The organism is Brumicola blandensis, assembly GCF_031846165.1.
Lineage (GTDB): Bacteria > Pseudomonadota > Gammaproteobacteria > Enterobacterales > Alteromonadaceae > Glaciecola > Glaciecola blandensis.
Map to the genome: position 1 here is coordinate 57,672 of NZ_JAVRIE010000003.1, position 57,671 is coordinate 115,342.

At 41.8% G+C, this 57,671-nt stretch carries 48 protein-coding genes (2 of these 48 cut by a window edge); 21 read left to right on the forward strand and 27 right to left on the reverse strand.

The annotated features are described in order from the left end of the window. A protein-coding gene (locus RM544_RS08770; protein WP_311361414.1) for a sulfatase-like hydrolase/transferase crosses the window boundary here: on the reverse strand, positions 1–1,552 show its 5' portion. It extends 119 nt beyond the left edge of the window; only the first 1,552 of its 1,671 coding nucleotides appear in the window; it begins with the start codon at positions 1,550–1,552; its stop codon lies off the left edge, out of view. A gap of 186 nt (positions 1,553–1,738) precedes the next feature. Here RM544_RS08770 and RM544_RS08775 point away from each other — a divergent pair, with 186 nt between their 5' ends. Together RM544_RS08775 and RM544_RS08780 are read left to right on the forward strand one after the other, a co-directional pair. Further along, positions 1,739–3,136: an O-antigen ligase family protein gene (locus tag RM544_RS08775; protein ID WP_311361415.1), complete on the forward strand. Its 1,398-nt coding sequence runs from the start codon at positions 1,739–1,741 to the stop codon at positions 3,134–3,136. A gap of 2 nt (positions 3,137–3,138) precedes the next feature. Further along, on the forward strand, positions 3,139–4,620 hold the full coding sequence (locus RM544_RS08780; protein WP_311361416.1) for an oligosaccharide flippase family protein: 1,482 nt from the start codon (positions 3,139–3,141) through the stop codon (positions 4,618–4,620). Here the strand turns inward: RM544_RS08780 and RM544_RS08785 are convergent. Continuing rightward, positions 4,607–5,716 carry an acyltransferase family protein gene (locus RM544_RS08785; RefSeq protein WP_311361417.1) on the reverse strand — a complete coding sequence of 370 codons (1,110 nt, stop codon included), beginning with the start codon at positions 5,714–5,716 and terminating at the stop codon, positions 4,607–4,609. The genes RM544_RS08780 and RM544_RS08785 overlap by 14 nt on opposite strands. A gap of 203 nt (positions 5,717–5,919) precedes the next feature. Next, entirely contained in the window at positions 5,920–6,687 is a 768-nt protein-coding gene (locus RM544_RS08790) for a sulfotransferase (protein WP_311361418.1), read from the reverse strand. Between the two features lie 147 nt (positions 6,688–6,834). On the opposite strand from RM544_RS08790, the gene RM544_RS08795 reads away from it, so the two are divergent. Next, the gene (locus tag RM544_RS08795) at positions 6,835–7,926 is read left to right on the forward strand and encodes a glycosyltransferase (RefSeq protein ID WP_311361419.1); all 1,092 of its coding nucleotides are present in this window, start codon (positions 6,835–6,837) and stop codon (positions 7,924–7,926) included. Between the two features lie 28 nt (positions 7,927–7,954). On the opposite strand, the gene RM544_RS08800 is transcribed toward RM544_RS08795, so the two are convergent. The 12 genes from RM544_RS08800 to RM544_RS08855 form a co-directional block, all read right to left on the reverse strand. Then, positions 7,955–9,865: an acyltransferase family protein gene (locus RM544_RS08800; RefSeq protein WP_311361420.1), complete on the reverse strand. Its 1,911-nt coding sequence runs from the start codon at positions 9,863–9,865 to the stop codon at positions 7,955–7,957. 79 nt (positions 9,866–9,944) lie between these two features. Beyond that, positions 9,945–10,832, reverse strand: coding sequence for a sulfotransferase family protein (locus RM544_RS08805; protein WP_311361421.1), 888 nt, complete (start codon positions 10,830–10,832; stop codon positions 9,945–9,947). Between the two features lie 9 nt (positions 10,833–10,841). Then, complete coding sequence (locus RM544_RS08810) at positions 10,842–11,696, reverse strand: glycosyltransferase family A protein (protein ID WP_311361422.1); 855 nt, start codon at positions 11,694–11,696, stop codon at positions 10,842–10,844. 5 nt (positions 11,697–11,701) lie between these two features. After that, on the reverse strand, positions 11,702–12,523 hold the full coding sequence (locus RM544_RS08815) for a transglutaminase-like domain-containing protein (protein WP_311361423.1): 822 nt from the start codon (positions 12,521–12,523) through the stop codon (positions 11,702–11,704). Between the two features lie 31 nt (positions 12,524–12,554). Then, on the reverse strand, positions 12,555–13,697 hold the full coding sequence (locus tag RM544_RS08820) for a glycosyltransferase family 4 protein (RefSeq protein WP_311361424.1): 1,143 nt from the start codon (positions 13,695–13,697) through the stop codon (positions 12,555–12,557). Next, positions 13,698–14,759: a FemAB family XrtA/PEP-CTERM system-associated protein gene (locus tag RM544_RS08825; RefSeq protein WP_311361425.1), complete on the reverse strand. Its 1,062-nt coding sequence runs from the start codon at positions 14,757–14,759 to the stop codon at positions 13,698–13,700. Then, positions 14,756–15,760 carry a polysaccharide deacetylase family protein gene (locus RM544_RS08830; protein ID WP_311361426.1) on the reverse strand — a complete coding sequence of 335 codons (1,005 nt, stop codon included), beginning with the start codon at positions 15,758–15,760 and terminating at the stop codon, positions 14,756–14,758. Before RM544_RS08830 ends, RM544_RS08825 begins: the two co-directional genes overlap by 4 nt. Next, positions 15,760–16,875 (reverse strand): glycosyltransferase, encoded by a 1,116-nt coding sequence (locus tag RM544_RS08835; RefSeq protein WP_311361427.1) that lies wholly within the window; start codon positions 16,873–16,875, stop codon positions 15,760–15,762. Before RM544_RS08835 ends, RM544_RS08830 begins: the two co-directional genes overlap by 1 nt. Positions 16,876–16,892: 17 nt before the next feature. Further along, positions 16,893–17,975, reverse strand: a complete 1,083-nt coding sequence (locus RM544_RS08840) for a glycosyltransferase family 2 protein (RefSeq protein WP_311361428.1) — start codon at positions 17,973–17,975, stop codon at positions 16,893–16,895. Beyond that, the gene (locus tag RM544_RS08845; RefSeq protein WP_311361429.1) at positions 17,873–20,527 is read right to left on the reverse strand and encodes an RIFT barrel domain-containing protein; all 2,655 of its coding nucleotides are present in this window, start codon (positions 20,525–20,527) and stop codon (positions 17,873–17,875) included. Before RM544_RS08845 ends, RM544_RS08840 begins: the two co-directional genes overlap by 103 nt. Positions 20,528–20,649: 122 nt before the next feature. Beyond that, on the reverse strand, positions 20,650–21,705 hold the full coding sequence (locus RM544_RS08850; protein ID WP_311361430.1) for a GNAT family N-acetyltransferase: 1,056 nt from the start codon (positions 21,703–21,705) through the stop codon (positions 20,650–20,652). A gap of 27 nt (positions 21,706–21,732) precedes the next feature. Continuing rightward, positions 21,733–22,581 carry a PEP-CTERM/exosortase system-associated acyltransferase gene (locus RM544_RS08855; RefSeq protein WP_311361431.1) on the reverse strand — a complete coding sequence of 283 codons (849 nt, stop codon included), beginning with the start codon at positions 22,579–22,581 and terminating at the stop codon, positions 21,733–21,735. A 182-nt stretch (positions 22,582–22,763) separates the two neighbouring features. On the opposite strand from RM544_RS08855, the gene RM544_RS08860 reads away from it, so the two are divergent. The 6 genes from RM544_RS08860 (at position 22,764) to RM544_RS08885 (ending at position 27,846) form a co-directional block, all read left to right on the forward strand. Next, complete coding sequence (locus tag RM544_RS08860; RefSeq protein WP_311361432.1) at positions 22,764–23,609, forward strand: S1 family peptidase; 846 nt, start codon at positions 22,764–22,766, stop codon at positions 23,607–23,609. Positions 23,610–23,769: 160 nt separating this feature from the next. Further along, a complete protein-coding gene (locus RM544_RS08865) occupies positions 23,770–24,510 on the forward strand; it encodes a hypothetical protein (protein WP_311361433.1) in 741 nt (246 codons plus the stop codon). A 49-nt stretch (positions 24,511–24,559) separates the two neighbouring features. Further along, positions 24,560–24,817, forward strand: coding sequence for a hypothetical protein (locus RM544_RS08870; RefSeq protein WP_311361434.1), 258 nt, complete (start codon positions 24,560–24,562; stop codon positions 24,815–24,817). Further along, on the forward strand, positions 24,818–25,690 hold the full coding sequence (locus tag RM544_RS08875; protein ID WP_311361435.1) for an HprK-related kinase A: 873 nt from the start codon (positions 24,818–24,820) through the stop codon (positions 25,688–25,690). Next, entirely contained in the window at positions 25,680–26,828 is a 1,149-nt protein-coding gene (locus tag RM544_RS08880) for a nucleotidyltransferase family protein (protein WP_311361436.1), read from the forward strand. Before RM544_RS08875 ends, RM544_RS08880 begins: the two co-directional genes overlap by 11 nt. Before the next feature lie 4 nt (positions 26,829–26,832). Further along, positions 26,833–27,846, forward strand: a complete 1,014-nt coding sequence (locus RM544_RS08885) for an NAD-dependent epimerase (RefSeq protein ID WP_311361437.1) — start codon at positions 26,833–26,835, stop codon at positions 27,844–27,846. Positions 27,847–28,005: 159 nt separating this feature from the next. On the opposite strand, the gene RM544_RS08890 is transcribed toward RM544_RS08885, so the two are convergent. The 3 genes from RM544_RS08890 to RM544_RS08900 form a co-directional block, all read right to left on the reverse strand. Further along, positions 28,006–30,561, reverse strand: a complete 2,556-nt coding sequence (locus tag RM544_RS08890) for a zinc-dependent metalloprotease (RefSeq protein WP_311361438.1) — start codon at positions 30,559–30,561, stop codon at positions 28,006–28,008. 190 nt (positions 30,562–30,751) lie between these two features. Next, on the reverse strand, positions 30,752–32,428 hold the full coding sequence (locus RM544_RS08895; RefSeq protein WP_432264480.1) for an ABC transporter transmembrane domain-containing protein: 1,677 nt from the start codon (positions 32,426–32,428) through the stop codon (positions 30,752–30,754). Between the two features lie 120 nt (positions 32,429–32,548). After that, complete coding sequence (locus RM544_RS08900; RefSeq protein ID WP_311361440.1) at positions 32,549–35,305, reverse strand: choice-of-anchor B family protein; 2,757 nt, start codon at positions 35,303–35,305, stop codon at positions 32,549–32,551. Here RM544_RS08900 and RM544_RS08905 point away from each other — a divergent pair. Further along, positions 35,304–36,230 (forward strand): MbnP family copper-binding protein, encoded by a 927-nt coding sequence (locus RM544_RS08905; protein ID WP_311361441.1) that lies wholly within the window; start codon positions 35,304–35,306, stop codon positions 36,228–36,230. The genes RM544_RS08900 and RM544_RS08905 overlap by 2 nt on opposite strands. A gap of 60 nt (positions 36,231–36,290) precedes the next feature. Beyond that, positions 36,291–37,313, forward strand: coding sequence for an MbnH family di-heme enzyme (locus RM544_RS08910; protein ID WP_311361738.1), 1,023 nt, complete (start codon positions 36,291–36,293; stop codon positions 37,311–37,313). A gap of 46 nt (positions 37,314–37,359) precedes the next feature. Here the strand turns inward: RM544_RS08910 and RM544_RS08915 are convergent, their stop codons facing one another. The 5 genes from RM544_RS08915 to mutS all read right to left on the reverse strand — a co-directional run bounded on the left by RM544_RS08915 (position 37,360) and on the right by mutS (position 44,967). Continuing rightward, positions 37,360–38,049 (reverse strand): transposase, encoded by a 690-nt coding sequence (locus tag RM544_RS08915; RefSeq protein WP_311361442.1) that lies wholly within the window; start codon positions 38,047–38,049, stop codon positions 37,360–37,362. A gap of 152 nt (positions 38,050–38,201) precedes the next feature. Further along, entirely contained in the window at positions 38,202–38,852 is a 651-nt protein-coding gene (locus tag RM544_RS08920; RefSeq protein ID WP_311361443.1) for a hypothetical protein, read from the reverse strand. Between the two features lie 191 nt (positions 38,853–39,043). Then, a complete protein-coding gene (gene eno / locus RM544_RS08925) occupies positions 39,044–40,345 on the reverse strand; it encodes a phosphopyruvate hydratase (protein WP_311361444.1) in 1,302 nt (433 codons plus the stop codon). A 65-nt stretch (positions 40,346–40,410) separates the two neighbouring features. After that, positions 40,411–42,039, reverse strand: coding sequence for a CTP synthase (gene pyrG / locus RM544_RS08930; protein ID WP_311361445.1), 1,629 nt, complete (start codon positions 42,037–42,039; stop codon positions 40,411–40,413). A 216-nt stretch (positions 42,040–42,255) separates the two neighbouring features. After that, positions 42,256–44,967: a DNA mismatch repair protein MutS gene (mutS, locus tag RM544_RS08935; RefSeq protein WP_311361446.1), complete on the reverse strand. Its 2,712-nt coding sequence runs from the start codon at positions 44,965–44,967 to the stop codon at positions 42,256–42,258. Positions 44,968–45,104: 137 nt separating this feature from the next. On the opposite strand from mutS, the gene RM544_RS08940 reads away from it, so the two are divergent. Both RM544_RS08940 and recA read left to right on the forward strand, forming a co-directional pair. Then, positions 45,105–45,572 carry a CinA family protein gene (locus RM544_RS08940; protein WP_349254656.1) on the forward strand — a complete coding sequence of 156 codons (468 nt, stop codon included), beginning with the start codon at positions 45,105–45,107 and terminating at the stop codon, positions 45,570–45,572. A 489-nt stretch (positions 45,573–46,061) separates the two neighbouring features. Further along, positions 46,062–47,102 (forward strand): recombinase RecA, encoded by a 1,041-nt coding sequence (recA, locus tag RM544_RS08945; protein ID WP_311361740.1) that lies wholly within the window; start codon positions 46,062–46,064, stop codon positions 47,100–47,102. 135 nt (positions 47,103–47,237) lie between these two features. On the opposite strand, the gene RM544_RS08950 is transcribed toward recA, so the two are convergent. From RM544_RS08950 to RM544_RS08965, 4 genes are all read right to left on the reverse strand, one after another. After that, complete coding sequence (locus tag RM544_RS08950) at positions 47,238–47,597, reverse strand: tyrosine/phenylalanine carboxypeptidase domain-containing protein (protein WP_311361741.1); 360 nt, start codon at positions 47,595–47,597, stop codon at positions 47,238–47,240. A 227-nt stretch (positions 47,598–47,824) separates the two neighbouring features. Beyond that, a complete protein-coding gene (locus RM544_RS08955) occupies positions 47,825–48,589 on the reverse strand; it encodes a PEP-CTERM sorting domain-containing protein (protein WP_311361447.1) in 765 nt (254 codons plus the stop codon). Positions 48,590–48,889: 300 nt separating this feature from the next. Next, complete coding sequence (locus tag RM544_RS08960) at positions 48,890–49,174, reverse strand: EscU/YscU/HrcU family type III secretion system export apparatus switch protein (protein WP_311361448.1); 285 nt, start codon at positions 49,172–49,174, stop codon at positions 48,890–48,892. Further along, a complete protein-coding gene (locus tag RM544_RS08965) occupies positions 49,171–51,744 on the reverse strand; it encodes a flagellar hook-length control protein FliK (protein ID WP_311361449.1) in 2,574 nt (857 codons plus the stop codon). Before RM544_RS08965 ends, RM544_RS08960 begins: the two co-directional genes overlap by 4 nt. A 168-nt stretch (positions 51,745–51,912) precedes the next feature. Here RM544_RS08965 and RM544_RS08970 point away from each other — a divergent pair, with 168 nt between their 5' ends. The 8 genes in view from RM544_RS08970 to RM544_RS09005 are tightly spaced (each overlapping or abutting the next) and all read left to right on the forward strand, a layout consistent with a single transcriptional unit that may run on beyond the window. Next, positions 51,913–52,626 carry an ABC transporter ATP-binding protein gene (locus RM544_RS08970; protein ID WP_311361450.1) on the forward strand — a complete coding sequence of 238 codons (714 nt, stop codon included), beginning with the start codon at positions 51,913–51,915 and terminating at the stop codon, positions 52,624–52,626. Continuing rightward, entirely contained in the window at positions 52,620–53,291 is a 672-nt protein-coding gene (ccmB, locus tag RM544_RS08975) for a heme exporter protein CcmB (protein WP_311361451.1), read from the forward strand. Before RM544_RS08970 ends, ccmB begins: the two co-directional genes overlap by 7 nt. Next, positions 53,291–54,094, forward strand: a complete 804-nt coding sequence (locus RM544_RS08980; RefSeq protein ID WP_311361452.1) for a heme ABC transporter permease — start codon at positions 53,291–53,293, stop codon at positions 54,092–54,094. Before ccmB ends, RM544_RS08980 begins: the two co-directional genes overlap by 1 nt. Then, on the forward strand, positions 54,094–54,351 hold the full coding sequence (ccmD, locus tag RM544_RS08985) for a heme exporter protein CcmD (protein WP_311361453.1): 258 nt from the start codon (positions 54,094–54,096) through the stop codon (positions 54,349–54,351). Before RM544_RS08980 ends, ccmD begins: the two co-directional genes overlap by 1 nt. Further along, positions 54,351–54,821 (forward strand): cytochrome c maturation protein CcmE, encoded by a 471-nt coding sequence (gene ccmE, locus RM544_RS08990; protein WP_311361454.1) that lies wholly within the window; start codon positions 54,351–54,353, stop codon positions 54,819–54,821. The genes ccmD and ccmE overlap by 1 nt, the downstream gene beginning before the upstream one ends. Further along, the gene (locus RM544_RS08995; protein WP_311361455.1) at positions 54,821–56,863 is read left to right on the forward strand and encodes a heme lyase CcmF/NrfE family subunit; all 2,043 of its coding nucleotides are present in this window, start codon (positions 54,821–54,823) and stop codon (positions 56,861–56,863) included. The genes ccmE and RM544_RS08995 overlap by 1 nt, the downstream gene beginning before the upstream one ends. Further along, entirely contained in the window at positions 56,863–57,465 is a 603-nt protein-coding gene (locus tag RM544_RS09000) for a redoxin family protein (RefSeq protein ID WP_311361456.1), read from the forward strand. Before RM544_RS08995 ends, RM544_RS09000 begins: the two co-directional genes overlap by 1 nt. Next, positions 57,466–57,671, forward strand: the 5' end (the start) of a protein-coding gene (locus RM544_RS09005; protein WP_311361457.1) for a cytochrome c-type biogenesis protein. It continues 319 nt past the right edge of the window; 206 of the gene's 525 nt are visible here — the first part of the coding sequence; it begins with the start codon at positions 57,466–57,468; its stop codon lies off the right edge, out of view. It abuts the gene before it with no gap.

Genomic DNA, 57,671 nt, shown 5'->3' on the forward strand with positions numbered 1-57,671 from the left:
TTGGTAGTTCGTAATGTGAAATCTTACCAACATTGGTGGGCTTGCCATTCTTAAATATAAACAAACTGGTTAAAAAATGAGAGTTCACTTCATTTTCCAAGTAGCCGTTAGTTTTAAACCATTCTTTTCCATCAAAGTTTGGTAAATGATCAGAGCTAAGAATAATCATACTTTCCGGATCAAGTATCAACAGTTGGTTAACATAATCAGCTACTGCCTTTGTTCTGTAGTAAATTTGATTAACGGCTCTCTCATAATCAGCACTAACCTCACTCTCCCCATCCAAAACTTTGATGAATAAAGGATGTCGCTCTATGTCTATATGGAAATCCCGATGGCCATAGACACCTAATACATAATTAAATATTGGTTTCTCTGCATTTTTAGATATTAGTGTTTTTATTTGTTCCAAGTTTTGTGAAAATAAATCGCCATCAAACATATACTCTTGTTCATCAGGTATTCTTAAATATGTTTTGCTTCCAGGAGCAAATTGTATTGGGAAAAAACTTCTTTCAAAGCCTATTCCTTTATATGCTTTTATTGCATTAAAAAAATCTGGTCGATAGGCATTGCTTGCTATTGAGCTGTACCCTAATTTGCCTAGAACCTTAGGTAAGCAAAACGCGTTAGATCCTGTAAAAGCATTAAACTCAACGCTTCCATACTTCTCTAAACTGGGTACACCACATAATGCTTCGAACTCTGCTTGAGAAGTTTTACCGCCAAAAACTGGAGACTGTATTAAACTTTCATTTCCTGAAAGTAACTCAATAAAGTCGGAATGATAAACTTGTTTAGAATATTTAAACCTTGCGAGTAGCGTTGGATTAAAAAAGGACTCCAGCATAATTAGGTGTACATTTTTAGAGTTTAATTTTGAACTGAGTTGCTTCACTAAATGATTTTTTTCTTTGTTATATTCCGGCCTATTATAATTTTCCTTAATGCTGTTGATGGAAACCAAACGTTTTGATTCGAAATACAAGGTAGTAGCAAGAAAGCCATTTCTGCTCACGAAAGCTTCTGACCATGGAGGAATAATATAATATGCAGCATCTTCGAAAAATTGCTGATAGGTTTTTGGAAAAAAATGTATAAACAAGCCTATTATAAAAAATGAAGCTACGGGTATTGTTCCAGAGGGCTTGAAGCGTTTACCTCTGAATGCATATAAAGAGATGAATAAAGTGAGAGGAAAGGCTAAAAATAGTAAAAGTTCAGCATCAGACAAAACGACGATTAATTCAGGCAGTTCGGTTATATCGATAAATTTGAATATAGTTCCAAAAGAATAGAAATGAAAATAGTAGAAGCTATAGAATAATATAATTGGCAGGAGTGAAATAATGTATCGTGCTCTACCTGCCCTCAATAAAAAAAATGTTGAATAGTAAGCCACTAAGATAAATACAAGTTCGATCTTTTTCGAGGAAAGCGAGTTATCAAAACCAAAAATAGCTCTACTGACGTGCTGGTCTACAACTAGAAAAAGACCAACTAAAAATACAGGGGTTAGGAGACTTATTATCTTTTTAATATGATGCTTCAAAGCAACTTCCTTGTAAAATACATTAAATTTTGTATATAGTTAAAAGCTAAATGTAAAATTCGATTTTTTTATTAGCGTCTTTCAGTAATTTTAAAACCTACCCAATCGTAATTAGCATAGTTCCTGTGTATAATACAAGTTTTATTAAGACTCGGCTACAAAGTGGTCGATAAACGAGTTCAACAATTGCTGAAAATTTTAGTTTATCTTCTTCTCGCATATGGAGTTGTCGGCGTTTTTGTAAATCCGTGGGTTCCAATAGTTTTCTACTATTTGAATGGGATTATGCAACCTCAATTTATATGGCCTTGGACCTTTCCTGAGTTTCCAATTTCACTCTCGAAAATTCTTGCAATCATGTCTATTTTAGCTCTTTTTAAATCTATATTTTTTAGGCAAGTTAGTTTTGGCGTTTTTAAGGCTAAACAGAATTTGGCATTGCTCGCTATTTGGATTCTTTTCCATTTATCCGATTCGTTGAGTCCATTCCCAATCTACTTCGCCGGTGTAACTTCTGATATTGTTCTGAGCGCTTTGGACACCATCGTCATATTGTATTTTGTTGGGCTTGGTTTGTTGAGTAACGTTCAAAACTACGAGAAGAGCTTCAAATACATGTGTGTAATGTTTGCCTTTATTACCGTTTACTACGTGTATTGGGCAAATGATATGTACTTTAGCCAAAGATGGGATATGTTTACCAATGGCCGATTAAATAGCCCGAGGGGTACTAGTATAGGGGACCAGAATGCTCTTTCTGTTTTAGTTGTAATGGGGATGCCATTTTTCTTAATTGGCTATTTTTACTTAAACTCAAAAATTCAGAAGCTTTTTTGTTTAGGAGTTATACCGGTGCTCTGGCATTCACTTTTTTTATTTGGTTCTAGGGGGGCGCTAATAGCTCTAACAGTGACTACATTAATAACAATGAGAATGCTTACAAAACATCAGAAAGCATCGATTAATCTGGAAAAACTGAAGCAGGTTGGACTTTTTAAAAAGTTTATCGTTGTTGGTTTGGTTGTTGGCGTTTTGACTCAAGGTGGTATTCTACTCAGCAGAACTTCAGAAACAGCTGAAAGAGCTCAAAGCCAAGGAGAAGAGCCGATAAACCCTAGGTTGGTATCGTGGATGGTGGGCAAGAAGTTGATCTTGAACTATCCATTATTAGGCGCCGGCCCTCAACGTTTTCAAATGGCGTCTCAAGCACAGTATCCCGGCGAGTCTGTTCATGTCGCCCACAATACCTTTATTAATTTTTCAGCGAATACTGGTTTACCAGTAGGTTTTTTATTTTTGGCTATGTTTTGGTTCAACTATAAAAACTTCAAGTTTTGTAAGCAAAACCAGATTGAACGATACCCTATTTTAGATTTTGTTGATAAATCTTGTGCTGCCGCATTAGTTGCGTATTTTGTTGGTGCATTATTTTTGGACTTAATTATTTTTGAAGCCTTCTATTTTATTTTGATGCTGAACCTTGCAAAGCTACATGTTTTTAGCAAATTGATTGAACAGCCGACTAAGCAAGTAGAATCTATAGAGCCAGTGAGAGCAAATAAAATGCAGAATAGGGTTTACTAACTTTGTCTGAAGCAAAAAAAGCCCTAACGGGTTCGATTATCCTCGTTTTCACCAAAATATCTCAAAAGCTTTTGGGTTTGGTTAGTACCTTGGTTCTGGCTAGAATATTGTTGCCGGAAGACTTTGGTATTATAGCAATCTCACTGCTAGTTATAACTTTCATGACGACTATTGCTGAAAGTGGTGGAAGAGAGTACATCATCAGAAAGGATGCTGTAGATGATGATGATATCAATACATTTTGGACATTAAACCTATGTTTGAAAACAGGTATAGTCGTATTAGTCCTATTGTTAACCCCCTTAATTGCTCAGTTTTATGAAGATCAGCGTTTAATTCCTATTATACCTATGCTTGCGCTAATGCTACCTCTGGGCGCGCTGGTAAATCCCGAGCTTGTAATTTGCCAAAGAAATCAAAATTATGCGCCACTATTAAAAATAGACCTCATAAAAAAAATATTTGCAATTACCTTATCTATTAGCGCAGCACTTTATTTTAAAAACTACTGGGCACTGATAGTTGGGCATTTGTCCTCAAATCTTGTCGGCCTCATTTGCTCATACGTAATATTTAACTACAGACCCAAATTGACTCTCATAAACATCAAGCAGCAATGGGTTTTTAGCCAATGGATGTTAGCAAGGAGTATTTTGGGCTACACACGTTCTCAACTTGATAACTTTTTTGTTAGCAAGTTTTTTTCAGCTTCCGAACTTGGTGGTTATTATATAAGTAAGTATATCTCTAATATGCCAGCTACTGACCTTATTGCTCCAGCCTTAGACCCCCTATTAGCGTCTTATTCAAGGACTAAGCATTCAATTGAAGAGTTGAAACATCAAATTACTTTGACGTTGATGATAGTAGCGTCAACGGCTATACCATTTGCTGCGTTTGTATACTTTAACAGTTTTGAAATTGTTAAGTTGATATTGGGGGATAGCTGGCTAGAGTATTCGTCATTATTTGCAGCACTCTCGTTGCTGGTTATCCCTCATACGATAGGTATTATTGCGGGAAAAATTATTACATCTTCAGGAAAAGTCAGAATTTTGTTTTTTTACGACTTTATTTCATTGTTAACAATGTTTTTCGTGCTGTATCTGTTAAGAGACTTTTCTCTCGAGTCCTTTACATTGGGTAAATTATTCGTTGAATTAATAATGGTGTCACTATTGTTAATTGTAGCCACACTTCATATGTATAAAAGAAAGTTATTCTTTATATTGTTACTGTTTTTAACTTCTAGCCTAGGCGCGTTTTCTGTAGGTAAAGTATTAACTCTTTTTACCTTTCATGCGCCTGTATTCTTTGAGCTTTCTTTTAAATTTGCTATTTTTGCAGCGATTTGGTGCGTGTTTGTGTTTGTGATATTCAAAGTTTTTCTGAAAAATAACCATGCAGCCTTACATATCAAGTTTTTGATTGGGAAAGCAATGACACTTTTATTCAGCAAGCTGGCGAGATTTAGGAAGAGTTAGTTCTAGCTAGGGTACTCTGTTTCCTTAAAGCTAGTTTGCGCATAGCAAATAGTGCAATAGTATTCGAAATCCGTGAAAATAAAGGTGATACAGCGCAAGTTAAAGCCAATACGACAATCGATTTTAAGATTCCATAGGCGATAGTTTTTTCCGGGAGGAAGTTTATAACTTCACTAACTTCCACCAAGTAAATACTGAGCGTATGTAGGATAAAAATAGAAAATGTATGCTTATCACAAAACTTCAAAAATGCATCAATTAGTGGAAGTTTTTTAACTAGATTAATAATGTATGGAATTAAAAGGTAACATAGACAAACAGCCATTAAGCTTATCATCACATAATAGAAAGTTGGTGGGAAGTTATGGTCAGTCAAATCTATACTCACGCCAGCCCATACGTTCAGTAGCGACAAGCTAACACAGACCAAAACTGTTAACGCCATGATACGATTTCTTGTGTTACCTGGTAAAGCAAAGCAATATGCACCAAAAATATAAAAGATGCTTTGTATCATTGGTTTGTATAGATCATTCCCAAACAATCTTATTTGTAATGAATCTGGATATATTTGTTGATACAAACTAAACCCGATAAAAATAACAACGAGTACTAAAACGATTATCGGTTTTCTTGTCAATAGAACGAAATACAATGGAGAGATTATTGATATCAAAAGCAAGGCGTTCAAAAACCAAACTTGACCGACTGGGAAAGGCCGGATGTCCATAATCGGTCTGATTTGAAGCCAATAGTTCAGCTTTGTTAAATTAAAGTCTGGGAATGTACCATTTTGGCTTAAGTAAACTATTAGACAAATAAAACACAATAGATAGTATGGAATCAGAAGATTGACTACACGCTTACCATAGTATTCTTTTAAAGAAAACGTTCGGTTAAAGCTGATACGAGAAACAGCCCCTGATAGGAAAAAAAACAAAGGAACAACGATATACAGATAAGAGGAGAATGGAACATAGAACCAGAAGCCACCTATATGACCAAAGACTATAGCAATGATTGCAAAAGCCCTTAAGTATGAAATTTTTTGGCTATCTTCGGCGCTAATAATACTCGATACTGCTGAGCTTTTCATGACTTCACCCTCTCCTTAGGTATCCATCTATTCAATTTGTATAATACATATGAAAGCAAAAACAACGCTTTACTCTATCCAATTAAAAGACATTATTCCTTAATGGCTAAAAATTAATAGAAACTAGCTAGTTACATTTTTTTAACAATCTAACATTGTTAACTTTTATGAGTCAATAGCTTTAAAATAAAAATCAATTATGGTCAGCTCTCGCTTATTGCCTTAAGCTCCTTATCAATATCAATGAGCTTGTTTCTGTAAAACCAACAAACTAGGCGGGTTTTCCAGTTAAACTTACCATCCCGCTTGGTTAAACTAGGTTTATATATAGAATTGATTGGTTCGGGAGTTAGTTTCGTTCTAAATTTAGCATTGATTGCCTGAACACAATGACCGGAATTTTTAATAAAGAATGAATCATTAAATAGCAAACTATGCTCTTGATTGCGCTTATAAAACTTAATAATGCATTCGTTGTATTTTATCCATGCTTTAGCCGCGAGCCAGGGTTGTCTTCTTATTTCCTTATCTGTTGCTCTTCTTATCAGTGAGTCGATTACCTCTCTATAATCTCTGTACAGCAAGAGATGCTTTGCGTCGGGAAATAACCCAGACAAGGGTTGAATGAAAAGGCAGTTTCTGGGGTCTTTAAAGCCATATACAGAACCAAAACTTTCCAACGATTTAGCTTCTTCTAGTAGAACTTTTTTTGCGCTCTCTGCATATGATGCTTGCTCAGGACAATTAAATAGATTCCGATTTTGTTCAACTATGATCGATTGATGGAGTTGAACAATAGACTTATTTTCGAAATAACCATCTTGATTGTCCTTATGTGCTCCTAAAAGATTGTCTCCTAGAGCTATTCCGCACAGCTGGAGATATTGAGTGACTAGGGAAGTAGCTGACCGGTGCATACCGCTTATAATAACGAACTGACTTTGTGTCTCAATTCCTTTTGCCTGATTCACTTTGAAATATAACCTTTGTTTCTATTTAACGAGACTCGCACTAATACATAGAAGTTATCATCAAAGCTATTTCATGTATACTTAAACGCACACAGGGATCGCAGTTATCCGTTGAAATGAGCTGTAAAAGTTAGGATGGAATGGAATATGGTCAATATAGCTATCGTTCATAGTGTTGCAAAAATCGGTGGAGCCGAGAGAGTATCGCAGATGTTGCTAGGGAATATTGATACTAAACGGTTTAATTGTGTTCTGATTACGCCTGAGCAAGGACCTTTAACAGATTGGGCTAAGGAAATGGGTATTTCCCATACGCAAATAGACTTGAATCAACCTGGTATCTCTAATTTTTTTGAAAGCATTAAGCAAGCTTTTAGTCTCAGTCGTTATTTACTAAAAAACAAAATTGATATTGTTCATACTGCGGACCCATACTGTACCCGAGCTTGTGTTGTCGGAGCTTTACTAGCAGGAGCAAAGGTGGTATCACACTTTCACTTCCCTTTCGAAAAATCTCATTTAGCTTGGTTACTGCGACGTCTTCCAAAACCATCAGCAAGCGTATTCTGTAGCCAAGACCTAAACGATGAGGTTGGTACACATTTAAAAGAACTAGTTCCCGAAATGACTCTCCATACTATACATAATGGAGTTGATGTTGAACGGTTTTGTCCAACAAACCGTGTAGGTAGTGAAACACTTAGTATTGGTATCGTTGCAAATTTGCAGAAACGTAAAGGTCATGATGAGTTCTTAGAGATGGCCTCGTTGCTTAGCAAGAAATATGCATCATTGGAGTTTCATATTATTGGTGGAGATATTCTTGAAGAACCGCGAGAACATTATTTGAAAAGCAAGGCGAAAGACCTTGAAGTCGATGATATTGTGACGTTTCACGGTCAAGTTTCTGATGTGTTGGCATTGTTGGACAGCTTGGATATAGTTGTTTGTGCTTCTCACAAAGAAGCATTTCCTATTGCGATACTAGAGGCAATGGCGATGCAGAAAGCGATTGTGAGTACTGATGTAAATGGCATTCCAGAAGCAATTGAAGACAATGTTTCTGGGCTATTAACATCACCTTTTATTCCTGATGAACTTGCACAAAAGGTGAGCTTATTGATAGACGATCCAGCGTTTAGATATCAGTTGGCAAAGAATGCTCGTAACAGAGTAGTTGAGCAGTTCAATAAAGAGACTTTTGTTAGGAAATTTGAAAACTTTTACCTCAATGTTTAAGATTAATTTAGTTTTCGACTACAGGTTTTCATTTATCTAAAAGCTCTAACAGTACTGGGCCAATAATGTTCGTACTCACGAATATAGATCCTTTGGCCGTCAAATGACCATAGTCATATATTATTGGCGTATTTTGGTTATCTATTTTGACTAGACAGCCTTGTTGGTTGCAAAGGTAATCAGTTAACGAAACAAAAATAATGTTCTTGTCACGATATTTTGCGTGTAAGTTTGCACCATTGATTAACGTGCTTTCATCAAAAGTAGGATCATCTATTCTTTTAATTGAGGGCGAGAAATACTTTTTCGCTATAAGCTTGGTTAATGAGACATTCCATTGAGGCGTAGGTCCAACTAATAGGACTTTTGTTGATAGATCATGCTTATCTAAGAAGGCTAATATTTCTGTATACTCATTTAATGTATGCTTATTTCTTTGAGCAAGGACGATGACACTTGGCTTAATTTCGAGTATCTTTTTTCGTGCAAACTCATTTGATAAATTACAAGCTATTTTAAATTCACCTTTTAAGTCATGGTCACCGTTGACCATTGGTGGACAGCTGGAGCTAGTAACTTGGTTAAATACTGTATCTTTTGGTAGCACCTGTCTGATACCAAAAGATAAAGCTTGAGCATGCGAATCACCCCAGAGAAAAACTCCACCAAAACCACCGAGTGCACAATCGGCGATCCCACTTTCGACTCTTGCTGTGTCGTTACTAGTGTCTAAGAAATTACATTCGTCTCGAATTTTCGACTTGTGCTCAGCTGAAACATAGTTAAACGTTAAATATTTCTCTTGGTAGGATGCACTTTCTCCCAGCAAGTTCTGCCTCACTCCAACGTCCCCGCCAGAAGTAAACAAAGTGAAGCTTATTAAACATATAACGCCAGCATATAAAAATACAATCGATCTAAATTTTGTACGCCATACTCGACGGTTTTCTACTATTGAGTAGGAAGCATACCCTAAGGTAATCGACAACATTGCAACTACGATAGCCTTTACGCTTGTGTAGCCAGTCTCATACATATAAACGACTAGAGGCCAATGCCAAAGGTAAATTGAATATGACCATAAGCCTAGCTTTTGTAATATCACATTTTGAGAAAAACGACTTTTTTGGTAGTTTGAAATTAGTACTAGTGCGCATCCAATAGTTGGAAAAAGGGCCCAAAAACCTGGCCACATAGTGCTTTCAGAGAACAAGAAGAAACTAGTAACTATGAGGGCTACACCTAAGTATTGAGTAATAATTGGAAATCTCAGCAAAAGTGCATTTGAACTATTTTGATGTTGAAGATAAAAGTAGCAGATCCCGCCTAGCATCATTTCGTACGCTCTCGCAGGGAGTAAGAAATATGCAGCATCTGGCGAATGTATAGTAAGGTAAATAGATATGCTTAAGGCGATACATGTGCAAACTACGAAAGTAAGAAAAACTTTGATTGCTGAGAATAGTTGATTTAGAGCCAACAGTAAAAATGGAAAAAGCATATAAAATTGCCATTCCACTGATAGTGACCAAGTATGAAGTAACCAGTTATCATAGGCTCCAGAAGTGAAGTAACCCACCTCCATCCAATAAAAAACATTTGAATAAAACAATGCAGAAGAAAGCGCATTCTCTGCTAATTTAAAATATTCGGTTGTAGGCAAGTAAAACCAACCTGCTATCATCAAAGACCCTGACAATACGAGTAACGCAGGAACTATTCTCGCAAAGCGAGAGTGCATGAAGTCTATGTAAGAAAATGAACCCTTATTTAATCTGCTTGAAATTATAGCTGTCATCAAATAACCAGAAATGACAAAGAAAACATCAACTCCAGCAAAGCCAGAGGGAAGGTAATCCCGATTTATATGAAATATCAACACGCCTATTACCGAAAGAGCGCGGAGTGCGTTGATGTCATATCTAAAGTTTGAATTCAATGTAAGGACCGAATATTAATTGGTTTAAGATCGCAATTTATGAATGGTGAATTCCTAAACTACCCTGTAATACATATTGTCAGCTTTGATTAGCTTTAAAAAATTTTTTAATTGCATCTTTGGTCCTAAATCTACGCCACTTATACTGCAACTGTATTTCACCGATAATAGCTTGGTGAACTTTGTAATACGCTTTTTGCAGAGATGAAAGGCTTATAGGTTCACCAACTCTTTCATAACCAAATTCATCTAGTAGGTCGCCAGCTACGTGCTCTATTACACTAATCTCATGTCGACTAAGCTTTTGTTGCCACTTTTTGGTAAGAACAACGTCAGGCTTTTTAAACGTGTGACGGTTTTCCTTCTTGATTTCGTAGTAGCTTTCCTGCTTGTTGTAATTCAACATTTCGGGATCAAATTCTATATCTAAGAAAGTGCATGCCTCTCTCATTGATGACTCAAGGTCTTTAACCATGTCTTCAAACTTTATAAAAAAGAAGTTCTCGGGCATTGTCGCCATAAATTCCAGTTGCTGCTTCACTTCTTTTCGCCATCGCTGAGCGCCAGTGTAAGCGTTGGTGCCAAGTCCCCATTTGTTTTCAATATAGGAGTTAGCCACACCTCTACCATCTCGCAGAATGATAATGAACTTTGAATGAGGTAGGAATTTTCGGAGGACGTCAATGTGTTCGGTAAGTTGTGGATCTTTCAGTCCCCATATTTTGCAACCTTCACTCAACAAGTTATCCACATTGATGTTGTCATGCCTAATAAGCTCAGCTTTTATTTTGTCAATGATTTTTTGCGGTTCTTGTTCACCATCGAAAATAAGCGGTAGTTCAGCTTCATTCTGTACAAAAATATCCTTGTGAGCCGAAAGTATTCGAGTCAATAGGGTTGTTCCAGAACGCTGTGTTCCCATTACGAATAGGGGCCACGTAGCATGTGCAGAGTTTTCATTTGTCATGAGGGGACCTTATTTTACGACAATTTTCTTGTTTAGGCGTTTTACTATCCTACTTTTTAGAAAGGGATTAAGCTTTACTACACCATTTTCGATATCTGTCAGTATCTTGTTATTTATTTCGCTTAATTCACGTGGCCATTCTAAAAAGCTCATTTTTTCTAGATGGCTTTGTTGAAGTTGGCCTGTTTTATACCTTGCAATTCGACTTATATATAACTTTATATCGTCCAGCTTAAAATAGCTTAATTTGGAAAATAAGTATCCACAGTTAGTATCGAAAGTAACTCTTTCATTTATTGGCGCATCGATATCTTTTATATCACGTTTAACAGCTTTGGTGATTGCTGAATCTATCCAACCCAAGCCAATAGGAAGGTAAAACTCTTTTTCTCGAACGATCTCCAAAAAGGAGCGCTTTAGACCATAGCAATTGCCAAAGAGCAAATGGTATTCAGTTACCATCTTTCTGTATTGTTCTATATTTCTGCCTGAGAAAGGGAGTCCTGCAATTGCAGATGCATTTGGACTAGAAGTTAATTTTTGGGCCATTTGACTGAACGCATTCTTTGTAAACTGAACATCTGCATCTGTAAAAAAATGCACTTCTTCATCACCAGAGATTGAATGAATATATTCATTCCAAGCATTACACTTATCACCAATCGAAAGCTCTACTATTTTCAATTTTGGGAACTTACCACTAACAACAAAACTTTGAAGTATAGGGACAGTGTTATCGGTACAGCCGTTTGCAATGACAATAAGGTTTACTAAGTCTTGGTCTACGTTTTCATATATGCTTGATACCGAGCGTTCGATGTTTTTCTCTTCGTTATATGCAAACATTACAATTGAGTATTGCACAGTTATTATTCCTTTTTGCTCTTGTTAGTACTCAAAAACACAACCAAAACAAACAGTACCCCAATTACAGGAAAAAACCATTTGCCGAAATAGGCGAACTTTTCAAAGTAAAACTTATTCGTTATTAGATGCTTTGGGCCGTCCCAAATACTGTATGATTTAGTATATTCATTAACTAAAAAACGCTCTTCGTTGTTTGAGTAGCCTTGTTGAGAATAGAGGCCTTTTGTAGCTGCTCTTTGTGTATTAATTTTTTCCAGCGAATGCGGAATGACTACCCCGAAATCAGGATCAAAAACCAACTGTGTTTTGTCAAACTCAGCGGCCACTACGACATGACCGGGAAAAGTGACAATTTTATTGTCTATACCGTGTTTGCTTAATAGTTGACTCATTAAAATAGAGGCGTCACCACAAATACCAATACCACGTTCCATGCTTTTTTGGGGGTTTGAAAAATGATAACGCTCGTATTCAGGTATTCCAGAGTACCTTCCCATAAAATGCAAAATCCAGTTTTCCCACAATGGTACAAGTTGATGAAATGCTGAAGGATTATAAACTTCCCAATCAACATGGGCCGTGCCTTCAGAAATCACTGTTGTTAGCCTTTTTGCGTATTCTAGGTCAGATTCATTTTCTACTTTCTTAACAGCCTTAAAATACTCTTTTTTGCTGAGTAATAAGTCCCGCTCCCCAAAACGAAGAAACTCGGGAGACAAATTGTCAGGTCGCAACTCTTTAGTTAGACCATAAAAATTTATCGCTAGTAGCGCAGCACTGGCAAACAAAACTAAAGTAAGAACTAATTTAATTGTAAATTTCATTTATCTGTCATCATTTCAATGTCACGGCCTATCACCTTGAGTCACCGCTATATATGGCATTATATTGTTTTGACATATGTTCCACATCAAATTTATCAGTAAACACTGTTTTTGCATTGCTACCATAGTCTGCAAGTAAGTCTCTATTGGATACTAAACGCAGCATAGCGTTTTGAAACTCACTACTGTTATCGTTCTCAGTGACTAAGCCCGTTTGTTCGTGAAGTACTATTTCTTTATTGCCGCCAGCGTCAGTAACTACACATGGTTTTCCTAGCGACATTGCTTCTAGTATCGTCATTGAGGTACCTTCACTTAAACTTGAAAGTAAAAATACGTCAAACATTGCCAAGTACGCTTTAGGGTAGGGAATATAACCAGGTAAAACAACAGAATCCGCAATACCAAGTATTTGTATTTGCTTTTTGAGTTCCTCCATTAATTCGCCATCGCCCACGATGAATAATTTAGCGTTTTTATGCTGTGCCAAGAGTCCTGCAAATGCATTCAGCATCATTTTGTGATTTTTAATTGGATCAAGCCTTGCCACTGTGCCAAATACGACATCATCATCTGTGATATTGTATTGTTTTCGTAAACTTTCTATTTCAGCTAAATCAAGCTCGAGCGCACGAATGCCGTTGTACACCACGTCGATGTTGCTGCGCTTTAAGAATTCATATTCCACTAATGCTTCTTTCGTCGCCTCAGAAATAGCCGTAATACGGTCTGTCATCATTGAGAGAATAGGATTAACGAAGCGTCGTTTCCAACTACTCACATCAGGGTAAAAACGGCCATGTTCAGTGAAAATTACTTTCGTCGATAGGCCCAATACTGCCAATGTGCCGTAAACCCAGGGTGTATATTGGTGACAATGAATGATATCAATTTTATGGGCTCTGACATGCTTTCTAATTGCAGTTATCAACGAACGGTCGAACCCGTCCACTCTTGCTTTGGAGTGAATACTATAACCTTCGCCCTGTAAGTCTTTACCCCAAGGACCAATAGGTTCTTCAATGCAGAAAATTGACATTTCAACACAACCATCATTATTACCTTCAATGATATTTTTTATCACCATTTCTGTACCGCCTATGCGCATGTCATAAGTAATATGCAGTACTTTTTTCTTGGTTGCCTGAGTGTTAGTAAGTTTGGTCTGTTCCAATTATAAGCTCACATATTTACGAATTTTAGGCCCAAGTGCGTTTACCAAGCCCAAAGGGAGCTTTTTCCATATAGCTTCGACTAGCTGGCGCAACTTTCCATTTTTGCTTTCAGCAGATTCAGGCTGTTCAGTACCATCCTTATAACTTTGCCAATCTAGCGGGCTTGGACTTGCTCCCCATTGCTTTTTAAAATTGTAAGTCCCTTCAAAAGCAGTTGAACGCCCAAAATCAAATGTGCTAGCACCACTTTTTATTGCTTCACTAATTACTGTCCAGTAAAGCAACATATTCGGAGCTAATCGATTGTAGTCTGATTTTGTAGAAGCCCAAGGAATAGAAGCTGCGTTGCCATTAAGCAGCACGATACCGCCTCCAACCGTAACATCATCGCTATATACCAAAGCTAAATAAGCCTTGTCTTGATAGTTTTTAAGTACTTGCTTGAACCACTCTTTTGAGTGCACTGGGGAGCCGAGAGAGCGCATGTTTAATGAAATCACTTCATAAAACTGCGCTAACTTTTCTTCAAACTTTGCGGAGGATTCAAAGCGAAACACTCCAGCATTCAAGCCGTTTTTCTCGGCCTTTCTGATTTGGCTTCTCAGTTTCGATTTAAAGGCCGCCATTTGCTGTTCTGCATCAGCTTCTAGATTAAGTAGCATTCTTACTTTTTCGCTACCTATTAGCTTTTCAGGGGCAATTACGACGTTGCTAGCATTACGTATTTCAAGAGGCGAGTTAGTGTCAGTTGAAACGTTTACAGCCGCGGTTCTTAAAGCGTCTACAACACTCTGATTTTCTGCTAAAGGCCCAGCAGCATCACAATAGGGTGCTGCAACATAAGAACTTCCTTTTAATGGAGTTTTCATTTCAATCAGAGGCAAAACCCCAACTAACTTATCACCCTCAAACGCCCCTAAATAATGAGTATCAAACCCATAGCTGGCTTTGACTGCTTGGCCCCAAGCAAAGCGATGGTATGGCGTTGCCGCATCACATTGGTCAACATAGTTGTCCCATATGGCTTGATGTGTGTCGTTTAGTCGTTTTATTTCAATCATGAGCGCTGTAACATTTTTGGGTTTTGAGCGAAGTAGACCTGCGCTTCTTTTAGAGTCATAAAGTTCAATTGATAGTCTTCAGATAATGCGTCAATTACCGCACTTACGCGGCTGCATATTTCGTTGAATGGGTCTTCCACGTTGAAGAACCCAGTCCCATTTTTGATAAGGTTCGAGCTGTGAAAGAACATATTGATATAGCTTGCACCATTCTTGTATGTTTTATGGGCGAGCGAAACCATATCTTTTGCTTCCATCACTTCTGGGCTCATGTATATCTTGCGCAGCAAATGGGTGTGCCATAAAAGGCTAACGCTTCTTAAATATTTTAAGGGTGCCGACGCGGCAAGCTCGTGAATTTTGTCACATAGCGAAAATGCACTACGGTTAAAGCCAACCGATGCCTGAATTTCCATTATATTACGCTGCTCACCGGCGCTCAGGACATTTTGTGCGTCTGGCCAGTAGGCACCAATTGGGGAACCTTGGCAGGTGAAAAATTCGTTTGAGTAATAAGGGTACACGCTTGAATCAACCGTGAAGCCTCTGCTCCAAAGTAGCTGCATAATGTCGGCAGATATTCCCCAGCGGCCTGTGCGGAATGAAGTGGGTTGATAGTCGAATTCATTCACAAAAACCGACACGAGCTCGTCTAGTTTAGCTTCGACATGTTCAATAGGTAAGTTAACCACATGAGAGTTTGCTTCGTTGGGCTTTTCGAAAAAAGGAGGGTTTGCCCAAGGGTGAAGGTGAGCGCCGAGTTCACATGTATTATCCTTTATTGCCTGAGCAAAAACCTTGTTCTCTGCAGCGCCTTTTGCAGCTGCATAATCGACGAAATAACAAGGGCGAATGCCTTTATCGTTACAAAAATCTTGAAAAGCAGGGATCTTGACTAAATTTTTGACCGAAAAGTCTTTTTCGGGGAAGGGACCATCCCAGTCCCATTCCTCTTCGGTATCTATCGTCAAGATAAAGACGAGTTCGGGTTTTGTTTTCACTATGTCACTTCCTTGTTGTCCAATACGTCGTTAAACAGAGTAACGTATTCATCCGCCATTCGTTTGGCAGAGTAATGCTCGTTTACGTAATCACACGCGTTCTTACCTAATTGTTTTGCATAGTCTTGGTCGTTGAGTATTTTTTCCCAAGCCGCTAGTAAATGCTCTTTGTCGCCCAAAGGCGACAGTAAGCCAGTCTGTTCGTTGGTAATCAGTTGATCAATACCTGCAATATCATAGGCTGCAACAGGGGTTTCCATTGCGCAGGCTTCCATCAAACATCTTGGGATCCCCTCAAGGGTAGAGGTCATAGCGAAAAGATCAAAGCTTTTTAAATAGTCTAAGCGGTCATCCCTATAACCTAAATAGTGGATGTCTGCTTTTGACGACAAGGTCTGTGTGTAGGTTTCTAACTCTTCTCTTGACTCACCATCACCCAGCAAGATGAGTTCAAGATCGTCCATTTTTTGGTGCAGAGCATCAAATACATCAAGTAGGTCTTTGATATTTTTGCGGCTGATCATTTGCCCAATAAAGCCCACGCGCTTTTTAGTTTTCTCAAGGGCCATGGGTTTTTGTTTGAATTTCTCTACTTCAGACAAATCAACACCATTTTGGATGTACACCAGTTGTGGCTTTTCGATATTGTATGCTTCGACGTCTTTCACCAATTGTGGTGACAGTGGCACAACATGATCTGCGTACTTCATGGCTTGGCAACCTAGCCAAATGAATAAACGCAATTTGAAGTCTTTCGCATTTTCAAAGCCATGCGGGGTAACGATAACGGGTACTTTGGCTTTACGGGCCGCTAGTACGCCAAGTATGTCTGATTTGTAGCCATGAGTGTGCACTGCATCAATGTTGTTGGCTTTGATGTATTCGGCAAGTCTACTCACTGCCTTAAAGTCAAATTTGTGCGCCATTGGCAATTCGTAAACGTCACCGCAGTCTCGCTTGAAGTGTCTGGCTATTTCTAAGTTCTGAGAGGCCGCTTCATCAGTCACCGCTAAACTGTATTTTACGTTCTTATCGACCGTATTATTGCAAAGAGCCAAAATCCAACGCTCTGCACCGTAGAAACCAGTAGAACAAATAAATTGAAGTATATGCATATTTCTCGACGGTGTTTTCAAGTGTGACTACTCGTTGCAATAGGTTTAAGAAGGCCCAGAATTGTACCCCAAGTTCTGGCTGGAAAATACAGAGCATAAAATTTAATCACTGTGAATAAGCTGATTTTTGGTCGCGCTAAGCGATAAAGTCTTAAGGTATACAAGCTCAACACACCTAGGCTAGCGAGCAAACTGAATAGTGCTAAGCTTGGCAATGATAAAAGGCTAAACATAAGCGCAAATACCAAGCCAAAAGTAAACATCGGCGGGGCAATAAAACTAGGGTATTCAGAAAGACCTATCTTCCTGCCATTCAATGACGCTAAGTTTGACTGGCCACGCCAAATTTCCTTTTTGGCCATTTCTGAAAATACCTTATCCTCTCCTAAGTGCACATAAGTACTTGCTGTGGTGTAGTACAAGTCACCTTGTTCACCTACTTTTTGGGTAAATACGTAGTCTTCACAAGTGACTAGGTGTTCGGGAAAACCTCCTGATTCTATAAATGTTTCGCGCTTCATCAGTAAGTTTCTACCCGGTAAAAATTCGACTGTGCAATCTACATGGGCGTTACTCAATTCGGTCCGCAGAATTTCCAGCGGACTGGCACCATCAGAAGCAACTTGTACCGCACTGACCAGTTTCGTATTGTCATTCAGCATTGGATACAACTGGCTTAACCAATTGGGCGCTAGTTCAATATCCGCATCCAGAAAACCGACTACTGCACCACTTGCACTCTGAAAGCCAATGTTGCGTTGCGCCGATATCGTAATGTCCATTGGTGCATGAATTACTTTAATCGTCAGCTTGTCTTGTAAAGGGGTAAAATCAAAATCAAGCGTGTCATTTTTGGTGACGATAATCGCTTCAAGGCCAAGCTCATCTCCAGCTACCTGAGTTTTCAAGCGATGCAAAGACTCAATTGTCTCTATTAACATCTTTTCCCGTCCATAATGGGGAATGATAAAGCTACAGCACTTTGGATTGACTTCTATCATGCTTGGGCCGCCTCTGTTTTTTTGCCTTTGAGCTGCGGGAAACGAATGAATAAATGCTTTATTTCGCGCTTGATTGAATATTGTTTTAGAAAGCGCCATGCAAAACCCAACAAGCTGTAGGGCTCACTTTGGTAGTCTACTGTGACCTTGGGTGTGTCGGTTCGCGGCTCAATCTTATCCGACATATTATTTTGCATAATTAAGGCAAGTATCCGAGTGTAGTCTTTTTCTTCACTCTCAATCAGTTTCGCTTCAACATACTCGGTAAGGGTTCTTATCTTATCAGCAACTTTCTCGAGAAGTTCTTTGTTACTTACAAGGTAAGGCTCAGCTACTTTCAGAACCATAATTTTTCGGAGATCTTGCGCAGTCCAGGTATCATTTGGATATTCTAGGCGCTCACTATTTTGCAAGTAGGGCACTTCTGATGTCGCGATATATTCAACATAATGCAGAAAGGCTTTTTTAATCGGGGCATAGTCATGACTGATGCCATACACGGTCTCGCAGATCCATAAATACTTGGCAACTGACTGCATAAACACAATGTAGTACCAAGTGTTTTCTATATCCTCGAAATTTCGTTCAGCAATATCATCCTCATGGCTAAATGTATGCAAGATAATATTTGATGCCTTTTCAATATACTGTGCGTCTGAGCTTAGTTCATAGCTGTCTATTAGCGCATTGATATAGTTCGCTACACCACGATCTAAAGGATATTGGCCAGTGAGTGGATTTCTCACAATGGCTTTATTGCGGTACTGAAGTAGGGTGCCGAGTAATGTGCCATCCCCCTCGAAGAAGTAAGAGATCCAAGTGCTTAGTTTCAACACGGCTTCTTTTGCTTTCATATTTCCGCTGAGTTGATGATAAAGCGCTAGACCACTTGTGTAGCAATGATGACTGCCGGGGCCACCGCCGCCAGCATGATCCTCATACACGCCTTGTTGTTGGCGCTTTGAGTATGTTCGATGGGTTGCTGTTTCAGCTTCAACGTAGTGATCAGTGTGCCAAAACAAACCGCCATTGTATTCGAGCTTATCTAATGTTGTATGGTAAATATCAATGTTAACTATATGCTCAAACAAATCGTCAGCAAGTTGCTTCCATTGGGTATCACCGGTAAGTAACCATTGTTTTAAGAAGCCAAATAGCGGGTCATATTGATTATTATAGTGTGATACGAATATATCATCGCCTTTATGACCAACGGCTTCGTGGTCGGCATATATATCCCCAAAATTTCGCCAACCAAACTCATCCAAGGCTTCACGCTTGTTGAAGAAATTACGTTCACCACTCAAGCCCATTTCGACGATGTGTGCTAGGGGGCTTTTTAAAACGCTTTTTCGAAGCCACGGTATGGTATTCGAGTCGCAAAAAAGGTCGCTGCTTGGCACGGGCATTAGTGGAAGAGCAATAGCTGAAGGCTCATTAACCGAGCCTGAAAGCTGAATATTGATCGTATGCGTTTTTATTTCGCCAGCCTGCAATTCGACAAAGCTAGCTATGTCACTGGGGGCGAAATCTACCGTTATTTTGCCAGACTCCCCTAAGACTTTAAGCGGGAAAGCTTCCCAAGTTTGCGCAAGAGACAAGGCATAGGAAGTGTCTTGATTTTTTAATGCGCAAGTAAATTTAGGGCGCATAATACGTGTTTGCTCGGCATCGCCGTTAGTACTTTGGGTCAGTAGTGCACCGCGTTCACCTAGCTTGATTTGGCCGTGTTTATTGACATGGTTTTTTGATTGCCAATTGTCGCCACCACTGTTTTCTATTAGTACAGACCAGCTTTCGTAGGGTTCAAACTCGGTGTCATTATTAGTTGCTGTGCCACTATTTGCTTCATCGATGCAAGATACGCTTAACTCTGCCCCCGGACACTCCAACACAAGCCCAAATTGTGACAACTCTACACTATTCTGATTGCCTAAATCCCACTGACCGCCTTCTTGTACTATTGGCATAGGATTATGCAGTGACAAACGCAGTGTGAGTGCATTGCTTATGTAATCAAGTTGATATTGAAGATAAAGCTGCAGATGTTTAGGCGAATTGGCAAGTTGAATTCGAAACGCTTGCTCAAGTTGCGCATAGATAGGCTCACCAGTATTGGCACTGCGAGTAAAGGAACTTGAATCTAAGGCTTCTATGTTGTGCCTATAGCCGACGGTTTGAAGCAAAAGGTGTGACCTTAGACTGTTTGCACCGGCCTGCTCACTGCTGTCTCGATAATTGCACTCTTGAAAGTGCAGCGCGCTGTGTTTGTCGACACGCAGTTTCTTTTCTTTCGAACTTAACTCAAAGTACTTATCGTGCTTTGTCGCACAATCCACTTTGCGAAACATCTTGGCATTCGTGCTGGTAATAAAACAGCGTATGCTTGGTTGTGCTTTGTCTTTACCTGGCGCCTGCGGACTATCTATCATCGATACGCTATCTGGCGCTTGGCTTTCAATCAAGCACCAGCGTATTGATTTGTCATGCCACAAGGCGGTAGGGTGAATGCTAGCGACTAAGGCTTGTCCACTTTCATCTACTAACTGTAAGTTTTGTTCCGGCCAAAAAGTACCTTGCGGTAGCGGTACGCCGAATGAAAAGGACGATTGACTCGCATGAGTATTATCTAAGTTAAATACATGGATCATTAAGCTACGTGCCTTGCCATTGTTTGCTGAGTCATTACTTACCTTGTTATTGAACTGAGTCCTTGTTGCGCGTCATAGTATAAATTTTAATAGCTCAAACTATAAGCTTTTTTTACTGACGATTATATTCCTGACTTAAACCCTTTTAACCAACGAAATAAGCGGTTTCTGATTGAAGGCGTAGAAATTTCAATATGGTAGACCGGATAATGTGCATTCGACATTTGTTCTTTATAGCGCGCAGGTCCAGCTAAAAAATCATACCGTTCAAAATCCTTCATTTTATAATACTCAATCGCGGCTAAGTGCATACTCATGCCAGGCTTTATTTTATTGTCGTTACTCGAGAACTTAATTGCAGACAAATAAAACAGAGCGTACTGACCTTGTTTTAAAACATACAAATATCCTAAGCACGTATCGCCGGCACGCACCATCAGCAGTTCTGCTTGATTCTCCTGACCAGTACCTTGTTTCAGTATTTTGTCATGAAAAGCCACGAACTTAGGATTCGCAAAGCCACTACCAAACTCACTGTCACCCCAGCGCTGCATATGGATCGCGCCAACTTCATTCAAAATGGTAGAATGGCTAGCTACATCTATTGGGCTAACGCTAATCTCACCAAGCGTATTTTCAATGAGTTTGTTTGAGCGCTTTATTGCTGAGCGAGTGTTTTTTGAAAGGCTCTGTAAGTAATCGCCCTGAGTTAAGTCAACATAAGCACTATTTTCTGCACTGCGTTCACTCGTTGCTTGAATGGAGCAAGGCCAGTGATCCGACAGCGTATTTCGGATAACGATTTTACTGGTGTTTGGTAACGCACTTAGCCGCTCTAGCATTGCGGTAACAACAATGTCACGTTCGTCCTTCAGGCAAATAACATCATTGTGTTCGGTCCACACTTGATCATTTAAGTGATTGCCCGTTTGATTCAGAAAGTAGGTGTTGCCCAGAAAATGTGTTTGTTTACCCCAAAACCCAAAGCCAATAACTTGTTTATCGCGGACACAAATGAGTAAAAGAGGAAGTTTATCGAGTGTTTCTAGCCAAGATACAAGCCAGAACGGACTTAAAAATAGGTTGCCTGTATTCACACTTTCGTGAACAGTGCTAAACAGCTCAGAAACCATCTCGGTAGTATAATAATCGAATATGTCGGTGTTTACCTGAGGCATCCTTTCCCTACTATCTATCTTGGCGCGTTATAGAGTTTGAGCATACAGACTTTTTCGAATGTTCTCCAACATGAACGTGAACTCTTTGCTTAAATTGGCGAACAACATATCTCTGTTAATGTAGTAGGGCGCTCTTTGCCCATGATATTCAATCACAGGACCGATTTGTTCAAACTTGATGCCTACGTAAGACATGCTTTTGGCGAGTTTGGGTTCCATCATCATGTAAGCATGCTTCTTACCAAGCTTTAGGCATAGCGCCGCAGCACTAAAATACAAACCTACTGCGATGAAAGGAAAGCATCGTAGTTCTTTGTCTGAGTCGATGAATTCATTAATGGTGCCGGTTGCCGCGCCAACAAATTTGTCAGACGCACGTCGCCTAAAAGCACTTGGCACAGCCAAACGAGAAATTTCACAAATATCTTCACGCGGGAAGTTCGAAGGTAAATACTCGTGATCTAAAATGCTATCAAGACAGTGCTTTTCGATGGGAAGTAATTGTTTGTCACTTTCAGGTGAAATCACACGCACAGTGCCCGCATAGGTACGAGATTTTATGTGTTGAATGAGGGCATGCTTTGAGTAAGCGTCGAATTCATCGCTTTCTAAGCCATCTTCACGGCAGTCTTCATATTGCAACTCTTCGCAATATACGTCATGTCTTAATTTACTCGACAAATCTTGTTTAAAGTCACTATTTGCAATGACAGGAGTGAGAAATTGAGAAAAATGAAAACTAATTTCTTCAGCTTCTTTACGCTGCTTGCGCATCGCTATCCTGTTCCTAATAGCGCCAAGCAGTCCCTTATTCATTATGTAATCTTGAATATTGTTGATAGAAAACTGCAAACCTGATTTTTGCGTTGATGCCATGTAAAAGAATACCTTTATTATCCAACAAGTATTTTACAAAGTTCGCCGCACAAGGGCAGTATCCCACATCATAACTCGTATGTGGTTTTATACTTTACTGGACGATGTGGTAGCGGATTTGATATTGGTAATCTGGAGTAATTTAGATATGCTAGGAAGATACTGAATAGGGACATATAGTCATGATAACAACAAGTTCTTGCCACTTTGAGCAACGTCATATTTCAACAACATGGCGGGTTTTGCTGACGCTCGTAGTATTCATCGTTTTTGGCAGTACAGGAAATACAGCGTTTGCTTATCAAGGGGGAGGACAAGAACAAGAAACTCGGCTAGTGCAAAACATTAAAAAAACCAAACCGTCGGTAGTTGGTATTGCGATTCTGACACCTTTAGAAGCGAATGCGCCAAAAATTATAGGCACGGGCTTTGTCGTTGGAGATGGTAAGCATATAGTGACGAACTATCATGTTGTATCAAAAGATCTCGACCCTAAGAAGGTTCAACATTATGTTGCCTTGAGTGGTTCTGGTCCGAATCCTCAGGTACATAAGATGACAGTGCTTGCGATTGACCCGGTACACGATTTGGCAATCCTGACAATAGACAAGGCCTTGCCAAGCCTGAGCCTAGCCAATGACGACTTGGTTGACGATGGATCGTCAGTTTTCTTTACAGGCTTCCCAATTGGTGCGGTCTTAGGATTATATCCAGCGACTCACACAGGACTTGTTGCTGCGACCACACCTGATATTAATCCCGCAAATAATGCGAACGAACTAACGGTAGAAATGCTGAAACGTTTGAAAAAGCCCTTTATGATCTATCAGTTAGACGCAACTGCGTATCCAGGTAACAGCGGTAGTCCCTTGTTATCTCTTTATTCAAATGAGGTCATTGGTATCATAAATAAGGTGTTTGTTAAGGAAGGAAAAGAGGCTGCCTTGACGAACCCTAGCGGCATCACATACGCGATTCCTGTGAGAGAGTTGAGAAAGCTAGCAAAGACGGTTGATTTAGCGCTATAATCTGTCGAAGTTTTTTGCACATTGTGCAAAGCAAAGATTTAAATGCATGTAAAACAAATGGTTATGAAGTGGAATACTTTTTGCATTGCAATAGTATTCAATGGGTTGAGGTTCAATACCTCACCCACTAGCAGTTTTATTTTAGTAAGGTAATTTTCAGATGGAAGATAACAACTCAAACTTGCCGACGGAATCGGCGTCAGACAACGCTAAAAGTAGACGTCGCTTTTTAACACGCGCTTCTGCCGGTGCAATGTTGGCCACGATACCAAGTAAATCAGTTTGGGCTACGATGAGCTCGAATAGTATTGCGGCTTCTGGCCATGGTTCTGATTTCGCAGGTGGACATCAACTACATTTGAAAAGCCCACATGACTGGTTGAAAACGCGTGTCGGCCAATTAGCATATAAGTACCTTGCCGTGTGTGGTGGATCTCCAAACATCGATTGGAAATTAAAGCGTTGCTTAGGTAATAAAGTAAACGATTTATTTTTGTGCCATTTGCTTGGTGACACTGCTGAATTGACAAATTTCTTTAAAAAAGTCGGCGGGAAAGTCGGTACGTTTAGAAAAAACAATAATACTTATCACGTGAAGTTGTTTCAGCAATCACGCAATAAGTGGAGATACTACAAGTGGTCTGATATTTTCAACTACTTAGGTGGCAACTCCGAACTGAATAAATATATCGTCAGTGCCTACTTGAATGCAGAGTTGAGTGGTAGATTCCCTGGTGTATTTTACCCAATTGTTAACTCGTTCAACGGTAGCAAGCCACCTTTCCAAAGTGCTGAAGCGTTTATTGCCAAAATACATGCAGCGGCCCAACATGATCCGCATGGTACCTTGCAGTTGTTAAAAGACTTGCATCACAATCCAAATAAGCTACGAACAGCATAGTTAGCGTTGCGTCGTTTCGGCGTACGGATGCATAAAAAGAAAGGTTACAGTGGCAGACGAAACGTTTTCACAAGAACTTGAATTAAAAAAGGGGATGCGCTTGCATCCCTTTTTAGATGGTTCGGGCATTGTGCTCTTTGACCCTACTCGCACATTTGTTAGCTCATTGAATGTCAGCAAAGAAACGTTCTTTGGTTGGTTGCGCTCTCCTGATGAGCTCAATGATAAAAACGCTGAACTGCTTAACACGCTCATTCACCAAGGTTTTGTTGTTGCTGCAGATAATGCTCAAAGCGAGCCGCTATAAATGAAAACCTTTCAACTCTCTATTTCCCCATTTGTTTTTCAAATAGAAACGGATATCCCCTTAGTACTAGAAAACGCCAAGCTGATTTACCAGTCGGGCTATACCGAAGATATCCAAGAAAGCACATATGTGGATTACTTTCTGAGCATTACTTTCTCGAATGGCTTACGACGTTTCTTTCGACCGCAAGCTAGATTTTTATGTGATGATCGTGAGCCTTTTAAGCCGCTTCACGCAAACCAAGCATTTGCGATGTTAGAGTGGGGTATGAATTGGACTGTGGCTGCACATGAACTAGATTATGCGATTGTTCATTCGGCAGTTTTAGCGAAGGATAACAAAGCGATACTTTTCCCAGCACCGCCGGGCTCTGGAAAAAGCACCTTAACGGCGCACCTTTCTCAAAATGGTTGGCGCTTGTTATCAGATGAAATGGCCTTGATACAACCTAAAACAAACCGAGTGAGGCCCTTTGTTCGACCAGTATGTTTAAAAAATTCCTCCATCGAACTAGCAAAAGCTTGGTTTCCAGATGCTACCTATTCAAGTATTGCAAGGCATACTCACAAAGGTGACGTTATCCATATGGCGGCGCCAAGCGAAGCTAGTGCCGCATGCAACGAAGAGGCTGAGATTGTGGGTATTGTTTACCCTAATTATAAAGCAGACACAACGCTAGATATTTACCCGATGAATATGACGGAAAGCTTCATGCAATTAGTCAGTAATTCATTTAACTTCACTGTGGTAGGTAATGAAAGCTTTGACACCATCACTCAGGTCATAGAGCAATCAAAGCACTTTGAAATATTCTACAATGACCTAAACGAAGTCAGCGCTTTCTTGGATGAGGAAATCATTCATGCAAATTGACTCTCATTTCCTGGTTAGTTTGTTCGAGCATCCAGAGCGTTTGTGTGATCTGAAAGAGCATCAACGACCGTTCGTACTTTTGATTTTACGTCAGCAGAAAGTGCTTCCAAAGTTTGCGTATTTGTTTTTTCAATATCAAGAACAGGCTAGCAATCCGAAAGAAATGGATGAGAAGACTTTGCGGCATTTGCGAAATGCGTTTCGCATAGCGGAAAAACAAAAAGAGCAGGTGGCCTTTGAAGCTGATGAGATTGTCAAGGCACTCTCTCCAGTATCTCGCTTTGTCGTGTTTCTAAAGGGCGCAGCATATAGCTTGAATCAAAGTGAAGTAGGCCAAGGCCGTATCTATTCAGATATAGACATATTGGTTAATAAAGACGATCTACATGATTGTGAACAGCACCTTGGTATGCATGGTTGGATTGGCGGAGAGATTACCGATTATGATGAAAAGTACTACCGCAAATGGGCACATGAAATTCCACCGTTAACTCACGTTCATCGCGGAACGAACATAGATGTTCATCATAATATTATTCCTGTGGTGTCAAAAGATGCGCCGAATGCCACTATATTAGAAAAGTATATTGTCAAAAACGACCACGGCATTCAAACACTGACAATTGATGCTCAATTTGTACATTGTTGTGTGCACTTGTTTCGTAACGAAGACTACCAAACCGCATTTCGAGATATCCTTGATCTTCGCTTTATGTTGATTGACGTAAACGATCCTGAACTTAAAGGCGTGATGAGAGTAGCCAAGGACCTTGGTTTTGAATATGAAGTAGGCTTAGCACTGTATTTTGTGCAAGAAATTTTTGGTTTGGCATTACCTCAAGCAGTCATTGATAAATGTTTAAACATACACCGCTTTAGGTCTCGCATAGATTTGTGGATATTTAGCTCAGTTTTGCTTCCCAAGCACACTCATTTAAAACCGAAATCATCAGGTTTTAAACTCATGCTGGCTGAATTTAGAGGACATCTCATCAAAATGCCATTACCATTATTGACCTATCATTTAACAATGAAGATGGGACGCGGTATTATACAAAAGGTCATGGGTGAGCACTTCTTCTCCCGTAAAGAAGAGCAGTTCGACCCAACAGACCTCACCACACCACCAAAAGGGTAATACATTGAAAATTCTAGTAACAGGTGCCGCAGGGTTTATTGGGGCACATACATGTCGACAACTACTTGATATGAACATGGAAGTTGTGGGTATCGACAATATTAACGACTATTACGATACGTCACTAAAAGATGCGCGTTTAGACTGGATAGCCGAACATCAAAATGCTGCGCAGTTTACATTCATCAAAATGGACATTGCCCACCGTGAGCCAATGGAAAGTTTGTTCGCTGAGCACAAGTTTGATCGTGTCGTACATTTAGCTGCTCAAGCAGGCGTCCGTTTTTCTATTGAAAACCCTCACGCTTATGTCGACGCAAACATTGTTGGTTTTATGAATATTCTGGAAGGTTGTCGTCACAATAAAGTAGAGCACTTAGTGTATGCCTCCTCTAGCTCGGTTTATGGCGCCAATGAGGCGATGCCTTTCAGTGTCGATGATAACGTTGACCATCCTGTGTCTTTATATGCAGCAAGCAAAAAAGCAAATGAATTGATGGCTCACACTTATAGCCACCTATATGACTTGCCAACGACAGGCTTACGCTTCTTTACCGTTTATGGTCCTTGGGGACGCCCCGATATGGCGCCGTTTAAGTTCACTAAGGCGATAAGCGCAGGTGACCCTATAGACGTATATAATTTCGGTAATCACCGCAGAGATTTTACCTACATTGACGATATCGTTTCAGGCGTTATCAAGACCATGATGCACGTTGCTCAGCCGAACCCTAATTGGGATCCTAAAGCACCATCACCAAGCTCAAGCAAAGGTCCTTGGCGTGTATACAATATTGGTGCACAAACGCCGGTACATTTGTTAACGTTTATTGAAACTATTGAGAAAGCATTGGGCAAAACAGCCGAGAAGAACTTACTGCCAATGCAACCAGGCGACGTCCCCGACACCTATGCTGATGTAGAAGCATTGGTAAAAGACGTAGGCTATCGCCCAAGCACAAGCTTAGATGAAGGTATTACTCAGTTTGTGAAGTGGTACCAAGGTTTTTACGCTTAACAGCTAGATAGAAAAAGGGGTCAGAGAAAAAGGGGTCAGAGTTAATTAATTTGTCGGTGGCAATTAATTAACTCTGACCCCTTTTTTGTTTTTCGAGCACAAAAAAGGACAGCAAAAGCTGTCCTTCAAATCAAATCAAAACCAAATCGCTATTGCGAATTAACCTTTATAAAAGGCCTTTTGGATTTTACCTCTTAAGAAGCTCTTATGGATTTTCGTTGCTTGGTTGCCACGAGATTTTTTCACCATATCCAGCACTCTTCCTAATTCATAGGTAGAAGCCGCTTGTGCGAAGTTGTCGTACTTGCTTTCTTTCATTAAGCCCGACATTGCAATCAAACGGTCTACGTATTCAACTTGTAGGTTACGACGGTAAGAGTTTACATCGCCTTTAATGTCAGCTTTAAAGATAGCGTCGGTTAAACGGCCCATCATTTTTTCAGCTGTGAATGTATTACCGTAAAGCGTTGTATCGGTTAAACGGATCAATACGTTTGGATGCAATACATGGTCAAGTACGTTCTTCTGAGCACCTAACAACATGTCGTGCAAACGTGGTGATTCATCACGTCCCCAACCACTAAAGCCACGGCGCTGACGCTGAATATAAGCGAACAAAGGTTCCATCTCTTCAATCGCATCTGGCGCAAACACAAAGCTCATTAAGGTGTTCATTGCTTTGTTTTGTTCTGATTCAGGTACTGGTGTAAGAGGCTGTGTATAGCCTTCCTGACCCACGAAAGCACGGTTTAGGTAAACACCACCAATATAACGAGATACGACTGACGCTTGACGTGCAAACTCACCAAACAAGACATTCACGCCCACTGCTAAGTCGTTGTGCGAACGACCATCAACAAGGGTTTTGTCTTTTAATTTGCCAGCCATGTGCTTGATTAATTCAAAACGATCTTGTGCGTAATCGACCGCTTCGCCAGACATATCAAAGATATTGATACGTGGGTCAACGTGGCGACCAGCAGAGCGCATATCATCAGCATCGTTACCGAACGCCAGCTCTGGTTCAGCTGAACGATTAAGGATAGCGGTTAAGCGTTTTTCTTCAGCTTCTGGATCGTCTAGTGCTTGTGAGTAGCCGTATAAAATAGCCCAATCATCGTATGGACCTGGCTTTTCTGTGTAGAAGTCACCTTGCTCTTTACCCACAGGCGCATAGTTAACTGAAGGATAGTCCATCACTGAGCCGGCCAAGATACCCTGCGTAATTGAAGCGTCATGCGCTTCGTCATGTCCATGCAGTTGTGACGCCATCATATTATGGTTCAAACCTAGGGTGTGACCCACTTCGTGTAGGATAAGATAAGACATCGACTGACGTAATAACTTATCTTCTTCAATCTTGCCCATGCCGTCAGCTAGACCAGCATATTGACCAAACATCAAACCTAAGTTTAATTCATGACCAAGTGAGCACAGCATGCGCTCGTCGCCGTGTAAGCTAGACTCTAGGGCGTTATAGCCGTCAGTGAACATTTCAGACGCAATCCAGCGACCTTTCATGAAGCTATACTCAAGCATGATGTCAGAACCGATAATTTGGCCTGTCAAAGGATGCGAGATACTCGGGCCATATCCACCAAAAGGAGGACGCGGTGATGAAGTCCAACGCAAAACGTTGTAACGTACGTCATCTGCACTCCACTCGGCATCATCAGGCTGGATTTTCACTTGAATCGCATTACTAATTCCTGCTTTTTCAAATGACGTGTTCCATGCCAATGTGGCATTAATAATGGTTTCACGCCATTCGACTGGTGTAGTATTCTCAATCCACCAAACGATAGGCTCAACCGGATCTGATACTTCAGCGCTTGGATCTTTTTTCTCAAGATTCCAACGATTGATCACGTCACGATAGTTAGCCGTTTGGTCTGATGTTAAATCATCGAACTGCTGAGAGAAGTAACCAATCCTGGCATCATCTCGACGTGGTTGAAAGTTGTTTTCAGGTGCTTTGATGAAAGCATGCTGAACTTGTAAAGTAGTATAACGCGCATCTGAAATTTCAGCGCCGCCACCTACTTTCGGCGTGCTATTTTCATAAACATAGCGCACGACAACATGGGTGTTTTCAGGGAAGTTTTTCACTTCACTAATTGCTGTTTTGTCTTTTGACAGTTTTCCAGGCTTGAAGCGACGCTTCTCTGCTTGTGGATTGTCAGACGGCATGGGGGCAACTCTATGCAAATCTTCGTTGGCGAACAGGGCGCTCAAGTCGATCGCGATTTTACCTTCATCTTCGTGCTCAATTTTAGTCGAGACTAGAATAGCTTCGCTGATGTTTGCATCTGCAGCGCGGCTTACGGCACTTTCAGGGTCGAAGTAAAAACGAGGTGTCTTTGATACTACTTCAATGCGGTCGTAATTACGGCGAAACTCAATTAAACGTGAGCCTCTAAATTGACCTCTGAATGTGCCTGCTGCTACGGCACCGTCAACAGTTGAAACGAAATACAAAAATGGCGTATCAAGTTGGGATTCATCAAAGACGACTAGACCTGAACCGTCTTTTTTGTCGCGATAGATATCAACAAAGCCTTCAAAGGCGTCTTTCTTTTCTAATATCTCAGTGAGTGTTTCTTTCTTTTTCTCTTCGTCTTTAGCGTCTTCTTTTTTGTCTTCAGCAACGGCAGTAAATACCATTGAAGACAAGAAAACCGCTAATAACGATTTACGTGTAAAGTTTACAAACATGATGCTTTCCAAAGCTAGTTAGAATTTGCCTTTCTGTCGAAGGCGCGAATGCCCAAATTGAGCTATTACAACTATAGTACTACTTTCGAATAGAGATTTAAGTTCGTAAGCTGGGTTAAAAACACTTTAATTGTTACAAGGTTTTTCAATTTTGCAGATTATTAGATTATATCTTTTTGCGTGAAGCGTATTAACTCAACTGGAGGTCAACAAACTCTTTGTACACTGGACTGCTTTCTAACAGTGATTCATGCGTACCTTGCGCGATTAAACGCCCATGCTCTAAAACGATGATATTGTCCGCATTGATGACGGTAGAGAGTCGATGAGCAATAATAATCGTGGTAGTTTGGTTCATTAAGGTATCGAGCGCTTGCTTCACATATTTTTCGCTACTGGCGTCCAATGCACTAGTGGCTTCATCTAGCAATAAGATAGGGCGTTTAGCCAACACTGCTCGCGCAATCGCAATGCGTTGTTTTTGTCCACCTGACAGCTTAACCCCTCGTTCGCCGAGCTGAGTATCGTAACCATTTACAAATCCCTCTATGAATTCATGTGCAAAGGCTAATTTGGCTGCTTCTATAACAGCTTCATCACTGGCATCTGGCGAGGACAAACGAATATTGTCGGCAACTGACATTGCAAAAATAACAGCATCTTGAGGGACGAGAGCAAAATGCCGCCTGACAGTATCAACATCAAGCTCCGTTTGCTTTTGTTTCCCCAATAGAATTTCGCCTGAATCTAGGTTGTAAAAACGCATCATCAGGTCGAACAGCGTTGATTTACCAGCGCCGCTGTGACCGACAATAGCTAGCTTTTGACCAGTTTTTACATTGAATGATAAGTCATGAATGATTTGTTTGTCGGGCACAGAAGGATAGCTAAAGTTCACATTGTTCAATGAGAGAATAGGGTCAGCAGCACTTTGTGCCATTTGAGTAGGTTCTTGCAACAAAGCCGATGAAGTATCTGTAGCCTTATTCGCTTGTGGAATATCCGCTTGGGTATTCATTAATTCTACAATGCGCTCACTAGCGCCAGCCGCTTTCTGTAAATCGCCAATGACTTCACTGATTGTGGCGATTGAGCCGCCAGCTAGCACCGCATAGAAAACGAAAGCAGTAAGTTCACCTGGTGTGACTTTACCGGCAATTACATCCAAAGCACCTATCCAGCCCACAACAAATATGGAGCTAAGACTAATGAACATGATAAGTGCGATGAGCAATGCCCGATAGTGGATGCGCTTGGCCGCGCTGCGCATGATTTGTTCTGCGCTGTTGTCAAAAGCGGCAACGCTTTGGCTTTCATGGTTGTAACTTTGGATGGTATGTATTTCATGTAAATTTTCATCAATCAATGTGCCCATGGTAGCCACATCATCTTGACTCACTTTGGCAAAGTGTCGCACTTTTTTACCGAGTAATTTGATAGGTAGAAGAATGACGGGAACGGCAATGAAGACATAAAACGTTAAGGTTGTGCTGGTAATTGCCATCAAAATGATGGCTCCAATGAACATGACTAAGGAGCGCAAGGCCATCGACACGCCGGTTCCCACAACTGACTGTAGTAAGGTGGTATCGCTTGTAAAACGGGAAATGACTTCCCCTGTGCGAGCTTCCGCATAAAAGTTTGGAGACAAGGTAACCAAATGCGAGAACAAGGCTTTGCGAATGTCAGCACAAACCCTCTCACCAAGCCAAACCATAAGATAAAAGCGGCAATAGGTTGCGACGCTGCCGATAAGAGCGATGCCAAGCACCAACAACAGGGATTGAAGCAACATGGTTTCATCGCCTGCAACAAAGCCTTGATCAACAACTAAGCGAACGCCCTGGCCCAAAATGAGCCACGCCATTGCGCCTACGAAAAGAGCGACTAAAGCCAAGGCAACCTTGGTAATGTATGGTCGAAGATGGGAAAACAGCCACTTCAGGATTGATGTACTACTATTCAATTGCCAAGACTCAACTTTTCTCTATTCTTGTAATGCTAAACGTCTGCTCAGTGCTATTAGCACCAAGGCATTAAATAACCAAAGTGCGCCACCTGAACTGCTTGGTGGTGTAGCCGGCGGTGGCGACACTACTACTGGAGGCTGCACTGGCTCTGCGGCTTCAACTGATACACTAACAGATGTGCTGGCTTGTAAACCAAACTCATCAGTTGCGGTAAACTCAAAGCCTAATGTCGCATCGGCATCAGGTGCAGTAAACGTTGCTGTAAGAGCGTCTGCGTCGCTTAAGGTGACATCTGGACCAGAAGTTTGAGCCCAAGCGAAAGTCATTGTTTGGTTTTCTGGGTCGCTCGCCGTTGCAACTAAAGATACCATCGCTCTTGCGTTTACGTTTAAGCTCGCTTCAGCGTTCACTTCAGGAGCCAAGTTTGAATCATCATCAAGGATGCTGACTAATACACTACCACTACCTTCAATCGTCACGTTTTCGGGGCTTTCTAAAATGATAGAAAAAGTTTCAGTTTCTTCACTGTCGCTATCATTCACAATGTTCACGTTAACGCTTTTATCACCTAATTCGCCAACGGCCCATTCGAGACTAGTGGCTGCTAGGCTTGCGTCTATGCCTGCTTGGGCTGTATCACTTTCGATTGACAAAGAAACGCTCGCCGCTTGGTCTGCCGCCCCAGAGCGAGTCACTGTGAGTGCAAAGCTACCGTCAGTTTCTTTAACTTCAATATCATCATCAGGGATAATCACTGAGGACAATCGACCGGTAAGGCTGAAAATATCAATTTTAGCGATATTCGGGCTTAGAAGCTCTGCATTTGGCGATGGGTTTTCAAGGCGAATGAACATACTTTCCGTACCTTCACCGTTTCCGTCGTCAAGGGCGCTGATGGTGATTGTTTGGGGGATTGAGTCACCCGCATCCCACGAAATTGTACCTGACTCGATTGCCTCAAAATCATTTGAGCTTGTTGCACCTCTTATGATTTGATAGTCAACACTAATGGCTTGTGTACCGGAGCGAATCACTGATATCGCTAAATCTTCACCTTCAGTCACTTCATACATGTTGGTAGAGAATTGTAGGTCATCTTTGCCACTACTTTGTGTTTCATCTTTCAGAACATAAAGGCCGCCTTGAATATCACTGGCCAAAATGATGCCACTCGGTAGATAGGGGTAAACGCCCCAAACGCCATTGAATGAAGCATTGGTAATACTTGGGAAGGTATCAAAGTAGCCAATTTCAGTAGGTGATGTTGGATCTGATAAATCGAGTACCGTCACACCTCGAGTATAGTTCGACATGTAGTATTTATTGCCACGAACAAAGCCATTGTGGTCGACGGCTCTAGTCGGTCCCACCCAAGTTGAAACGAGGGTAGGCGCATTCAAATCAGAAATATCAAAAATATGAACGGTGGTGTTTAAGCCGTTGCGCTGCTCATCTAGTTCATCATGTAATATTACATACTGGCGATCTTCGCTCCACCAACCAGAGTGCGTGTACTCTACATTGGGATAGCTTACCGATGACAGCTCAACCGCACCGCCGAGGGCTGAATGATCCCAAAGACGCAAGGTGCCTTCGTTGAAATCGAGCATGACTGTGCAACCTGCTGCGGTTTTATTGACACAATCTCGGTCCGCTCTTACATCATTAATAAGTAAAGAGGATGCGTCATGTGTATAGTCGGAGCGATTCGCATTAGAAAGGAAGTAGGTCGGGATCGGTGTTTCAGGTGCACTTATACGATAGCTACGCAGTGAGCCGCCTCGCACATTAGAGCCTAGAATATGCGCTTGCGGTTCGGCGAGAGAATTCTTGATATTTAGTCCATAATCAACATTTGATATGTAAATATTGTGCGCAGATCGATCGTTGATATCGCGTGTAACTAAAGCAAGTCCGTCATCAGGATTGCTCAAGTTCATGATAGTCAAGCCCTCAGTAGCACTATCAGCCGTAGCATATGCATAAGCCTCCCATTTATTTAGGTCGCGATTGAAGTATTGGTAAACTTTAATATCACGCCAAGTTGTGTCCTGACCTTGGATTGCATTAATAACAAATGGGTTTACAGGATCAGAAACATCGACTAATGCGACACCTCTGCGAAGCCCTACTAAGGCATATTCCTTCATTGTATTGAGGTCAACATGGCCCCAAATATCATTTGCTCTCTGGCTCGACGTTGGAAACTCATTTACGGGTACATGTGATAAGAGTGACATATTGTTGCATGGGAATGCCCCTGCAGCACCATTCACGCACGGAGTTTCGGCTTGAGATTGGTACATTACTTCAACTTGCGCCAAGCTCTTGTCTAACTCAGCATCACTTAAGTCAGTTTTGCCCTTACTATCAACAATGACATTGAAGCCCTTATCATGTAGTTGATTAGCATATTCGACCGGAACGCCAACAATGGTCGTCGGGAAGGCATTTGGGTTTTGAACTTGATAATTATCTAAGGTTTGAAAGCCACCGTATGCAGGGACGACATCACTGATAAGATAGAAAACATCTGCAAAAGCCTCTAAGTGATATTCACCCTGCGCGACTAATACGGCATCGCCTTTGTTCGCTTGTTGTGCTGCATAGCCAATGCTTGCACAAGGACGGAAGCGATTCTTACAATCACCTTTGTCGCTACCATTGGCGGCAACAAATCTTGCCTTATCATGGTCCATGTGTGCGTTTGCTTGCGTACAAATCCCTATGGTAATTACAAGTAAGATGCGTAAACTATTGAGATACTTTTTCATGTCGGTTCCGTTTATTGTGTTCTCAGCGCTACATTCAATTCTATTTTTAACATGCCAGCGATGGCATAAAAAGCGCTATGTCCCTTATGCTGGTGGTACTTCTCGTTCACTGTGGCTTTGTTTTTTGCTGTTGGGCCTCAGTGCTTGTTCGCCAACTAAAAATGAGCCGACAAACCAATACATCAAATTTGTGCCGAGCTTTGCTGACCAAAGCCTAGCATGTAATACGCGCATAAGCATTGACGATAAGCTTTGGTCTATTAATGAGTTGGCATTTTTCATCAGTCAACTGAGGATCACCGATGAACATACGTCCTATCCATTAACCTTAGTGGATAATGCGTGGCAAAGCCAGAACGTTGCACTGATTCGTCAATCACCCGACTGTGCAGAAAACCGGACAAACCTACAAGTTTCTTTTAGCGTCGAAGATTCAATTGACTTGTTTTTGGCCAGTAATGAATCGCTAGAGCTTCGCTTTTCTCTTGGCGTACCTTTTGAGATAAATCATCAAAACCCAGTCACTCAATCATCACCATTAAATGATTCGTCTATGTTTTGGGCGTGGCGCAATGGGTATAAATTTATTCGCTGGGACATGCAAAATGAAATGAGTGAAGCTTGGTCTTTTCATTTAGGCAGTGTGGGTTGTGAATCAGCCGCAATGGTTCGTGCGCCTGACCAAGAATGTAAGTTTCCAAACCGGATTGAAGTGAGCCTACCGCTTAAGCTCAACAGCCTGCAAAATAACGAGGTGGTGATTAATATGGATCTCTCTCTTGTTTTAGGTGACCTCATGCCAAGCCAATCAACGACCTGCATGTTCTCTAGTATCGACGATCCAAGTTGTCAGAAACTGCTGAACAATAGCGGTAACAATAAGGTGTTTTCTGTAGTGCCGCGTGAAATGACGGAAGGCGAATAGACTATGTTGGGCAAGCGGCGTAAAGGTGCTCTCAAGGTGAGCTTAGTATCCGTAATTCTGATTGGGGTAGGTGCATGTTCACCAAAACCAACACCTTATGAATGGCAAATTCCACCGGGTTTTCCGGCACCCAATGTACCCGAAGATAACCCCATGACAGTAGAGAAAGTCACTTTGGGTGAGAAGCTATTCAACGATGTGCGCTTGTCGGTAAATGAACAGCAATCTTGTGCTTCTTGCCACCTCAAATCATTTGCATTTTCTGACCCTAAAAAAGTATCAATTGGCACAACGGGTGAAGCACTAGCACGAAACTCAATGGCGCTGGTAAATGTGGCCTATAATGGCAGCTTTACTTGGGCTCACAACGGCTTGGGTTCATTAGAGAAACAAATTTTAATTCCCTTGTTCAATGAAGAGCCGATTGAGATGGGGGTGAGTGGTTTTGAAACTGAGATATTGGCGCGTCTTGAGGAGTATGAAGATGAATTTGCCTTGGCATTTGACAATGCCGAGGTCGATTTTGACAATATTGTGAAAGCCTTGGCTAGCTATGTTCGTAGCTTAACATCCTTCAATTCGGACTTTGACCGTTACGCTTATTTTAACGACGACAGTGCTCTGTCAGAGTCAGCTATTCGCGGTATGGATTTGTTTTTTTCTGAGAAACTTGAATGCTTTCATTGTCATGGCGGCTTCAACTTCACTCAGTCTAGTAAACACGCCTTTCAGAAGCTCGATTTAGTTTCTTTTCACAACACGGGTTTATACAACGAAGATGAAAAAGGAAGTTATGCAAATGGTGATCAGGGACTAGCCGATATTACGTTTAATGACGCTCATCGTGGAAAGTTCAGAGCGCCAACGCTAAGAAATATTGAGCTCAGTGCCCCCTACATGCACGATGGCTCAGTGGCTACGCTTTCTGAGGTCATCGATATATACGCCGCTGGTGGGCGCGGCGATGGCATCAACAATCCACTCAAAAGCCCTTTCGTACAGGGCTTTGATATTACAGAAGAAGAAAAACAGGACTTAATCAACTTTTTAACCAGCCTGACTGATGAGTCTTTTGTCGAGTAAAACCAAAAAAGGGGTCAGAGTTAATTAAAAAAGGGGTCAGAGTTAATTAATTTTTCGGCGGCCTGCCAATGCGGGTACTCTTCAATTTCACTCCAGATAAGTTTTGCACGTGAGCTTTGAATTTCTCGTCTCCCATAACAAGCTCTCTATTGACCGAACTTCGTATTTTCATAGTCATTGCGTCACTTAAGCTGCTCTCAAATAATTTACGATAGGATCGCTGTCGAGCTGTTGAATCGCAGCCAAGATTTAAGTAAATATCATGCGGCTGACATAGTTCAGAGTGTCGGCCATGAGCATTAAAATGATAGCTAGACCATTTATACTGTGCAGGTGAACTCACCATATTGGCGCGCACTGGGTTCAGTTCGATGTAACGATATACACTCAGCATGTAACTGTCTGAGCAAACAAGCGAGGCTTTGAATCGCCCCTCCCACAAAGTACCGGTTTGTTGATGATTGTCATTGAAGTAACGCACATATTTTCGCCCTAAAGACTGCATCATTTTGCTGACACCATTGTTGTCAGCAAACGGTGTGCAGAGCAGGTGGACGTGATTTGACATAAGTACCCATGCATGGATTGCGACATTGTATTTTGTGCTGTATTCCTTTAACCAACTGATGTAAGCGACACGGTCAAATTCGCGAGTAAAACAGAGTTGTCGGTTGTTTCCACGTTGAATAATATGCTGGCTGATCCCTTTTAATCCAAGTCTTCTTGGCCTTGCCATATTCATTCCATTGATTTATTAGCAATACGGGCAATATATCTTATAGAGGGGGCTTTGCAATCCTGTACTTGGGGAAACTGGACTATTGAATTAACTAACTCTGACCCCTTTTTTAATTAACTCTGACCCCTTTTTTGGACCCCTTTTTTGCTTTATTTGAACGTGGTCCAATTGATGTTGGTCGAGAGTAAAAGTTCTCTTAGTGTCAGTGCGCGGGGGATCGTCTTTCCTTTACTATTCCACATATGGCCACTGCATGCGGCACTTACAATAGCTTTGTTGGGTTTCACCATTTGAATGACGGTGTGACTTTTGGCTTCCTCTAAACTGCTACCATCTAAATTAAACCAGCCATGTTTATTGGCGTGCAGCTTTTCGGCAGAAGAGGGGATCATATCGATAGAGTCTAACTCGATGTGTTCATTGCCGTATTCATTCACATAAATGCAGACTACCGCACCGCGAAAATGGTGTTGTGCAAACCAGTTATGCGCTTTTGCCAACTCATCTTCATTACCAATGAGTTTGGTCGCTGGGCATTTAGCTGCTTGTTTCGACTTCCACGTACCATTATGTACGTCGACTTCAATGGGGGTGGGTTCGTTAATCAGGAATTCTGCGGCATTTTTTATGTGATAACTAAGACCGCTTAATTTACGTTTTAGGAGCGATGGATCTTTGATGTTGCTTGAGGCGAGATTGATTAATTCGCGCTCATACAAGGCATTGCATAACTCAGCAACATTGGGATATTGCTCGGCTAAGTTAAAAATGTTGGTTTGATCGGGTTGCTGTTCGCTCATCTAATTACATCAAATACTCACAACTTAGCGTTGCATTGGTTAGCTTCATAAAAAACAAAACGGCATCTTAATACATAAAGATGCCGCTTTCATTATTCTTTCGTCAATGTTTCACTGATCTTACAAGATTTTCCAACAAAACTGGTTAAAAATAGTCTTTTAGCCAGGTGGAAAACTCGGCAAGTGTGAAATTATTGTCCTTTTATTTCAGACAAACCATTGTAGGCAGCAGGTGTGCCATTTTCTGCCAATTCAGCTTCGATGCGAAGGAGTTGATTGTACTTAGCAACACGGTCCGAACGACAAAGTGAACCAGTTTTGATTTGACCCGCAGCTGTACCCACTGCTAAGTCAGCAATGGTAGCGTCTTCGGTTTCGCCTGAACGGTGAGAGATAACAGCCGTGAAGCCTGCATCTTTTGCCATTTTAATCGCAGCCAAGGTTTCGGTTAATGAACCGATTTGGTTGAACTTAATCAGGATTGAGTTACCCACACCATTTTCAATACCACGAGACAAAATCTTAGTGTTGGTCACAAACAAGTCGTCACCGACTAATTGCACTTTGTCACCTAAGATCTTGGTCAAATATGCCCAACCATCCCAGTCACTCTCGTCAAGACCATCTTCGATAGACACGATAGGGTACTCAGAAGCAAGGTTTGCTAGATAGTCACTGAAGCCATTTGAATCAAATGATTTGCTCTCGCCACTTAATACGTATTGACCGTTCTTGTAAAATTCAGAAGCCGCACAATCAAGCGCCAAGGTCACGTCAGTACCCATTTTATAGCCTGCGTTTTCAACAGCTTCAACGATGACTGCTAATGCTTCAGCGTTTGAGGTCAAGTTTGGCGCAAAGCCACCTTCATCACCCACTGCAGTGTTCAAACCTTTGGCAGACAATACTTTCTTCAAGCTGTGGAATATCTCAGCACCCGTTCTTAATGCTTCAGCGAACGATGGAGCACCAATTGGCTGTACCATAAATTCTTGGATATCGACGTTGTTGTCGGCATGTTCACCACCGTTGATGATGTTCATCATGGGTACCGGCATGCTGTATTGTCCAGATGTACCATTCAAGTTTGCGATATGCGCATATAAAGGTAGTTTTTGGCTGATTGCTTCTGCTTTTGCTACAGCAAGTGACACAGCTAAGATAGCGTTGGCACCCAACACTTCTTTATTCTCAGTACCGTCTAAGTCGATCATGACTTGGTCGACGCCCGCTTGGTCTGCAGCATCTTTACCGCTTAGTGCCGGTGCAATCTTATCGTTAATGGCTGCGACTGCTTTTAATACACCCTTACCTAAATAGCGAGATTTGTCGCCGTCACGTAATTCTAAAGCTTCTCTTGAACCTGTAGATGCACCGGATGGCGCACATGCGCGGCCCATAGCTCCGCATTCCAAATATACGTCTGCTTCGACTGTTGGATTGCCTCTTGAATCGAGTACTTCGCGACCGACTATGCGAGTAATATTCGCCATTGTTGTTCCTTTTTACTTGTAGTTTACTTGTTCATTAATGTGTCGCAGTCACTGTATTACGATGACTACTTTTCTCTAGAGTATGTTCCTGCAGCTGCAACAAAGCCCTCAAATAAAGGGTGGCCGTCGCGCGGCGTAGAATTAAACTCTGGGTGAAATTGACCCGCTACAAACCAAGGATGATCTTCTAGCTCTATTACTTCAACCAATGCTTTATCGGTAGATAAACCACTGACCTTCAGTCCGGCCTGTTCTATTTGATCACGTAGGTTGTTGTTCACTTCATAACGGTGACGATGGCGCTCATGTATTTCAGTGCTGCCATACATCGTAGCTACTTTGCTGCCTTCTTGGAGGTGACATAGTTGGCTACCCAAACGCATAGTACCACCTAAATCAGTAGAAAGATCTCGGATCTCTTTGCTACCGTCAGCTTCCAGCCATTCGGTGATCAAGCCAACAACTGGGAAAGGAGTTTCAGGATCAAACTCAGTGCTGTGGGCACCTTCCATACCAGCGACATTTCGAGCGAACTCGATGTAGGCGACTTGCATGCCTAGGCAAATACCCAAATAAGGAACGTCATTTTCACGCGCATATTTTGCAGCAGCAATTTTGCCTTCAATACCGCGTTCACCAAAACCACCAGGCACCAAAATAGCATCCAGGTCTTGCAGAATATGAATGCCTTTACTCTCAACATCTTGAGAATCGATATATTTGATATTCACTGTGAGTCGGTTTTTCAAACCAGCATGTTTAAGCGCTTCGTTAACTGATTTGTATGCGTCGGGCAGTTCGACATATTTTCCAACCATGCCGATATTGACTTCACCAGTAGGATTGGATTCAGCGTAAAGTACTTGCTCCCACTCTTTTAGGTCAGCTTCAGGACAGTCATAGCCAAAGCGTTTGACGACTAGTTCGTCCATACCTTGTGCTTTCAGAGCGGCTGGAATTTTGTAGATACTGTCAGCATCGCGCAAAGAAATTACCGCTTTTTCATTCACATTGGTGAACAAGGCAATTTTAGCTCGTTCATTATTCGGTAGTGGTACTTCAGAACGACAAACCAAAATATCAGGTTGAATACCCACTGAGCGCAACTCTTTCACCGAGTGCTGAGTTGGTTTGGTTTTAGTTTCGCCAGAAGCAGCGAGGAAAGGCACTAAGGTTAGGTGCATGAACATCGCATGCTCGCGACCCACTTCTGTGCCTAATTGACGAATCGCTTCGATAAATGGTTGTGATTCAATATCGCCGACTGTGCCGCCGACTTCAACGATAGCAACATCGTTACCTTCAGCGCCCGCTATTACGCGTCGCTTAATTTCATTCGTGATATGCGGAATAACCTGGATTGTTGCTCCAAGGTAATCGCCGCGACGCTCACGTTTAAGCACTTCTTCATACACGCGACCAGTGGTGAAGTTATTGCGCTTGCTCATGCGGGTGCGAATAAAGCGTTCGTAGTGACCCAAGTCGAGATCGGTTTCTGCGCCATCATCAGTCACGAAAACTTCACCATGTTGAATTGGACTCATTGTGCCAGGGTCAACGTTAATGTAAGGGTCGAGTTTAAGCATGGTGACCTTAAGGCCGCGAGCTTCAAGGATGGCGGCTAAGGATGCTGCTGCAATACCTTTACCTAATGATGAAACAACACCACCGGTGACGAAAATATAGTTTGTCATGTAAAACCTAAGATACTTGGGTTGAGCTAAACCTGAAAAAAGCACCACATAGTGTTGTGTTTTGAAAGGCTATTAATTTGGTTTACTAGCACATTGAACCTGTGCTTCGATGGGCGGATAGTATACTAAAAAAGAGGGGCCGGAGTAAATGAAAATTGTGTTTCATTTGTTGGGATGAAATAGGGTTACTTACACCAAGCCAATCTTTTTTTGCGGCTAATCCTTGCTAATACACTCTTTGCGCCATTGGTACATCAAGGCTAAGGCTTCTCGCGGGCTCAGATCATCAATGTCGATAGTCAGCAATTTATGCTCTAGCCAATGTTCCTGTTCGTCAAAACTCATACTGAGTTGTGGTAGTTGAGGGATATCATCTGCGTTGATTTGCTTGCTTGAAGGGTCGCTTGTTGCACTGTTAAGCGTTTGCGATGTACTTTGCAGTGATGCTTCTTCTAAATTGGACACGTTTGCAGTAAGCGCATCAATTTGCTCAAGCTCACTTAACTTGTGCTTAGCCGCTTTAATAACCGCTTTCGGCACACCTGCAAGCTTTGCTACTTGAAGGCCATAACTTTTGTTCGCAGCGCCTTGCTGAACCTGATGCATAAATCGAATCTCATCATTATGTTCAACCGCACTTAAGTGGACATTGCTGATCGTCCCAATTTGCTCAGATAGCGCAGTTAATTCAAAATAATGCGTGGCAAATAAAGTGAATGCCTGCAAACGTTCAGACAACCATTGAGCACAGGCCCACGCTAAACTTAAGCCATCATAAGTACTGGTGCCGCGACCAATTTCGTCCATCAGCACCAAGCTATTCTTTGTCGCATTGTTTAGAATATTCGCCGTTTCTGTCATTTCGACCATAAACGTAGAACGCCCGGAAGCTAAGTCGTCAGCAGCTCCAATTCGCGTGAATATGCGATCGATAGGGCCAATTTCGGCGTCTTGTGCTGGCACGTAGCAGCCAATATAAGCAAGCAGCACAATCAAAGCGGTTTGACGCATATAAGTTGATTTACCACCCATGTTTGGTCCGGTGATCATGAGCATACGCGTGCTGTCGTTCATGAAGAGCGGATTGGCAATGAATGGAGAAGTCATGACTTCTTCGACAACCAAGTGGCGACCTTCCGAGTAGGAGATTTTATTGTCTTCGACCAAACTTGGCTTGCTTAAATTAAGCGCGTCGGCTCGTTCTGCAAAGTTCGTTAAGACATCGAGTGTGGCGATTGCTACTGCGCTTTGCATCATATCTGCAAGTGACGGCGCTAAAGTATCGAAAAGCGAATCGTAGAGTTTCTTCTCTAAGGCTAAGGCTTTACTTTGACTGGTGAGCACTTTGTCTTCGTGCGCCTTCAGCTCTGGAATAATATAGCGCTCGTTATTTTTAAGTGTTTGTCTGCGCACATACTCAGCAGGAATTTTATCACTATTAGCGCGGCTAACTTCAATAAAGAAACCGTGTACTTTATTGTAATTGACTTTTAAGGTGGGAATACCAGTGCGTTCGCGTTCTCGCAACTCGAGTTGCTCTAAAAAGTCAGTTGCTCCTTTAGATAGAGCACGTAACTCGTCTAGTTCTTCTGAATAACCTTCCGCTATGACGCCGCCATCACGCAGCACAACAGGGGGATTATCAGTAATAGCGCGGTTGAGTAGCTCAGCTGCTTCTGGGTAATGACTGATTTGCTCTGAAAAGGTCGTAAAACAAGGTGTGCCATTTTCGCTTACACTACCGGCTAATACGGCGTGACCTAGCCATTGCTGTAATTCTGGAAACACATTCAGCGCTTCTTTCAATCGCGAAAAGTCTCTTGGGCGAGCGCTACGCAACGACATTCTTGCGAGTATTCGCTCTATATCACCAATTTGTTTGAGTAAATCTTGTAACACAGAGTAATCGTGGGCTTGTATATCAGCAATCGTATTTTGACGAAAAACCAGCTCGTGCTTATTGGTGATGGGACGATGCAACCAACGCTGCAACAATCGACTACCCATGGCTGTGCAGGTATGGTTGAGCACTGCAAATAGCGTGTTCTCTACTTTTCCTGACAAGGTGCGAGTGAGCTCTAAATTTTGCTGGGTAGCAGCATCCATTAGTACCGCTTCTTCTGCGCGATTCTCACTGATCTTACGAATGTGAGGTAGAGCTGTGCGCTGCGTATCTTGCACATATTGCAATACACAACCGGCAGCGCCAATAGCAACCGACTGCGTATTTATGCCAAAGCCATCTAGTGTGCTAGTACCGAATTGACTGTTTAACTTTACGTTTGCTGTTTCAGCATCAAATTCCCATTGAGGTCGACGGCGTAATCCCTTGAAGTTTTCTATTAGATGGAAAAAAGAGCATTGCTCAGGATACAAAATTTCAGCCGGTTGAATGCGTTGCATTTCTGCTTGAAAGGCTTCGTCGGTAGCGGCATCAATGATCTGAAAACGTCCACTCGTAACGTCAATATATGCGAGCCCGTATGTGTCTTTTTCTTTGCAAACAGATAGCAATATTGAGTCTTTGTTTTCTTCTAATAACGCTTCATCAGTAACTGTGCCGGGTGTCACAATGCGCTGCACAGCGCGTTCCACTGGACCTTTACTAGTAGCAGGGTCGCCAATTTGCTCGCATACCGCGACAGACTCTCCCATTTTAACCAGCTTAGCTAGGTAGTTTTCTGCGGCGTGGTAGGGAACACCCGCCATAGGAATTGGCTCGCCACCCGATTTTCCTCGAGCAGTTAAAGAGATATTAAGAAGGTTGGCTGCTTTTTTGGCATCATCAAAAAACAACTCATAAAAGTCGCCCATGCGATAAAACAGCAAGATATCAGGATGGTCAGCTTTAATTTTTAAATACTGAGTCATCATTGGTGTGTTTGCTGGCGCGCTGCTAGCGCTTTTCTTATTTTTATTTGTTTGCATGTAGAGTCAACACAGCCTGATTGAATTTTTTATTGTCGCGACAAGTTCATGTCTTTAGTATAGGGCGCTATTGTAATGAAAACCGAGCGGATATAAACAGTACTTTGCAAAACTTCAAAACAAAAAATATTCAACACTTGGCAGTTAAGCTTGGCGAGCAACTTTTTCACCAAAATGAAAAGGTAGCGACAGTAGAATCCTGTACCGGCGGTGGCGTTGCTTTCGCTATTACTGAAGTGGCTGGTTCCTCACAATGGTTTGAGAAATCGTGGGTGACTTATTCGAATCAAGCGAAACATGAAGAAGTGGGTGTTAGCTTAAGTACCTTAAATGAATTCGGTGCAGTGAGTTCAGAGGTTGTCTGTGAAATGGCCCAAGGCGGCTTACAGAAGAGTAAGGCAGATTATTGCGTTGCGATTAGCGGAATCGCAGGTCCTGGCGGCGGTAGTAAGCAGAAGCCGGTGGGTTTAGTTTGGTTTGCCATAGCAACACAACACCATACGGCGAGCTTTTCTCGCTGTTTTAATGGCGACCGTCAAGAAGTCAGAGAGCAAGCCATTAGCCTTTCTTTACAAGAACTGATCGACAGTTCACTTTCAGCGTAATTAACAAGATATTATAATACTCTTCGTTGCGGTAACTGAGCATTCTATACAGTACTTTTGTTGATTGTGCCGGGCCTATGAACTTAACTTCGTTTAAGAATCATAAGCCCAAAAACAAAAAATCTATTGTTTTCATAAACATAAAAATATTTTTAAATACAGTATTGCAACTGTATGGTTATACAGTATACTTGCGATATAAATGATTAGGTGTGTTGATTTGTCTCTACCACTTTATCGTTGAAAATCATGAAAAAGCGGCCAAAAACAGGCTGTGTTGTGAATGAAACGATAAGCGGTGAGGATTTGGCAAGACATTAACTAAGAGCTTACACAAAAGCTTACCCAAAAGCGTAATAGCGCAGCAAGCAAAAAGCATTGTTGCAACAAAACGAAAAGCATACAGGAGTGCATGTCATGTTAAAAAAATCGGCCCCGAAGGCAGAAAAAACAAGCCCAGCGAGAAGAACCGGTAAAGAGGACAAAAACGTGAATGAGAATAAAAGCCGCGCATTAGATGCTGCTCTTGGTCAAATTGAGAAGCAGTTTGGTAAAGGCGCAATCATGCGTCTTGGTGACAACCAAGCGATGGATATCGAAGCCATTTCTACAGGTTCACTAAGTATCGATATTGCCTTAGGCATAGGCGGTTTACCTTGTGGTCGTGTGGTTGAAATTTACGGACCAGAATCATCAGGTAAAACAACACTGACTTTACAAGTTATTGCGGAAGCACAAAAGAAAGGCAAAACGTGTGCCTTCGTCGATGCCGAGCACGCTTTGGATCCTGTGTATGCTGAAAAGCTAGGTGTAAACATTGACGAGCTTTTAGTCTCTCAACCGGATACTGGTGAGCAAGCACTTGAAATTTGCGACATGCTTGTACGTTCAAACGCGGTTGACGTGGTGATTGTTGACTCGGTTGCCGCTCTCACGCCAAAAGCCGAAATTGAAGGTGACATGGGTGACTCACATGTTGGTTTGCAAGCTCGACTAATGTCTCAAGCCCTGCGTAAGCTAACGGCGAATATCAAGCGTTCAAATACGCTATGTATTTTCATCAACCAAATTCGTATGAAGATTGGCGTAATGTTTGGTAACCCTGAAACCACTACAGGTGGTAACGCCTTAAAATTCTACTCATCTGTTCGTCTTGATATCCGTCGTATTGGCGCTATTAAAGATGGTGACGAAGTCGTGGGCAACGAAACGCGCGTAAAAGTGGTGAAAAACAAAGTCGCGCCTCCGTTCAAACAAGCTGAATTCCAAATCATGTACGGCGCAGGTATTTCTAAGGAAGCTGAATTGATTGATTTGGGCGTGAAGCTTAAATATGTCGAGAAAGCGGGCGCTTGGTATAGCTACAACGGCGAGCGAATTGGTCAAGGTAAAGCAAACGTTGTTAAGTACCTTAAAGAGCATGTTGATATGGCAAATGAAATTGAAGGTCGCATTCGCGCAGAGCTTCTATTGCCAAAAACCAAGAAAGAAGACGACGTGGCCGCTGAACCTGCTGCAGAAGTCGAATAAAAAAGCGAATATTTACACCTCTCCAAATAGAGCATCTTTTTAGGTGCTCAACACATTAGCGTTGCATGGAGCAATCCCGCAACCCCCTTCGATGGCTGACTTTGTTCAGCCATTTTTTTATTCGCAGATTAAGCCTTATTTTATTGCGTGCGCAATATACTTTTTGGTTTCATTCAATTTTTCTGGCTTGTTAAATATAGGCGCAACAAATCGCGGCGGAACAAAGTAGCCTTTATCAATTAAACGGCGTATTTGTGGAAGGTAAGATATCGACGTTTTACCACAAAATAACAGATTGAAGTTGGGCTCGTTTTCGTAAGCGTTTAGCATCTTATGAAAGCCTTGTAAGTAGAGGTAGTCTTTCACAAAACCACCCCCTCGAAAGATCCTTGCTGTTATCGTAAAGGCAAGATCGTTGCTAGCGGCATACTCATCTTTCAATAAACTGAATGTTTGTTTGAAACTGTGTTCTTTTATCATTGATTGAACTGCAATTACGCCTTAGTCGAGCGTTTTTGAGAACTTTATATGTGGGGAATGGAAAAATGTTATTGTTAAAAGTAGACCAAAAGTAAGAGTTCATTTGGAGATTTAAACTAGATAAATAAACTACACTGGCGGCGTTTGTGAATGCTATTCGTTAAGCTACCCTTTTGTATTCGCAATATAAAAAGCCGAGGTTATAAACCTCGGCTTTTCAATACATGCAATTAGGTTGCAAATTATTTTGTTTTGCGACGCGTAAATGCTAGACCTGCTAATCCAACAGCTAAAATCGCTAGAGGTGTAGGTTCTGGCACTGGTACGAATGATTCTACCATTACTACCATGTCGGTGTAATCACGATCAGCACCGTCAAATCTAAGGTCTTCCCATGCCAATATAAAGTTATTGCTTGAAAATAAACCATATAGGCCGTCATTGTCTGGGTCTAGTCTATCAACATCGTTACCTTGGAACGAAACTAAATGATCGTCATCGATCCCGTCATTGTTATAATCGCCATTCAATGCTGATTGCGAGTAGAAGGTGTTGTTCTGCTGGGTAGTCAGGTAAAAACCGAAGTTTTGGTCACCACCAAAGTCAGCCGTAGTTTGGCTCAAAAAGAAACCGTTTGAGTCAAACATAGTTGCTAAGAAAGTGTTACCTACTTGTCTCAACGTCGTAGAGAAACCAGTCGATGCAGGACCTGTAAAAAGTTCAAGAGTTGAACTGCTATTCAGGTCGTAAATGCCGAAAGTTGTAGTACTTGCAAACCCAGCTAACTCAAAAGCAAGTACAGTGTTAGCTTGACTTACAGAATCGATTTGCCACATTTCATCAGGGTTGTACTGTTGATTTTCGTCATTAACGTTAATGTCTAACTGGCCATCTAGGGTTAGATTGTCTAATCCATTTTGAAGGGCACCAGTTAACACTGGAGTTGCGTTTACTAGTGCTGTAGCTGACAACAAGCTAGCTGCTAGTAAAAGTTTTTTGAGGTTCATGATTTATCCTTTTTATCAGTTTCAATTGTTGCAGTTAGCTTCTTCATTTTTTATGAGCCGAAACTTTGCATATGACTACAGCAAATGAGTTGAGTAGTCTACGAACTGGTTAAGCAGGAATAATGCCAATTGTGCCAATTGATTTAAAAGCTAGTAAAAACAATGGTCTGAACCTTTGTTCTGTCTTCGTTTAACTTTTTTTTTTTAAAGATGTAAAAAAAACGGACACTTGAAGTGATATGAAAGGTATTGCTTTTGAGGTGTAAATTTTGTGTTATCGATTAAACTTTGTGGGCGATTTTATATTTTGGGAACCCAAGAGTCAGGAAACTTACCTTGTAATACATATGAGAATGCAATGAGTTCGGCTATGACATGATATAAGCTTTCGGGTATTTCCTGTCCTAGATCCATACGCGCGAGCAAATCGCTAAGATACGGATCTTCGTGTATTAGCACATTATTTTCCTTCGCTAAAGCGATGATCTCTTCGGCGAGCTCGCCAAAACCTTTTGCAATAACCGTCGGTGAATTATCCTCGTTTGGCGCGTATTTGAGTCCGACGGCTTTTCGTTGATCACTCATACCTTTGCCTCAAATAGGTGATAGTGCTCTGGCTGAAGCTTTTTCGGTACTTTTCCAATCTGACAGCTTTTCTCGATCAATTCGATCCCCAGACTTTTCAAGCGCCTTTGCAGATAAGGCAATGTATCAAGTGCTTTGATTTTCAGTGCTTCGGTAGATGTGAAGAGTTGCAGTTTGATTTCACTCTCTTGTAACTGAGTTTTTGCTAGCATTTGTCCAAGCTCTCCCACATCTAACTTCATGGTGAGATACCAAGATGAGGCTGATTGTTCGGATTTTGCATTTTTGTTTTCTCTGCTTTCACGCTTTATGAGCAATTCGATATCATCTGCTTTGGGATTAAGTAAATTGGGCAGCGCATAGTAAAGCTGGTCTTGGCCTTGTAATGAAGAGTCTGCGCTTTTCAATTTATGATGTTGATGGCTTGATAAAATCTTGGCAATTTCTCCTGACAATGCGTGCTTTGAGTCGAACTGACGAAAGTCTTGCATGAGTTTTGCACTTTGTACCTTGCTGATGTCAGGCACCAAACTTTTTACCAAATCAGGTACAAGATCTTGTGCCTTACTCGCTTGTTTATTGGATTGCCGTTGCAGTTTTGAAGCTAAACTGACTTGCAGTAGTGTCACTAACCCGGATAGAAAACCGCCTTGCGCTGTCGCTGTAATTGCGTTTATAGGGGGCGGATTAAGTGGCGTTGTGAGTAAACTTTGAATCGTTCTAGCATCAATACTGGTGCCAATAGAGTCTACTTTCGGGATTTGTTCTTGTACCGTTTTTAACAGCTGGCGAAGTTCTGAACCAATGCCGGCTTCTTCTAAGCTTTCGTTAAGAAGGGCGTTAATCGCATTATTTATGTTGTTCAATGCCTGTGTTTGCGATCCAGATAACAGCAAACTCTGCTTTCCTAATTCTTGCGTGATGCTTTGCAAGTTACTGGTAATTGCTTTGTTTGCAGCCGCACTACCGACGGTAAGTTCCCGTAATTGACTGGCTAGTTGTGTCAGTAGAGAGGATGTCTTGCTCGACTCACCCGCATTTGACTGAATACTTGAAATGGCACTGAGTGTATCTGCGACTTGCTTTTGTAGCGCTTGTAATAGTTTATCTGACTGAAAGTTAGCGACTGGCGCAGCACCGGTCGTTTTCGTGTCAAACTTATTGTCAATTTGTGCGCTTGTTGATTTCTCTGAATTCGCTGTATTCAATTGTTGAGCAGCTTCTTTACTCAAAGCTGCGCCCACTTGTGGACTTTGTTTCCCTACTAAATCCGCTTTGCTTGAAATAAAACCTAACTGATTCACATTAATTTGGCGCTGAATTTGTTGATCCGATACCAGTTTTGACGGCTGAGTGCTGTTGCTTTCTGAGCTTTTATTAGCGGCACTATCTTCTAATCCACTCGGCTGAGTTTGACTAAGTAGGGTTTTGGCTTGTGCTGGATTTAATTCAATCACCGAAGGGCGTAAATTCCCAATAACCGATACACTCAGTGAGCCTTTGCTCAAACCGGGTTCCAAGCCTAAGAACAGGACTTTGTTTGCAAGTACATTATTGTCACTTGCAAGGCCACTGGTTGTTTTACTGGCATTAGCTAACGCTTGCTCATTTACTTGAGCAAAAGCATTTTGCAAAGACTTTGGCAGTTGCGACAAGGTACTGGAATTTAGGGGTAATATCACTTGCTTGGGGGAAACTGCGCTCGTAACGCTAGAGGCAGAACTGCTGCTCGCGACATTGCTATTAGCCCCTTGCTTAATTAACAGAGAATTCAATAGCGCAGCATTCAACAAGTTGGTGGGTAATTTATTTGCATTGAGGCGTGTGAGCTGAGCGTCCAATGTTAGGGTTTTCCCAAGCCCTTGTCCAAGTGCGTTTGCAGACAATACATTGATAGAGAGTAATTTTGGTTTTTTGGCACTGACGTCAACATTCACCTGCACTTGGTTATTTGTTTTTAATTCGGCGATTTGCTGCGGACTTAAGGTCAATCTTGCTTGCTGTGGTGGCAAGTTTGAGCCCGGGATTTGGAAACTAATACTGACTTGATTAGCAGCAATATTGATGACTCTGCCCGCAATGGCAATGACTGAGTTCCCGTTTATGCCCAAGTTGCCGGCGCTGGCTGACTTTGCAATCACATTGTTGAGCTGATTGTCGTTTACGCTAACAGTGTTCGACAATACACTCTTGGGTAATTTACCATTCAAGGCTTGTTGTAAACTTATTGCGCTTGTCGTCGTGGATGATGCATTGTTTATGGCGCTTGCAACCAAAGCGTAAGTGTTGGCTTTGTTCGGCAGTTTAACTAGGTCAAAAACCTGCCCTTGTTTAATGTTTGCAGTATCGAGAGTTTGTGACAGTGACTTGGTAGACAACTGCAAACTTTGCTTGTTCTGTTGGTTGCTCAAGGTTACGGTGTTAGTTGTTACTTGGGTAACCACCACGCGAATAGCGTTATTTACAGCTAAACTAGACTGATTCCCAGAGTCTCTTGCGCCTACAGCCGTATTCTCGCTACCACGAGCAAGTGCATTGGTTTGGTTAGTTACTGGGTTTAAATCAGACATTACTCTATTATCGGCCGCTAAGGCTAAAAAGCAACCACGCTTTATCGACAATTGATGTCTGTCAAAAGCATCGGTATTTTCATACGTTTATACCAGATTAAAGGCGCAAATACGGCAAATATTGTGCTACTATCCCGTTGATTATCATGTAGAAACGAGTGTTTATTTTTGTCAGTTTTATTAGCACACAACATTTCGTGTGAAAAAAGCGACCGCGCATTGTTTTCAGGCCTTCATTTATCTGTTTCTCCCGGTGAACTTGTTTACCTGACTGGAGAGAATGGCGCGGGCAAAACGAGCCTTTTAAGGATCCTCGTTGGGCTCGGTATGCCTAGCAAAAATACCTTCGATGACGTCGACAATGAGTTTGACCCAAACGACCTTAATGATGATGAACACGAAACATCTCTAAAGAATCAGAAAACATACGTAAAAATCAATACTATCGACGTTCACAAAGACATAAATGGTGCGAGCGAGCAGTTATTGTATTTCGGTCATAAACTCGGTTTGAATCAATTGATGAGCCCGGTCGAGAACCTTCAGTCGTGGTGCCACCAACAAAATATTGAAACGAATATAAACGCGATCACGTCGACCTTAGACGAACTCGGCTTAACTGGCTTAGAAGATATCGCGTTAAAAAACTTATCGGCTGGACAGCAACGCAGGGTGGCGCTCGCCAAGCTATGGTTAAAAAGTTACGCAAACCTTTGGGTGCTCGATGAACCTTTTACAGCACTGGATGTCAATTTTATTGCTATGTTGGAAGACAAAATAACGGCGTTCCTAAAGTCAGGTGGGGCCGTTTTAATGACCTCACACCAGAGTCTGAATATCGATTACCCCATGACGAATATGCATTTGGAATACCAATGGTAGGGTCAGCCTTAATCGCAATCTTTAAAAAAGACATCTCCTTGGCTTATCGCCAATTAGCAGAGTTGATGCAGCCCTTGATGTTTTTCATTTTGGTGATCACTTTGTTTCCACTGGCTGTCGGTCCCAGTCCGGATACTCTGCAACGCATTGGTGGCGGAATCATTTGGGTTGCCGCCATTTTGTCTTTGCTATTGGGCATGGAACGAATGTTTCGCGATGATTACGCCGACGGCACCCTAGAACAATACATTTTGTCGCCTACGCCTTTGTATTTGATCGTTGTAGTGAAAATACTAGCGCATTGGTTGATGCACATTGTTCCGCTCTTTCTAATTTCGCCCCTGTTAGCCTTGTTTTTAAACCTAACAATGGACATGTATGTTGCCTTAATGCTGACGCTTTTACTTGGCACGCCTCTCATTAGTTTCGTGGGCGCAATCGGTGTTGCGCTTACCGTTGGCTTGCAAAAAGGCGGTGTGTTACTCGCCTTGTTGTTAATTCCGATATTTATACCGTTGTTGATTTTTGCCACTTCGGCAATTGAATCGGCTTCAATGCTATTACCTTATCATCAGCAACTTGCTACTATCGCATCATTGCTGCTGATTTCCGTGGCCTTGTCTCCAATGGCAGTCGCGTATTCTTTAAGAGTGAGTCAAAATTAATGTGGAAATGGATTAATTCGTTCGCTAAACCAGAAAAAGCTTATTGGCTTTGCAGTATTTTACTTCCTTGGTTCGCCATCGTTGCAGTGGTGAGTTTGGTTGTGGGTATTATTTGGGGCTTGGGCTTCGCACCGTCAGACTATCAGCAAGGTGACTCTTTTCGTATTATCTATATTCACGTGCCTAGTGCCATTCTTGCAATGGGGGCTTATGTCGCAATGGCGATTGGCGCATTAATTGGCGTGGTATGGCAATGGCGCACCGCTTTTATGTTCATGGTTGCCATTGCGCCAGTTGGTGCGGTGATGACATTCATATCCCTGTTTACCGGTTCTTTCTGGGGAAAGCCAATGTGGGGCACGTGGTGGATATGGGATGCTCGTTTAACCTCCCAGCTTATTCTGCTGTTCCTCTATCTTGGTGTTATTTCGCTATATGCTGCTTTTGAAGACAAGCAACAAGCTGGCAAAGCGGCGGGTGTAATGGCAATGGTTGGCGTAATCAATATTCCCATTATTCATTTCTCGGTAGAGTGGTGGAATACACTGCACCAAGGGGCCAGTATCACCAAAATTGGTAAGCCATCGATTGCAGAGCCAATGTTATGGCCTCTTCTCATTTGTATCTTAGGCTTCGCCGCTTTTATTGGGTGGGTAACGCTGATTCGAATGAAAAATGAAATTATTTTAAGAGACATGCATCGTCCGTGGGTAGCCAAGATGTTTGGTGTCATCCGTCCTGAAAAGGTCAGAAGAGGCGATAAAATATTAGGTGACAGTGATAAACCACGAGGAGGCCGATAATGGACTTCAAATTTGAAAACATGACTGCGTTTTTTGATATGGGAGGCTATGCCTTTTTTGTATGGATGTCTTTTGGTCTCACCTTCATTTGCATGGCGGCAATACTATTTCACAGTTTGTTTATGAGCAAAAAGATTAAGCAGGGCGTAGAAAAGGAAAGAGCGAGAGCGGAACGTATTCTGGCTGCTCGTGCGGCACGGAAAGATAAAATGCGAGAAAAACGCAGAATAAAATCTATTGAAAATGAGGATGAATAATGAACCCAAGGCGTAAACAACGTTTATTTGCTGTTTCTTCTATCGGTGTTTTGCTTGTCGCATCTATTGGTTTCATGCTGTATGCATTGCAGGATTCAATTGATGTTTTCTACACACCCACTGAAATTGTTGAAGGTAAAACAAAAACCGGACAAAAACCTGTCGTGGGTCAGCGCTTACGTATCGGTGGTCTTGTCGTGCCAGGCTCAGTTTCTCGAGATGAGGAAACGCTGGCTGTGAGTTTTGATCTAATGGATACCGGCCCGAAAGTAACAGTGCAATTCAATGGCAGCCTGCCTGACTTATTCCGTGAAGGCCAAGGCATTGTGGCAACTGGGATACTTGAAAAGGAAAACCTTATTGTTGCACATGAAGTCTTAGCTAAACATGACGAAGAGTACATGCCTCCAGAGCTTGCAGAACAGCTTAAAGGCATTAAACACGTAAAGCCTGAGGAGGCAGGGTACTAATGATCCCAGAGTTAGGTAATATATCACTCATCATTGCGCTTGTTCTTTCTATATTATTAGCGGTCTATCCTTTATGGGGCGCGCAAATCCATAACCAAACAATGATGAGAATGGGGCGGCCTTTATCTTTCGCCTTATTCTTATTCACGGCTTTTGCATACATTTGCCTAACCTATTCTTTTTACGTAGATGATTTTAGTGTGCAGTATGTTGCGCAAAACTCTAACAGCGCTCTGCCTTGGTACTACAAAATAACGGCCGTTTGGGGCGGGCATGAAGGCTCGTTTTTACTTTGGTGTTTGATTTTTGCAGTATGGACCGTCGCTGTTGCGTTGTTTTCTAAAGGCATACCTCAGGCCATGATAGCTCGCGTTCTATCCGTGCTGGGTATGGTCAGTATTGGTTTCTATTTGTTCATGTTACTGACATCAAATCCATTCGATAGTTTATTACCGTTCTTCCCGGTTGACGGTCGTGACTTGAATCCACTGTTACAAGACTTTGGCATGATCATTCATCCACCGATGCTTTATATGGGATATGTTGGTTTCTCTGTCGCATTTGCCTTTGCTATTGCGGCGCTAATTGGCGGGCAACTTGATTCGACTTGGGCGCGCTGGTCTCGTCCATGGACGATTGCTGCATGGAGTTTCCTGACGATCGGTATCGCACTGGGTAGCTGGTGGGCATATTATGAACTTGGCTGGGGTGGCTGGTGGTTCTGGGATCCGGTAGAAAATGCATCGTTCATGCCTTGGTTAGTAGGTACTGCGTTAATGCATAGTTTAGCGGTGACCGAAAAACGTAAAGTCTTCAAGTCTTGGACTGTACTACTCGCGATTGCTGCTTTCTCCTTAAGTCTACTCGGTACATTTTTGGTTCGTTCAGGTGTACTGGTATCTGTGCATTCTTTTGCAAGCGACCCGTCTAGAGGTTTATTTATCCTAGGCTTATTAGTCATTGTGATCGGTGGCTCCTTATTGCTTTACGCCATTCGAGCTTCGCAGCTCAAAAGCGTTGGTCGTTATGAAGTTTTCTCACGAGAAATGATGCTAATGGGCAATAACGTGTTGCTAGTTGCAGCGACTATCGTCGTTCTTCTAGGAACGCTTCTACCGCTTGTTCACAAAGAATTGGGTATGGGCACTATCTCAATAGGTGCGCCATTCTTTAATCAAATGTTTACCCTATTAATTGTACCGTTTGTTATGTTCATGGCCGTTGGTCCACTCTCTCGCTGGAAGAAACAAAGTGCAAGCGCCTTGAAGAATCAACTTTTAATCGCACTGCTGCTTGGTTTATCAGCAGGTGTCCTGATTAACTTTAACTACGACGAACCCACCTATATGGGTATGTTAGGGATGGTCTTAAGTTTTTGGATCCTAATTGCAGTGGTACTAGAAGTGAGACAACGCGTTGCTTCCACTACGAAGGATGAGTCTCTTTTTCAATCACTACGAAAGTTAACGCCAAGTCATTGGGGTATGGTGTTGGGGCACGTAGGTTTTGCCGTTACACTTATCGGTATTACGTTGGTTAGTAATTACGAGCTTGAGCGAGATGTACGCATGAACGCCGGAGATACCGTTGAAATTGCCGATTATACGGTCAAATTTACAGGTGTCGAACAAGTCGAGGGACCGAACTATACGGCTGACCGCGGCATTTTTGATGTGTACAAAAACGGTGAGTTTGTTAATCACTTAGAACCAGAAAAGCGCTTTTATCCGGTTCAGCGCACCTCAATGACTGAAGCAGGTATTCATACCACCTTTACCCGAGACTTGTTTGTCGCGCTCGGAGAACCCCTATCGAACAACGGTTGGGCAGTGAGACTCTATTATAAACCTTTTGTGGTTTGGATTTGGGGCGGGTCATTCATTATGTGTATTGGTGGCATTTTCTCCATGTCAGACAAGCGGTATCGGATCAAAAAGATGGCGAAGTGGAAAAGTATGGTGTCAGGCGCTAAACAAAACAAAGCTAGTTCAGGTGATGACGCTTCACCAGTCATGACGAAAGAAATTAAGGAGCCTAGTTAATGAAACGTATTGTCTGGTTTCTATTGCCTTTGGCATTATTTTTAGGACTGACCATTTTCTTGTTTCAAGGTTTATACTCAGACCCGCGAGAACGAGAATCAGAAGCCTTAGCGAAAACCTTTCCTACCTTTCAACTACCTGATCTGATGGATGAAACTATTACTTATAATAATGACATCTTTGCAGAACAGGTAACCTTGATAAATGTTTGGGGTGTATGGTGCACAACATGTGCAATTGAGCTGCCTTATTTAGAAGATTTGAAAGACCAAGGATACCGGGTCGTTGGCTTGTATTATGATCAAGACCTCGACCCTGACTTTGGTACTAAGACAATCCAGCGCGTGCGTTCTGAAGTACTCACTACCTTGTCAAAGTATGGTGACCCTTACGCATTCAATATTTTCGATGTTTATAGAGACACATCACTCGACCTCGGTGTGACCGGCGCGCCTGAAACTTTTTTAGTTGATAAAGAAGGTGTGATCCGTGTTCATCACCTTGGTGATATTAACGATAGAGTTTGGCGAAACAAATTCGTACCGGTACTCACTGAGATGGGTGAGTTGATCCCTAAAAATACTGATGAAGTGGGGAGTTAGATGAAAATATCCACTTTTAAGTCATTTTCGGCGCTTTTTGCTGCTTTTTGCTTCTTAGCCTTATGCCTTCCTGCTAGCGCTCAAGAAGACAATGGCAATAATACGGCTTCCTCCACTGGTGTCTCTCACGTAAAAGATTACGATGAAAATTATGCCTTTGAAGACCCTAAAGACCGTAAAACCTTCTTAGAGCTTACCGCGGTCTT

Coding starts and splice junctions, on each gene's coding strand:
- RM544_RS08865 (WP_311361433.1), top strand. CDS start 23,770: ATGGAAGATAACAACTCAAACTTGCCGACGGAATCGGCGTCAGACAAC.
- pyrG (WP_311361445.1), bottom strand. CDS start 42,039: ATGACAAACTATATTTTCGTCACCGGTGGTGTTGTTTCATCATTAGGT.
- RM544_RS08825 (WP_311361425.1), bottom strand. CDS start 14,759: ATGATTGAAATAAAACGACTAAACGACACACATCAAGCCATATGGGAC.
- RM544_RS08920 (WP_311361443.1), bottom strand. CDS start 38,852: ATGAGCGAACAGCAACCCGATCAAACCAACATTTTTAACTTAGCCGAG.
- ccmB (WP_311361451.1), top strand. CDS start 52,620: ATGGTAGGGTCAGCCTTAATCGCAATCTTTAAAAAAGACATCTCCTTG.
- RM544_RS08900 (WP_311361440.1), bottom strand. CDS start 35,305: ATGAAAAAGTATCTCAATAGTTTACGCATCTTACTTGTAATTACCATA.
- mutS (WP_311361446.1), bottom strand. CDS start 44,967: ATGCAAACAAATAAAAATAAGAAAAGCGCTAGCAGCGCGCCAGCAAAC.
- RM544_RS08875 (WP_311361435.1), top strand. CDS start 24,818: ATGAAAACCTTTCAACTCTCTATTTCCCCATTTGTTTTTCAAATAGAA.
- RM544_RS08880 (WP_311361436.1), top strand. CDS start 25,680: ATGCAAATTGACTCTCATTTCCTGGTTAGTTTGTTCGAGCATCCAGAG.
- RM544_RS08965 (WP_311361449.1), bottom strand. CDS start 51,744: ATGTCTGATTTAAACCCAGTAACTAACCAAACCAATGCACTTGCTCGT.
- RM544_RS08915 (WP_311361442.1), bottom strand. CDS start 38,049: ATGGCAAGGCCAAGAAGACTTGGATTAAAAGGGATCAGCCAGCATATT.
- ccmD (WP_311361453.1), top strand. CDS start 54,094: ATGGACTTCAAATTTGAAAACATGACTGCGTTTTTTGATATGGGAGGC.
- RM544_RS08850 (WP_311361430.1), bottom strand. CDS start 21,705: ATGCCTCAGGTAAACACCGACATATTCGATTATTATACTACCGAGATG.
- RM544_RS08805 (WP_311361421.1), bottom strand. CDS start 10,832: ATGACAAATGAAAACTCTGCACATGCTACGTGGCCCCTATTCGTAATG.
- RM544_RS08860 (WP_311361432.1), top strand. CDS start 22,764: ATGATAACAACAAGTTCTTGCCACTTTGAGCAACGTCATATTTCAACA.
- ccmE (WP_311361454.1), top strand. CDS start 54,351: ATGAACCCAAGGCGTAAACAACGTTTATTTGCTGTTTCTTCTATCGGT.
- RM544_RS08795 (WP_311361419.1), top strand. CDS start 6,835: ATGGTCAATATAGCTATCGTTCATAGTGTTGCAAAAATCGGTGGAGCC.
- RM544_RS08960 (WP_311361448.1), bottom strand. CDS start 49,174: ATGAGTGATCAACGAAAAGCCGTCGGACTCAAATACGCGCCAAACGAG.
- RM544_RS08955 (WP_311361447.1), bottom strand. CDS start 48,589: ATGAACCTCAAAAAACTTTTACTAGCAGCTAGCTTGTTGTCAGCTACA.
- RM544_RS08855 (WP_311361431.1), bottom strand. CDS start 22,581: ATGGCATCAACGCAAAAATCAGGTTTGCAGTTTTCTATCAACAATATT.
- RM544_RS08905 (WP_311361441.1), top strand. CDS start 35,304: ATGTCGGTTCCGTTTATTGTGTTCTCAGCGCTACATTCAATTCTATTT.
- RM544_RS08840 (WP_311361428.1), bottom strand. CDS start 17,975: ATGGCGCTTTCTAAAACAATATTCAATCAAGCGCGAAATAAAGCATTT.
- RM544_RS08895 (WP_432264480.1), bottom strand. CDS start 32,428: ATGGCGTGGCTCATTTTGGGCCAGGGCGTTCGCTTAGTTGTTGATCAA.
- RM544_RS08890 (WP_311361438.1), bottom strand. CDS start 30,561: ATGTTTGTAAACTTTACACGTAAATCGTTATTAGCGGTTTTCTTGTCT.
- RM544_RS08845 (WP_311361429.1), bottom strand. CDS start 20,527: ATGATCCATGTATTTAACTTAGATAATACTCATGCGAGTCAATCGTCC.
- RM544_RS08815 (WP_311361423.1), bottom strand. CDS start 12,523: ATGAAATTTACAATTAAATTAGTTCTTACTTTAGTTTTGTTTGCCAGT.
- RM544_RS08835 (WP_311361427.1), bottom strand. CDS start 16,875: ATGCATATACTTCAATTTATTTGTTCTACTGGTTTCTACGGTGCAGAG.
- RM544_RS08980 (WP_311361452.1), top strand. CDS start 53,291: ATGTGGAAATGGATTAATTCGTTCGCTAAACCAGAAAAAGCTTATTGG.
- RM544_RS08995 (WP_311361455.1), top strand. CDS start 54,821: ATGATCCCAGAGTTAGGTAATATATCACTCATCATTGCGCTTGTTCTT.
- RM544_RS09000 (WP_311361456.1), top strand. CDS start 56,863: ATGAAACGTATTGTCTGGTTTCTATTGCCTTTGGCATTATTTTTAGGA.
- eno (WP_311361444.1), bottom strand. CDS start 40,345: ATGGCGAATATTACTCGCATAGTCGGTCGCGAAGTACTCGATTCAAGA.
- RM544_RS08785 (WP_311361417.1), bottom strand. CDS start 5,716: ATGAAAAGCTCAGCAGTATCGAGTATTATTAGCGCCGAAGATAGCCAA.